Origin of the sequence: Desulfovibrio piger ATCC 29098, assembly GCF_000156375.1 — a bacterium.
Taxonomy (GTDB): Bacteria; Desulfobacterota; Desulfovibrionia; order Desulfovibrionales; family Desulfovibrionaceae; genus Desulfovibrio; species Desulfovibrio piger.
In genome coordinates, this window is sequence record NZ_DS996351.1 from 219202 (window position 1) to 276872 (window position 57671).

30 protein-coding genes (1 of these 30 running past the window's edge) are annotated in these 57671 nt (G+C 65.8%); 1 reads left to right on the forward strand and 29 read right to left on the reverse strand.

Translation table 11 applies throughout. The features are described 5' to 3' along the window. Window positions 1-621: 621 nt before the first annotated feature. The 6 genes from nifS to DESPIG_RS01000 form a co-directional block, all read right to left on the reverse strand. Complete coding sequence (gene nifS / locus DESPIG_RS00975) at window positions 622-1776, reverse strand: cysteine desulfurase NifS (protein ID WP_006003903.1); 1155 nt, start codon at window positions 1774-1776, stop codon at window positions 622-624. Window positions 1777-1778: 2 nt separating this feature from the next. After that, window positions 1779-2621 (reverse strand): Fe-S cluster assembly protein NifU, encoded by an 843-nt coding sequence (gene nifU / locus DESPIG_RS00980; RefSeq protein WP_040368928.1) that lies wholly within the window; start codon window positions 2619-2621, stop codon window positions 1779-1781. Then, window positions 2605-3054: an RrF2 family transcriptional regulator gene (locus tag DESPIG_RS00985; protein WP_006003905.1), complete on the reverse strand. Its 450-nt coding sequence runs from the start codon at window positions 3052-3054 to the stop codon at window positions 2605-2607. The genes nifU and DESPIG_RS00985 overlap by 17 nt, the downstream gene beginning before the upstream one ends. Before the next feature lie 11 nt (window positions 3055-3065). Beyond that, complete coding sequence (gene metA / locus DESPIG_RS00990; protein ID WP_006003906.1) at window positions 3066-3992, reverse strand: homoserine O-acetyltransferase MetA; 927 nt, start codon at window positions 3990-3992, stop codon at window positions 3066-3068. A gap of 91 nt (window positions 3993-4083) precedes the next feature. Continuing rightward, window positions 4084-4809, reverse strand: a complete 726-nt coding sequence (locus DESPIG_RS00995; protein WP_006003907.1) for an ATP-binding protein — start codon at window positions 4807-4809, stop codon at window positions 4084-4086. 6 nt (window positions 4810-4815) lie between these two features. Further along, complete coding sequence (locus DESPIG_RS01000; protein ID WP_006003908.1) at window positions 4816-5478, reverse strand: HAD family hydrolase; 663 nt, start codon at window positions 5476-5478, stop codon at window positions 4816-4818. Window positions 5479-5675: 197 nt separating this feature from the next. On the opposite strand from DESPIG_RS01000, the gene DESPIG_RS01005 reads away from it, so the two are divergent. Then, a complete protein-coding gene (locus tag DESPIG_RS01005) occupies window positions 5676-6572 on the forward strand; it encodes a Rossmann-fold NAD(P)-binding domain-containing protein (RefSeq protein ID WP_006003910.1) in 897 nt (298 codons plus the stop codon). 113 nt (window positions 6573-6685) lie between these two features. Here the strand turns inward: DESPIG_RS01005 and DESPIG_RS12655 are convergent, their stop codons facing one another. From DESPIG_RS12655 to DESPIG_RS01125, 23 genes are all read right to left on the reverse strand, one after another. Continuing rightward, the gene (locus DESPIG_RS12655) at window positions 6686-7420 is read right to left on the reverse strand and encodes a 4'-phosphopantetheinyl transferase family protein (RefSeq protein WP_006003911.1); all 735 of its coding nucleotides are present in this window, start codon (window positions 7418-7420) and stop codon (window positions 6686-6688) included. Continuing rightward, the gene (locus DESPIG_RS01015; protein ID WP_040368929.1) at window positions 7420-8247 is read right to left on the reverse strand and encodes a class I SAM-dependent methyltransferase; all 828 of its coding nucleotides are present in this window, start codon (window positions 8245-8247) and stop codon (window positions 7420-7422) included. Before DESPIG_RS01015 ends, DESPIG_RS12655 begins: the two co-directional genes overlap by 1 nt. A 32-nt stretch (window positions 8248-8279) precedes the next feature. Further along, window positions 8280-9614: a DUF1302 family protein gene (locus DESPIG_RS01020; RefSeq protein ID WP_040368930.1), complete on the reverse strand. Its 1335-nt coding sequence runs from the start codon at window positions 9612-9614 to the stop codon at window positions 8280-8282. A gap of 91 nt (window positions 9615-9705) precedes the next feature. Continuing rightward, window positions 9706-10515, reverse strand: coding sequence for an outer membrane lipoprotein-sorting protein (locus tag DESPIG_RS01025; RefSeq protein ID WP_006003914.1), 810 nt, complete (start codon window positions 10513-10515; stop codon window positions 9706-9708). A 30-nt stretch (window positions 10516-10545) separates the two neighbouring features. Then, a complete protein-coding gene (locus DESPIG_RS01030; RefSeq protein ID WP_006003915.1) occupies window positions 10546-12888 on the reverse strand; it encodes an efflux RND transporter permease subunit in 2343 nt (780 codons plus the stop codon). Then, a complete protein-coding gene (locus tag DESPIG_RS01035; protein WP_006003916.1) occupies window positions 12885-13655 on the reverse strand; it encodes a thioesterase II family protein in 771 nt (256 codons plus the stop codon). The genes DESPIG_RS01030 and DESPIG_RS01035 overlap by 4 nt, the downstream gene beginning before the upstream one ends. 58 nt (window positions 13656-13713) lie before the next feature. Continuing rightward, on the reverse strand, window positions 13714-23448 hold the full coding sequence (locus DESPIG_RS01040; protein ID WP_169304804.1) for a non-ribosomal peptide synthetase: 9735 nt from the start codon (window positions 23446-23448) through the stop codon (window positions 13714-13716). Window positions 23449-23467: 19 nt separating this feature from the next. Beyond that, window positions 23468-26587, reverse strand: a complete 3120-nt coding sequence (locus tag DESPIG_RS01045) for a type I polyketide synthase (protein WP_147589223.1) — start codon at window positions 26585-26587, stop codon at window positions 23468-23470. 45 nt (window positions 26588-26632) lie between these two features. Next, window positions 26633-35305 carry a non-ribosomal peptide synthetase gene (locus DESPIG_RS01050; RefSeq protein WP_006003919.1) on the reverse strand — a complete coding sequence of 2891 codons (8673 nt, stop codon included), beginning with the start codon at window positions 35303-35305 and terminating at the stop codon, window positions 26633-26635. A 33-nt stretch (window positions 35306-35338) separates the two neighbouring features. Continuing rightward, window positions 35339-44236 carry a non-ribosomal peptide synthetase gene (locus tag DESPIG_RS12660; protein ID WP_006003920.1) on the reverse strand — a complete coding sequence of 2966 codons (8898 nt, stop codon included), beginning with the start codon at window positions 44234-44236 and terminating at the stop codon, window positions 35339-35341. Between the two features lie 616 nt (window positions 44237-44852). Further along, a complete protein-coding gene (locus DESPIG_RS01065; RefSeq protein WP_006003923.1) occupies window positions 44853-45410 on the reverse strand; it encodes a hypothetical protein in 558 nt (185 codons plus the stop codon). A gap of 7 nt (window positions 45411-45417) precedes the next feature. After that, entirely contained in the window at window positions 45418-46146 is a 729-nt protein-coding gene (gene queC / locus DESPIG_RS01070) for a 7-cyano-7-deazaguanine synthase QueC (RefSeq protein ID WP_006003924.1), read from the reverse strand. A 4-nt stretch (window positions 46147-46150) separates the two neighbouring features. After that, window positions 46151-46852: a thermonuclease family protein gene (locus tag DESPIG_RS01075; RefSeq protein ID WP_006003925.1), complete on the reverse strand. Its 702-nt coding sequence runs from the start codon at window positions 46850-46852 to the stop codon at window positions 46151-46153. Between the two features lie 2 nt (window positions 46853-46854). Further along, window positions 46855-48624: an RNA polymerase sigma factor RpoD gene (gene rpoD, locus DESPIG_RS01080; RefSeq protein ID WP_006003927.1), complete on the reverse strand. Its 1770-nt coding sequence runs from the start codon at window positions 48622-48624 to the stop codon at window positions 46855-46857. Continuing rightward, complete coding sequence (gene dnaG / locus DESPIG_RS01085) at window positions 48611-50338, reverse strand: DNA primase (RefSeq protein WP_006003929.1); 1728 nt, start codon at window positions 50336-50338, stop codon at window positions 48611-48613. Before dnaG ends, rpoD begins: the two co-directional genes overlap by 14 nt. Before the next feature lie 28 nt (window positions 50339-50366). Beyond that, window positions 50367-52748 carry an endonuclease MutS2 gene (locus DESPIG_RS01090; protein ID WP_006003931.1) on the reverse strand — a complete coding sequence of 794 codons (2382 nt, stop codon included), beginning with the start codon at window positions 52746-52748 and terminating at the stop codon, window positions 50367-50369. A gap of 7 nt (window positions 52749-52755) precedes the next feature. Further along, entirely contained in the window at window positions 52756-53211 is a 456-nt protein-coding gene (locus tag DESPIG_RS01095; RefSeq protein ID WP_006003933.1) for a GatB/YqeY domain-containing protein, read from the reverse strand. Window positions 53212-53301: 90 nt separating this feature from the next. Continuing rightward, window positions 53302-53505 carry a 30S ribosomal protein S21 gene (rpsU, locus tag DESPIG_RS01100; RefSeq protein WP_040368982.1) on the reverse strand — a complete coding sequence of 68 codons (204 nt, stop codon included), beginning with the start codon at window positions 53503-53505 and terminating at the stop codon, window positions 53302-53304. A gap of 194 nt (window positions 53506-53699) precedes the next feature. Next, window positions 53700-54104, reverse strand: a complete 405-nt coding sequence (locus tag DESPIG_RS01105; RefSeq protein WP_006003937.1) for a YbjN domain-containing protein — start codon at window positions 54102-54104, stop codon at window positions 53700-53702. A 126-nt stretch (window positions 54105-54230) separates the two neighbouring features. Further along, the gene (locus DESPIG_RS01110; RefSeq protein WP_006003938.1) at window positions 54231-54503 is read right to left on the reverse strand and encodes an HU family DNA-binding protein; all 273 of its coding nucleotides are present in this window, start codon (window positions 54501-54503) and stop codon (window positions 54231-54233) included. A gap of 96 nt (window positions 54504-54599) precedes the next feature. Next, window positions 54600-55418, reverse strand: a complete 819-nt coding sequence (gene rsmA / locus DESPIG_RS01115) for a 16S rRNA (adenine(1518)-N(6)/adenine(1519)-N(6))-dimethyltransferase RsmA (RefSeq protein WP_006003940.1) — start codon at window positions 55416-55418, stop codon at window positions 54600-54602. Beyond that, a complete protein-coding gene (gene fusA / locus DESPIG_RS01120; RefSeq protein WP_006003942.1) occupies window positions 55418-57451 on the reverse strand; it encodes an elongation factor G in 2034 nt (677 codons plus the stop codon). The genes rsmA and fusA overlap by 1 nt, the downstream gene beginning before the upstream one ends. A gap of 135 nt (window positions 57452-57586) precedes the next feature. Then, window positions 57587-57671 carry the 3' end of a hypothetical protein gene (locus tag DESPIG_RS01125; RefSeq protein WP_006003944.1) on the reverse strand. It continues 806 nt past the right edge of the window, so 85 of the gene's 891 nt are visible here — the last part of the coding sequence; its start codon lies beyond the right edge, outside the window; it ends in the stop codon at window positions 57587-57589.

Consider the following 57671-nt stretch of genomic DNA (forward strand, 5'->3'; position numbering starts at 1 on the left):
GGGGGAAGGAAGGGGCGTTTTTTGTAAAAACTGCCCCTTCCTTCCCCCAGGCCCCCATCCAACCCCGAAAAAACTTTTCTCAGGTCTGCATGCCGGTCCCCGTCGTTGTGCGGTGCCGGCTGGCGTCGCAGCCCGTATTTCGGAAGCCTGCCTTGTGCAGGCTTTTTTGTTTTGGGCGCTCGCCGGGCACTGAAGGGAAGGGCGGGAACATGATGGCAGCCTGCACTCATGCCATGGCCCCGGATCAGAAGGATGCGTGGCAAGATGGCCAGTCGCCCCCCCTGTGATGCACTGGCCGGGGATACCCGGTATCCGAAACCGTTATGGCGCTGTTCGTTGCCGTGTGCATGAAGGCACGGTGACGATCTGCCGTCAAAATGGATGCGTGATGTTTGCCGTGTCCGGCCGGAAGCGCGTGGCTTTTTGAAAGAAAAAATGCCTGCGGGTATCACAGGCAGCGGTGGAGCATCATGCGCCTTTTAGACGAAAGCCCTCCTGGCCTGTGGCCGGGAGGACTTTCGTCTAAAAGTATGAGCGGTTTTTGAAGGAGGGAGGGGTGCAGGGGAGGGAGGGAACTTTTTTCCGCAAGGAAAAGTTCCCTCCCTCCCCGCCTGTCCTTCGTTAGTTCTTGAAGGGCGAGATGGCGCGCAGGGTCTTGATGACCTGGGGCATGTTCTCGACCACGAAGTCGACCTCTTCTTCCGTGGTATAGCGGGAAAGGGAGAGGCGGACGGAGCCGTGGGCGTAGGTGAAGGGCACGCCCATGGCACGCAGCACATGGGAGGGTTCCAGGCTGCCGGAGGTGCAGGCGGAACCGGAGCTGGCGCAGATGCCCAGCTGGTCCAGCATCAGCAGGATGGCTTCGCCTTCCACGTTCTTGAAAGCGATGTTGGTGGTGTTGGGCAGGCGGTTCTCGGGATCGCCGTTGACCATGCAGTCAGGGATGGCGGCCAGCAGGCCCTGCTCCAGCTTGTCGCGCAGACGGGCCACCTGGGTGCGTTCTTCCTGCATGTGCTGCCCGGCCAGCTGGGCGGCCATGCCCAGGCCGACGATGTAGGGCACGTTCTCGGTACCTGCACGGCGGCCGCGTTCCTGGTGCCCGCCGCGCAGGAAGGGACGGAAGCGCACGCCCTTGCGCACATAGAGCACACCGATGCCCTTGGGCGCGTGCAGCTTATGGCCGGACAGGGAGAGCATGGAGATGGGCTGCTTGCCGAGGTCGATGGCTTCCTTGCCCACGGCCTGCACGGCGTCGGTATGGAAGAGCACACCCTTTTCGGCGGCCATCTCCGCCATGCGGCTGATGGGGAAGACGTTGCCCACTTCGTTGTTGGCGTACATGATGGAGACCAGCGCCGTGTCGTCGGACAGGGCGGCGGCGTATTCGTCCAGATCCAGACGGCCCTTGTTGTCCACGCCGAGCAGGGTCACGCGGTAGCCCTGGCGTTCCCAGTACTGGGCCACGTTGAGGATGGCGGGATGCTCCACGCGGGTGGTGATGAGGTGGCGCTTTTCGGGCTGGGTCTGCAGGGCGGACCAGATGGCGGCGTTGTCGCTTTCGGAGCCGCAGGACGTGAAGATGATCTCGTCGGGATGGGCGCCCAGCAGGGCGGCCATGCGTTCGCGGGCTTCCTCCACGGCGCGGCCCACCTGGCCGCCGAAGGTATGCATGCTGGACGGGTTGCCGTACAGGTCCGTGAGGTAGGGGAGCATGGCTTCCCGGACTTCGGGAGCCACGGCAGTGGTCGCGTTGTTATCGAGATAGATGGTCTTCATGGCTAGGCTTCCTCGACGACGATGTCGGCTTCCACATGTTCACGCAGGACACGTTCCACCAGGTTGCGGATGGTCACTTCGCTGGAGCGGCACTGGGCGCAGCGGCCGCGCAGGGACACGACCACTCGCTTGCCGTCCACGTCCACCAGCTCGATGTCGCCGCCGTCGGCGGCCAGCTGGGGACGGATCTCTTCTTCGATGGTCTTCATGACCAGCTGCATGCGCTGCACGTTGGTCATGCGGGGCTTGCTGACCGGGCGCAGTTCGGTAAGGGGCTTCTGCTTGAGCTCGGCGGCCAGGATTTCGGCGATCTGGTCCTGGCAGTCACCGCAGGCGCCGCCGGCCTTGGTGTAGTTGGTGATCTCTTCCACGGTCTTGAGGCCGTTCTCGCGGATGGCGCGGATGATCTGGGCATCGGTGATGCCGAAGCACTTGCAGACCAGACGGCCTTCCTCATGGGCATGGGGCACGGGCGTCTCGCCCTTCCACTGGCGGATGGCGGCTTCCAGAGCTTCCTGGCCCATGACGGAGCAGTGCATCTTTTCCTTGGGCAGGCCGCCCAGGGCCTCGGCGATCTCCTTGTTGGTGAGCTTGAGGGCGTCTTCGGCCTTCATGCCCTTGACCATGTCGGTCAGCACGGAGCTGGAAGCGATGGCGCTGGCACAGCCGAAGGTCTCGAAGCTGGCCTTTTCGATGATGCCTTCATCGTTGATCTTCAGATAGAGCTTGAGGGCGTCGCCACAGGCCAGGCTGCCCACTTCGCCGATGGCGTTGGCGTCTTCCATGGGGCCGGCGTTATGAGGACGGAGAAAATGTTCATGGACGGCGTTAGTGTAGTTCCACATGATGTTCTCCCGGATCCTGGCAACAGGATCTTTCTGATTCGATGATGTTTTGCAGGGTCTGGTGGCGCAGGAAGTCGCGGACGTGTTCGTCCAGCTGGTGCCAGAAGGCCCTGGTGGAGCAAAGCCCCTCGCGCTGGCAGACTTTGCCGCGTCCGAGGCAGGAAACGGGGGATATCTCGCCTTCCAGATGCAGGAAGACGTCCTCCATATTGATTTCTGACGGCGGTTTGGACAGGGCGTAGCCCCCGCCGGAACCGCGTACGGCACGCAGGATGCCCAGCGGCTTGAGGGCGCGCACGATCTGTTCCAGGTAGCCGGGGGAGATGGACTCCTCCTGGGCCACCTGCCCCAGCTGGAGCAGGGAATTGTCGGGCTGGGCCGCCAGACGCAGCAGGAAACGGAGACCGTAGCGGGTTCGGGTGGAAAACTTCATGGCAGCCTCGCTCAGGAGTTTTGGCCCTGCATGACGAAGTCGTAGGGGGTTTCCTGATAAACGTAGTAGTTGAGCCAGTTGTTGTAGAACAGATGGGCATGGGCCCGCCAGTTCATGCGCGGCAGCTGGCTGGGATCGTCATTGGGGTAATAGTGACTGGGCACATGGGGATTCATGCCGCGGGCCAGATCCCGGCGGTATTCCGCATCCAGGGTCCCGCGGTCGTATTCCAGATGACCGGTCATGAAGACCTGGGAGTGGTCCAGGCTCTCCACCAGGGTCAGGCCCGCCTCGTCGGATTCGGCCAGGATGCGCAGGTTGGGCGTCCGGCGCACGTCTTCGGCGCGGACCTCGGTGTGGCGCGAATGCGGCGCCGGGAAGTCATCGTCGAAGCCGCGGAACAGACGGCAGTCAGGGTGCAGCACCTGGTGGCGGAAGATGCCCGAACGCTTTTCAGGCAATTCGTACTTGGGCACACCGTAAAAGTGGTACAGGGCGGCCTGGGCGGCCCAGCAGATGTAAAGCGTGGAGAAGACATGCCCGTTGGCATAGGTCATGATGTCCAGCAGTTCCTGCCAGTAGTCCACCTGTTCGAAAGGCAGATGTTCCACGGGCGCCCCGGTGACGATCATGCCGTCGAAGCTGCGGTGGCGGATCTCGTTGAAGGTCTTGTAGAAACGCTCCAGATGCTGCAGGGGCGTGTTCTTGGACTGATGCTCCGCCGTGCGCAGCAGGGTGATGTTGACCTGCAGGGGCGAGTTGCCCAGCAGGCGCAGCAGCTGTGTCTCGGTGGCGATCTTGGTGGGCATGAGGTTGACGATCACGATATCCAGCGGACGGATGTCCTGGCGGATGGCGCGTTCGTCGGTCATGACAAAGATATTTTCACTTTCCAGAGCGCTGCGTGCAGGCAGGTCGGCGGGAATCTGGATGGGCATGGTTTCCTCGTTGGTCAAGATGTGTTCCGGAATAAAACATAGTAGTCAGCTATGTTTTTGTCAAGGCTATTCCGGGATTTTTTGTAAGGATTTACCGGGGCAGGCGGACGGTGTGGCAATGCAGGGCGGCGTGGCTGCCGGCGGCTTCCTGCGCCTGGCGGGCCAGATGTTCCAGCGCGGCGCAGCAGGGGACGCTCATGCGCAGCAGGGTGACGCTGGCGGGCCGCATGGCGAACAGGCGGGCCAGACGTTCGGCATAGTCGCCGTTGTTGTCCAGCTTGGGGCAGGCGATGACGGGGATACGGCCCTGCAGCCAGTCCGCATGCAGGCCGGGCAGGACGAAGCCGGCGCACTGGGCGGCCAGCAGGACGTGGGCCCCGCTCAGGAAGGGGGCCTGGGGCGGCAGCAGGCGCAGCTGGATGGGCCAGCTGGGGGTGCGGGCACGCAGGCTGTCGGGGATGTCGTCGTCAGCGGCGGAAAAGAGGGGCGTCAGGGAGGGAGCGGCAGCGGGGGCGTCGCCGGGGGCCGCGAAGGTGCGGAGCCGGCTGCCGGGGCAGCCCTGCGGACGGGCCTGGCCATCGCGGGCGGCCTTGGCGGCCAGGGCCGCTGCTTCGTCAAAGGCTTCGGCCTCGCGCATGACGATGCGCAGGGCGCCGCGGGGGCAGTTCAGGCAGGCACCCAGGCCGTCGCAGTAGCTGTCGCGGATCAGGCGGGCCTTGCCGTCCACCACGGCCAGGGCCCCTTCGGCGCAGTCCAGCACGCACTGGCCGCAGCCGTCACATTTTTCTTCGTCGATCTCGATGATGGGACGTTCCATAACACCTCAGGCTTTCAAAAGGATATCTACAAGTTCTTCGGCATCGGCGGCCACCATGTCCGCTCCGGCGGCCTGTACCTCGGCCGCGCCGCGGAAGCCCCAGGCCACGCCTACGGCCGTCATGCCCGCATTGCGTGCCGTCATCATGTCCACGTCGCTGTCGCCCACATAGGCGCAGTCCTGCGGGGCCACGCCCATGGAGGCAGCCATCTGCAGAAGGACCGTGGGGTCGGGCTTGAGGGGCGCGTCATGACGGCCGCCGCGCACCGCGTCGAAACGGATGCCGGGAAAATGCAGCGGGACCAGCGCACAGGTAAGGTCTTCCGGCTTGTTGGAGAGCACGGCCAGCCGGAGCCCGGCATCCTGCAGGCGGCCAAGGGCCGCGACAAGGCCGGGATAGGGCGTGGTGCGGATGCTGAGGTGGGCGGCATAATAGCGGCGCCCTTCTTCGGTCAGGGCATCCAGACGTTCCTGCGGTCCCTGGGCCACCACCGATTCGGGCAGGGCCCGGCGCATGAGGATGGGGAAGCCGTTGCCGACCATCTGCCGGTAGGCGCTGACAGGATGGACAGGGTAGCCGTGGGCGGCAAGGACGGCATTGCAGGCGCCGCCGATGTCGGCAAGAGTGTCCAGCAGGGTTCCGTCCAGATCAAAAAAACAGGCTTTCATGTGACCTCCGAAAGATGGGCCGGGCAGGGTGGCCGTCAAGGCAGGACGCAGTATAGCCGCAAAATCATCCGGCGGCAAATGTCATGCCGTTTTCACAAGTCGTGGATAGCCTGCAAATTCTGGACATGGATACGGGCTGTTTGCTATTCTGGAGTCCGGTGGCGGATCTCGCTGCCGTCTGATTTGGGAGGTTGTTTATGCCCCGACACGTTTTGACTCTCAACGATCTTGGTGAAGAAGGTTCCTGGCTGCTGGTCCAACAGGCACGCGGGATCCCTGATGCGAAGAGCCGTACCGACTTCATGACGGAACGCACGGCTGTGCTGCTGTTCGCGCAGGATTCGTTCGCCGAGCGGCTGTGCGTTTCGGCGGCTGTGCGGCAGATGGGCGGGTCCCTCGTCTTCCAGGGCGCTACGGGCGGCTGGAAGTCCGAGGTGGAGCGTTACCAGCGCCAGATGCTGGCCGTCATCGACTATTTTGTGGACTGCATGTATGTCTACGGCATCCCCGGTCTGGCCACCTCGGTGGACAGGGATCTGGTGCAGTTCCCCATCATCAATGCCGGCAGCCCTGATGCCCATCCGGCCCATGTGCTGGCCGACGTGGCCTGCATGCTGCGCTATACCCGAGACGATCTCAAGAAGGCCCGCGTAGGCTGGCTCGGTTGCACCAACGGCACCCTGTTCTCCCTCATCGAGGCCCTGCGCTACTTCCCCTTCAGCCTGCAGGTGGCCCTGCCGCCGCTGGAGGACCGTCCCACGCTGGAGACCTATGCCCGTCATTGCGGCGTGAAGGTGGACTTTGTGGATACGCCCCAGCAGGCCGTGGAAGGCTGCAACTTCGTCTATGCCGGTTGCCGTTCGGGACTGGATGACGAGCTGGCGCAGCAGTGGAAGGTGGATGATGCCCTGCTGTCCCATGCCGACCAGAAGGCCCGCGTCCTGCTGGGCACCAGCCCCATGCAGGCCATCGAGGTCGCCAGCGACATCCTTGCCAGCCCGGCATCGCTGCTGCTGTTGCAGTCGGAAAACCGTCTGCGCGTGCACAAGCGCCTGCTGCACTGGGTCTTTTTGGAAAACGAACGGGCCATCTAGCCCCCAATCGTCCTTCAGATGTCCACGATGGCTGTCCGGTCTTGCCGGGCAGCCATCTTTCATTTTTTGGGCCCTTTCCCCTTCCTGGGCGGGCAGCTCGTTTCCTGGGGCTTTCAGCGAAAGGGGATCTCCAGACGATGCCGGATGATGGGGCGGGGGGCTTCGTTCTCCGGGATGGCCAGAGCCACGGCATAACCATCCCGGCCGATGGCACAGGGGGCCCACCAGTGTTCGCCTTCGTCCGGAAGGGCTTCCTGGATGCTGGCATGGTGCCCTCCGCTCTCAGCGGAGACGAGCACCCTGTCCAGACCGGTACCCAGCCCCTTGCCGCATGCTTTCATCACCGCTTCCTTTCTGACCCACATGCGATAGAAGCCGCGGGCATAATCGTCCGGGGGCAGCGCATCGAGGGCCAGGCGTTCCCGGGGATGGAAAAAGTCCGCGATACCGTGTGCATCCACAGCGCTCCCCGTCCACTGGATGTCACAGCCGATGGGGCAGCCCTCACAGACGGCCAGCAGGGCCTCCGTACCGCTGTGGGAGATGCTGAAGGGAAGGTCGCGCCAGCAGGGTTTTCCCCACGGACCGTAGGAGAAAACGATGTCGCAAGCCCGGACGTCCGGCCTGTGGGCGGCAAGGATGGTCTTTGCGCAGGCCCGGCAGAGAAGGAAGCGGCTGCCGTCGCGGGGCCTGCAGAAACGGGCCCCGCGTTCCAGCTCCTCGGGGGAAAGAAGGGGGCGCGCCCAGGAAATGCCGTTCTCCGCATGGGCCAGGCTGAACCGCCAGAGATGGATGGCGGCCGAGCGGTACACACGTTTGCGGCCGGAACAGAGGACACCTGTGGTCATCAGAGGAACTCCCGGAAGCGGATGGTGACATATTTGAGCATGCCGAAGAGCTGCACGATGGCGATGTTCACACGCGTAGACAGCGTCAGGCCGCTCAACGGCAGGCCGTGGAAGAAAGGAGTTTCGCTCACGGCGGCGAAACGGGGGGACAGGGAGGCCAGGGCCGGGACCTTGTCGATGCAGAACGTCATGGGCGCATACCTGTTGCCGGAGCGGGCCACATAGCGGTTGCTGATGCGCATGCCGAGGGAGGACACCGCATCGAAAAAAAGCGTCCCCCCGGGAAAACGCCCGCTGAGGAAGGGCAACAGCGCCCCCATCAGGTCCGTGGGCTGATAGTGGAACACTCCGGCTGCCAGAAGGAGGACGCCCCGTTGCCCCGGGGCCTCCACGGCATCCGGCCAGAGGGGATCGAAAATGTCCCGTGCCAGGAGCCTGTGCCCTTTGGCAGGCGGCAGGAGCGCCTGCCGGGCCCGGATGACTTCCGGCAGGTCCACATCATACCAGACAGCCTCGGCAGGGGGCTTGCGGTAGACGGCGGTACTGAGGCCGCAGCCCAGGTTGATGATGGTTCCTTCGGGGTGGCGGGCAAGGAAATCCCGGACGGTGCGATCGATGTTCATCTCGCGGGCCAGGCAGCAGACCTGGCCGTATTCCTTGAAGGATCTCCTGATCTCCGAGAAATCGAAGTCCAGTTGTTTCAGAACGTCCACGGCGACGGGGTCGTAGGCGGCCTGCGGGTTGGCCCGGCAGGGGGTGGCGCAGCACCACAAGGGGATGAGGAGCGTTCTGGCGATATCGTCCGTGAGGCACGCTTCTATTTTCATGGCAGCTCCGTGGATCGGCATCCGTTTGGGGCTCAGAACGAGTACCGGACGCCGAGATAGAGATGGTCGTTCCTGTCATACTGGCCAAGGTCGTTGCGGCGGTCGCCGCCAAAAAGCATGTAGCCGGCCAGGAAGTGCAGATCGTCGCTGTATTCGTATTCGGAAAAGATCTCCACGCAGTAATCCCCGTTGCTGGCGAAAAGCTCCCCGCGTATGCCGGCCGTCAGGCTCTCGTCCAGGAATTTGTCGGAGACGGACCAGCTGATGCCGTAGCGGTCCCTGACCTTGCCGGGCACGGCATCGCCGTCGTGGCTGAAAAAGAAGGCCTGGAGGTTGACGTTCAGGTTTGTCAGAAAATTCCTGTCCCATCCGAGGATGGCCTCGTAGTCCGTGCGGCGCTCCACCGTGATCTCGTCGGACTGGAAGGGATAGCCCGCCTTGATGGTGAATTCGCCCCGGAAGGTGGAGACCCACAGGGATACGGCGGTATTGATGCCGAACGCCGTATAGGGCTCGTAGATCTCCTTCACCAGGGCCTGCATGCGCTGCCTGTCCAGACTGGCCGTGTAGAGAGGCTTGTGCTCGTAGCCCCGGTAAAAAAGGAAAGCCACGTCATAGCCCGGGCGGAAAAATTTGAGCCGCGCTGCCGCTTCCGGCTCGAAAGGGCCGTCCTCACGCTGGCGGCGGACGAAACCCGCACGGGCGTACTGGCGCAGGGTCCGCAGCGAGCTGTCTTCCCAGGGCGATCCGTATTCGGGCAAGCGGCTGAAACGGGGGAAGGGGATGAGCACAAGGTCGAGCAGGCCCGCGCCGTCGAGGTTGGCCCGCAGGTCGACGGCCCCCACCGAAAGCCTTTGGCTGCTGCGGGCTGTGGCGATGGGGTTGCGGAAGTCCACGGGATTGATGATGTCGAAGGTGCTCAGGCTGTCGGCTTCTCCCCAGCGTATCTGCTGCATGCCGATGATGAGGTCCAGATACCGGGAGTCCAGGGTCACATAGGCCTCGCCCAGTTCGGGCGTCACGATGTGTTCCTCGGAGTCCCGGCGCCCGGGCACGGAAAGGTCGGCATCCACATGGCCGCTGACGTAGCCCCGTATCCAGGAGTCCTGGTTGATATTGGCTTCGAGCCGGAAGCGCTGGGCCGCGGACAGGGGGGTCGCCTTGTAGGGCGACTGACGGTAGGTCGTTTGCAGATTGCCGGACAGTTTCAGCCAGTCCGGCATGAGGGGCCTGTCCCCGTCCGCTCGGGAAAGGGAGGGGAAGAGCAGCAGGGCGGCAGCCAGCAGCATGGCCGCGGTACGGAAGCGGACAGAGCGGCACAGGCGCATGCCTTCGGCTGCGGGGCGGGGAAAACTGGCAAAGGGCATGGTGGGCGATCCGACGGGAAAGGTTGTGGAGAAGGTCTGCCGGGGCGGGGATCCGGGAAGGGCCGTGGAGGCCCCTCCCGGAAGGACGGAGCTAGCGCTGCAGGGCGCTGTGCTCGAAATAGGCGTCGCTCAGGCCGACGTCATAGCGCAGGTTGGACCAGTCGATGACGGTGAAGGAGCCTTCCCTGGGGCGTTCGACGCGCATCTGCGTCACGGTCCAGATCCCGTCGATCTTTTCCTGGCGGGAGAAGAAGAGTTTTTTCACCAGACGGTCTTTCTTGTCATAGTAGTCCGCCCGCAAACGCAGCAGGGTATCCTTGCGCACCCACTGCACCTGGCGGGAATACTGGGTCTCTTTCCCCTTTTTGGGGGTGCGCTCCAGGATATAGCAGTCGATGCCGTCCACGTTCTCCTCGCCTTGCAGCAGGTAGTCGTACTCGTCCACGTCGTCGAGGTTCTGGATGTCTTCATTGGAGAGGTCACTGCGCATGAATGAGGCGAACTTGCTGGAACCGCTGATGCGGCGGACAAGGCTCTCGGCCGGCAGGTAGACCCACATGTCGTCATCCTGCTCCAGGCCGCGGTAACTCCAGACGAGATATTTGGTGCCGTTGACGTCGGCGGGCCTGTCGAACACGATCAGACTGTATTCGTCTTTGCCGTCCTTGCCGAAATGCTTGGAATAGGTCTTGAAAGAGCGCGTCAGCACCTTGCCGCCGCGGTTGATGCTCATGACGGCTTCGCTGTAGGAGTCCTGGCTCGTGTCGACCTGGTCCATCCGGACGGCCAGATCGTAGCCCGCCTTGACGGGGTCTGTGATCGCGGGAGCGGCCTGGGCGCTGCCGGCAAGGAGCAGCGTGCAGAAGAAAAGGGCAAAGAGTCTGTGCGATGCGATGGTCATGGAGTTCTCCTTTCGGGATGATGGTGATGTTCAGGCTCGGACCTGCGGCTCGTGTTCCTTGCCCAGGGGCTTGAGGAAGGAGAGCAGGGCCGGGGAAAGGGTGAGGTCGGCGAGGCAGCCCCAGAAAAAGGCCGCCGCCCCAAGGATGCCGAATTGCCCCGTGGTCCTGACGGCAGAAAGCGTGAAGACCAGGAATCCCAGCATGAGGGATATGGTCGTGAAGGTGACGGGCTGTCCTACCGTGCGCACGGTCGCCAGCAGGCTTTCACGATAGGTCCCCTTGCGGGCGAACATGCGCTGGAAGGTGACGTAGAAGTGGGTGGTGTCGTCCACGCATACGCCGATGATGACCGAGGAGAAGATCATCAGGACAAGGCTCAGGTCGATACCGGCAAGCCCCATGAGGCCCATGGGCATGAGGATGGGCACGATGTTGGGCAGCATGCTGATGCAGCCCAGCACCACGGAGCGCAGGCACAGGATCATCATGAGGCCGATGGTGATGACGGCGCTGGCAAGGCTGGCGGCCTGGCCGGAACCCACATAATCGGCCACGGCGGTCAGCCAGGCCATCTGGCCCGTGTATTCCACGCGCAGCCGTCCGCCCAGCCGGTCGCGGACGAAGGTATCCATCTCCTGCATGAAGGCCCGTACTTCCTGGGTGCCCATATTCCGTGTCTGGATATGGATGCGCGCCACATCGCTGAGCAGGCTCAGCTCCCTGTCCAGGTTCTTCCCGCCCGACGTTTCGTAGAAGAACAGGTACTGGCCGGCCAGTTCCTGGGAATCCGGCAGGCGGTGGAAGGCCCCGTCATCCCCGTGCAGGACTTCATTGATGCGCTTGATGATGTCCACGATGCTGTGGGTCTTGACGGTGCCGGGCAGGCTTTCGGCGTGGCGCTGCAGGCGCTCCATGTCCTGCAGGAAACGGAGCTCGCGGGCGCCGTTGGCCTTGCCGCTGTCCACCATGATCTCCAGGGACATGGAGCCACCCATGAAGGTATCGAAAAAGTCGGAGTCTCGGCGCAGTTTTTCCGAGGTGCTGATGTCCTTGACCGTGTTCGTTTCCACCACGACCCGCTGGTACAGGCAGGCCCCGGCCAGGGACGTCACGAGGAAAAAGACGATCACGAGACGCGCATGATCGATGGACCAGCGGGCCAGTCCTTGCAGGGCCGCATCGAGGCGGCAGAGCAGACGGTCATGGACGCCCCGCCGGATGGTCGCCTCCTGTTCCGGGCGGATCATGTAGGCGATGGGCGTCAGCGTGATGGCCAGGACGAAGGCGATGGCCACGCCGATGGCGGAGTAGATGCCGGCCATGCGTATGGGGATGATGTCCGTGGTGAGGAAGGAGAGGAAGCCCATCATGGTCGTCAGCGACGTGAACAGGCAGGGGATGAAGACCTCCCGCATGGTCTCGACCATGGCTTCATGATGGACGGTCCCCCGACTGCGGTGCAGGTGGTACCCGGCGATGATGTGCACCGTGTCCCCGATGCAGACGGAAAAGAGCATGGTGGGCAGCATGATGTCCATCATGGAAACGGTCCAGCCCGCCAGGCTGATGATGCCCATGGTCAGGATGATGCTGATGCAGATCACGGCCACGGGAGCGATGACGGCCCGGATGCCGTTGCCCATGCGGAACAGCAGCAGGGCCTGGAGCATCAGGCAGACCAGGGTCAGCTTGACGGTCTCCTTGCGGGTGATCTTGTCGCTTTCGTAGTCCTGGACGGGCGGCCCGGCCAGATGGGTTTCCAGAGAGGCGAATTCCGGCCGTTGCAAGACGCGGTACACTGCCGGGGCGATGTCTTTGCGCGGGTCGTCGGCCCCGTCGGGATAGCGTTCGCATTCGAGCACTATGGTGGCGATGGTGGCGTCGGGCGAGATCAGGACGTTCACGAAGTCGTCCAGGGCCAGAGCTTCTTTTTTGAATGCCCTGATGGCCTCGGGATCATCAGGGATCTCTTCGAGGCCGGGACCCACCATGACCTCGTCCCCGTGAGCGCGGATGTATTCCGCCGACCCCAGCCACTTGACCTCCCTGATGTGGGGCACGTCCTTTTCCAGGGCCAGCGCCAGGGAATCCAGGAGTCGCAGCGTGTCACGGTCGAAGATGTCCCCGCCGTTCCTGACGGCCACATAGACGAAGTCTTCATTGCCGAAGAGCTCCCGGAAGCGTTCGATGGCCACGACGGCGGGATCGTCGTCCGTGAAGAAGGATTCATCGGAGTTGTCGAAGCGGAGGTCACGCATCAGGAAAAGGGACCCGAACGTGAGCACGGCCACCAGCAGAAGGACGCCGTAGCGCCAGGTCTCCAGAAAGCCGACGAACGTGCGGGCGCGGGTCAGGGCGCGGGACTCCTTCATCGGGTCTGCTCCAGCATGCGGCCGAGTTCCTCACGCAGGAGCATCAGGAAGGTGTCCTCGTCCTTTTTGAGGAAAAAGTGGTCGCCCGGCAGGATGTGCGCGGCGAACGCCCCGCGGGTCTGTTCCCGCCAGGCCTCGAGGTCCTGCCGGCAGACTTCGTCATCGGCGTCCCCGGAAAAGACGCACAGGGGCACATCCAGGCAGGCATCGCAGACATAGCTTTCGTCCATGGCGAAATCCGCCCGCAGCAGCGGCCGGAACATGCGCATGAGATCCGGCTCGCGCAGGATCTCTTCCGGGGTCCCTGCCAGCTGCCGCAATTCCGCGTCGAAAGCCTCGTCGGGAAGGTCGCTGAGCAGTTTGCGGGGCGGCATGTGGACGGGGCGGCTCCCTGAGACCAGCAGCAGAGCGGGCGGACGGCCCTGGAGGACAAGGCGGCGCGCCACCTCGAAGGCGATTTTGGCCCCCATGCTGTGGCCGAAAAGGATGCAGGCGCCGTCGAACCAGCCGCGGCCTTCCTCGGCTTCGAACAACGCATCGGCCAGGCGGTGGATGCTGTAATAGCGCGGTTCGCGGAAGCGTTCCTCGCGACCGGGCAGCTGTACGGCCCGGACATCGGCCAGGCCCCGGAGGTTCCTTTCCCAGTTGCGGTAAAAAGAGGCGCCGCCTCCCGCATGGGGAAAACAGAACATCTTCGGCCGGGCGGGAGAGGCGCCGGCGTTCCCGGAAATCTCCTGCGGCCCCGCGAGCCATTTGCCAGTATCCATGGTTCCTCCTTGTCGTCATGCTGCCCGTGCCGGGTCGTCCCCGGCACGGGCAGACCGGTTAGGCGTGTTTTTTCAGTAGACGGGCCAGTCTGGCGGCGATGGCATCCACGCTGCCGGGATCATGGAGCAGGTTCCAGTGGTCGGCATCCACGGCCAGCTCCTCGAAGCCCGATCCCGCCAGTCCGCGCCAGTAGGCCGTGCGGGCGTCGTCCTCTTCCATGCTGTTGCTGCGGACGTAGAGCACGGGCAGGCCTTCCAGGGGCTGCGGCGCATAGGAGCGCAGGGCCCTGAGGTTGGCGTCGATGATCTCCATGACCCGTCCGGCCATTTCCAGGTCGTCCTTTTCCACGGCAAGCTGTCCGCTGCTGCGCAGGGCCTCGGCCAGGACGCGGGCCCGTGCGGGGGCGTCCAGTGCGGCCAGGTCCCCTTCGCTCATGCCCAGGGCCGCAAGGGCCTTTTGGGGCGCGGGGGCCACCAGCCCGAGCAGGGCGGCAGGATCATGGGCGCGGCTGTCATAGAGGCTGTCCCAGGCGGGCTTTGAAGGCGGATCGAGCAGGACCAGCGGCAGCAGGTGTTCTCCCTGGCCGCCGGCCAGCAGACGGCGGGCCGTTTCCCAGGCCAGGAAGGCCCCCATGGACCATCCGCCCAGCAGCAGGGGCCGCGGGAGCCCCTCCACGGCCTCCAGGGCCGCGGTGACCATGTCCGGGAAGGCGGTACGCAGGGGACCACCATCAAGACCGGCGCTCTGGAGGGCATGGAAGGAGACCTCTCCGAGCTTGGCGGCCAGCGGGGCATAGGCGTTCACGAGGCCTTCCACGGGATGCATCATGCACACGGTCGCGGGGCCGTCAGCGTCATGCAGGCAGACCAGTTCGCCGGCAGAGGCACCCGGGGCCCTGTGGTCCACGAGGGCGGCCTGTGCGGCCACGGTGGGGGCCTGCAGCAGGTCACGCAGGGTCAGACGGCAACCGAACTCCCGCTCCAGCTGCCGGAGCAGCTGGAAAGCGGAGAGGGAGTCCCCACCGCTCAGGAAGAAGCTGTCCGTCACGCCCACGTCGTCCACCCTGAGGACGTTTTTCCAGATGGCGGCCACGGCCTGTTCCGTCCTGGTCCGGGCGGTGACGCCCGTACGGGGGCGCTGCCGTACGGCACCGCCTGACAGGCGTTTCCTGTCCACCTTGCCGTTGCGGGTCAGGGGCATCCTGTCCAGCAGCGTCCACGAGACGGGGATCATCCAGGCAGGCAGGTGCCCGCGCAGATGGTCTTCCAGGGGACGGGGCGTGAAGCGTGCCACGGACGACGGGCCTTCGCTGAGGATGACCTCCAGCCCCAGACGGCTTTCCAGGGAAGCGGGGGGCATCAGGAAGGACGGCCGGGAAAGGCCCGCCTCCGTCAGCGCCTTCGTCCACAGTTCCCGGGTCAGCAACGGCTGCTCGGGACGGAATTCCTCGTCCCGGGCGCTGTCGAAGCCCTGCTGGAGCCCCATGCTCAGGTCGAAGGGCAGCTGGAAGACGGTCTCCTCCTGCATGAGCAGGATCCCGGACGGCTTGAGCAGGCCCGCCAGGTACTTCAGGCTCCGCCTGATGTCTGCCGCGTCATGCAGGACATTGCCCGCAAGGATGAGGTCATAGCCATGCGGCTCGAAGCCCATGAGGCGGGGATCCTCATCAAGGTCCAGCAGACGGTAGTTGACGAAGGGATAACCGGTGAACTCCTCGCGGGCCCTGTTCAGGAAGAAGGGGGAGATATCCGTGAAGTCATAGGTCACGCCGTTGTCCGGCAGGCCGGGCAGGACGAAGCGCGTCACGGTGCCGTAGCCGCCGCCGACTTCGAGGATGCGGAAACCGTTTCCGGAAGCCGCCGCCAGCCCGGTCACCAGATCCGCCGTCAGCTGGTTGCTGGCGCCGAAGATCTTCTGATAGAAGCCGGGCACTTCCGCGGACGTGTAGAATTCCGCCGAGTGCACGTCTTCCCTGAGGATGGCGGGGAGCTCGCGCACGGTGCGGGCCAGCAGGGCCATCTCCTGCGGGCTGTAGCCCAGTTCTCCGGCCCTGTCGGCGCAGAAGGCCAGGCAGGCTTCCCTGTCGGGAGCCGTGCCGCGACGCTGCCATACGCCGTCCCCGTCCCTGTCCGCGAGGCCCAGATCGTGCAGGGCCTTCACGGCCCGCGCCAGCCAGCGCCCGTAGCGGGGACTGATGCCGCTGTCGTGCAGGAAGGTCTCCGTGTCACGGTAGCCGTGCCCGAAAAAGCCGAGCTCTTCCAGGGCCGCGGTGACGGCAGCCGCATAGAGTTCCTTCATCTTGTCCCAGACAGGCAGGAAGCGTTCCTCGTCAAGGCCTTCCCGGCCGTCCGTCCGGAGCGGGAGCCCGTCCTCCAGACGGCTTGCGGCGCGTTCTTCCCGCACGATCTCGCCCCGGTGTCCGGGATCGGCTTCCACATAGGCTGCCAGCGACAGCTCGCCTTCCGCGCCCTTGTGGAGCAGGACGGCCGCATTGTTCACCGCAGGATGGGCTTTGAGCACGGATTCGATCTCGCCCGGTTCCACGCGGTAGCCGTGGATCTTCACCTGCTCGTCCTTGCGGCCGAGGAATTCGAGGGTGCCGTCGTCGTGGTAGCGTGCCGTGTCTCCCGTGCGGTAGAGACGGGGATGCCCGTCCCCGGCCGGCAGGAATGCCCCGGCCGTCTTTTCGGGATCGTTCCAGTAACCGAGGGCCAGGCCGTCTCCGCTGATGTAAAGGTCTCCGGCGACCCAGTCGGGACGCGGCTGGAGACGGTCATCCAGGACGGCGAAGGCCTGGTTGGCCAGCGGTCTTCCGTAAGGCACGGAGGCCCAGCGGGCATCGTCCGGGCCCGTCTCGTGGAAGTTGGACCAGATGGAGGCCTCGGTGGCGCCGCCCATGGCCATGACCCGGATGCCCGGGACGAGCTGCTTCAGGCGCGGCGGCAGGGACTGCGGGATCCAGTCGCCGCTGAAGATGGCCAGGCGGAGGGGCAGGGGCTGTCCTTCCCCTTCGGCCGCGGCATCCGCCAGCAGCTGGCCGAGGGCCGGGACGGAGTTCCACAGGCTGACCCGGTGCTCATGCAGCAGCCGGACCCAGGCCTGGGGCTGCAGGCTCTCTTCCTCGTCCGGGATGACGACGGCGCCGCCGGCTGCCAGCAGGCCGAAGATGTCGTACACGGAAAGGTCGAACGACAGCCGGGCGAGGGCGAGGATGCGGTCCTCGGCATCCACGCCGTAGCGCCGGTTGACGTCAAGGATGGTGTTCATGGCCGCCCTGTGGGAGATCATGACCCCCTTGGGCGTCCCCGTGGAGCCCGAGGTATAGATGATGTAGGCAAGATCGTCGGGGGCGATGTCCACCTGCGGCGGGAGCTCGTCCTCGCCCGCTTCGGCCAGCAGGTCTGCCGCCACGAGGCGGATGCCTTCAGGCAGGGGCGCGGCGTCCGAACGGCCCACGACGACACGCACGCCGGCATCGGCCAGGATGGTGGCGATACGGGCATCGGGCTGGCCGGTGTCCAGCGGCAGATAGGCGGCCCCGGCGCGCTGGATGCCCAGGACGGCCACGACCTGTTCCCAGCCTCTGGGCAGAAGGACGGCGACCCGGTCGCCATGCCGTACCCCGGCCGCGTCCAGTTCCCGGGCCAGGGAGCGGCTCAGGCGTTCGGTCTCGCCGTAAGAGAGGGCCCTGTCCGCACTGATGACGGCGGTGGCATCAGGCCGGGACCCCGCCATGCGCAGGAAGGGGGCGAACATGGGCTCGCCGGGCATGTCCAGGGCCGTGTCGTTGACCGCCGCGCGTACGGCAAGCTGCGATGCCGGGAGGCGTACCGGCACGGCATCGTCCCAGGCCGCATCGTCACGGGAGAGGCGGCGCAGGGCCTCGGCGTAGGCTTCGAACATGGCATCGATCATCCCGTCAGGGAAGAGATCGCGTACATAGTCGAAGACGATGCGCAGCTCGCCGTCCACTTCGAACAGCTGATGGTCGAGCCAGACCTGCGGGGTCTGGGAGATGCTGTAGACCTCGTGCCCCATCTGCCCGAGGGCAAAGGTGCCGGAAGAGGATTCCATGGACAGGGCGCTGGTGAAAATCACGGGCATGATGCCCGCCGCCGTGCCGCGTCTGCGGCCCAGTTCGCGCAGGACGCGGATGCCGCTGAAGGAACGGTGTTCCATGTCGTCCCACAGGCGGCTCCACAGCCGTCCAGCCCGGGTCTCGAAGCTCCCGCCCTGCGTCAGGTCCACCGCCAGAAGGCTGTTGGAGGTGAATTCGCCGACCAAGGCATTGACCTGGCGATGCAGGGGCAGGCGGTTGAACAGGGTCAGATTGATGCAGAAGCGCTTTTCTTCGCTCCAGCACCCCAGGACTTCGGCGAAGGTCGCCAGGGCCACGGCCGTGGGGGCCAGGCCGCGGGCGTCGCCGCGCTGCTTGATGCGCTGCCAGGTCTCCTTGTCGAGGGTCGTCATCCTGCGGCTGAAGACGGGGCGGTCGATGGCGGCAGGGCTGGTGGCCAGCGGCAGCCGCGGCGCGGCGGGCAGGTCATCCAGACGGGCGAGCCAGTAGTCGCGGTCCCTGGCATAGATCCCGGTGGCCCGGTAGCGTTCCTCGGCCAGACGGTAGTCCCGGAAGGTGATGTCCAGCACAGGGAGCTTGTCCTCCTGGCCATTGTAGATGAGCGAGAGCTCGGCGAGCATCTGGCTGATGCCGTGGAAATCGCTCAGGATGAGGTCGAAGCTGAGGTGGATGCGCAAGGCATCATCGGGCAGCAGGGAAACCTCCACTCGGAAGTTGGGCCAGCGGCCCACGTCCAGGACTTCGTGGGACATCTCCATGCGGATGCGCTCGAAGTGGGCCGCGGCTTCCTCCGGAGAGCTCTGGCGCAGGTCATGCCGCCGGATGGTGTAATGCGGGACTTTCTCCAGCACCTGCTGGCGTTCGCCGTCGAGGATGATCGTACGCAGCATGGGCTGGCGGAGGATGAGACGGTTCCAGGCCTCTTCATAGCGGTCGGCGTCCAGGCCCCGGGCCTGGGCTTCGAAGTAGAAGTGGCAGCTGACGCCGCCGAGGGCCAGGCCGGACTGGTCGCGGCCTATCCAGTAGGCCTGCTGCATGTCCGAGAGCGGGAAGGGCTCGAAAGCCTCTTCCGGCGCGGGGACGAGCAGGGCCGAAAGGCCGGCGCCTTCCTCCTTCGTGGCGGGGGTGCCGGACTGCACGGCCGGTGCCGTTTCCTCTTCGCCGGAGGCCGGGCCAAGGTCACGGGCAAACCTGGCCGCCATGGCCTGCACCGTGGGCGTGGCGGAGACTTCGTGCGGCGCGATGCGGATCTTCAGATCCCGGCTGATACGCTGGAACAGGTCGAGGCTGATGAGCGAATCCATGCCCAGGCTGGTCAGGTTGACATCCTCGGGGATGGCATCCTCTTCGAGGCGCAGGAAACCGGCGATCTCTTTCTTGAGATAGGCGCGCAACCGTTCTTCCCTTCCGCTCATGGGAAGGGTGCGCAGTTCCGCGGCAAGCCTGCTGTTGCCCGCGGTCTCGGCCGGGCGGGCGGCAGCGGCGGCGGGGCTGTGCCGGAGCTCTTCGTACATGGCGGCGCCGGCAGTAGCCTGCAGGATGGGCAGCATCCGGTTCCAGTCCATGCGGGTGACGACCTTGCTCCCCTCGCCGGACGCCATGAGCCTGTCGAGGACGGCAAGTCCTGTGGCCGTATCGAAGCCCTCGACGCCCTGCTGGCGGATGCGGTCGAGGATGCCCAGACGCACCACGGTCCCCAGCTCGCCCCAGGCTCCCCAGTTGATGCTGAGGCCGGGGAGGAAGTCAGCGCGGCGGGCAGCCACGAGGGCGTCCATGAACGTGTTGGCGGCCACGTGGTTGGCCTGGCCGTGCGTACCGAAGACCGAGGCGATGGAGGAGAAGACCACGAAGTGGTCGAGCGCCAGATCGCGTGTCAGTTCATGCAGGAACCAGCTGCCGTCCACCTTGGGGGAGAGGACGGTATTGAAGCGGGCCCAGTCGAGACGGGACAGGGGCGCGTCGTCCAGCAGGCCGGCCAGATGGAAGACGCCCGCCAGCGGCATGGGAGAGGGCAGCAGATTCGTGCCGAACGCCTCGGCCAGGGCGGCCCTGTCCGTCACGTCCACTTGCAGGAGGCGGACATCGCATCCTGTGGCGGCGATCTTTTCCACCGCGGCCGCGCCGGCGGAACCGGCCTCAGGCAGGCGGCGTCCCAGCAGCCATACCTGTCCGGCACCGCGGGCAGCCAGGTGGGCGGCCAGCGCCAGGCCCAGGTCGCTCAGGCCACCAGTGACGAGATAGGCCGCCTCCCGGCGGATGCCTTCGTGCCTGGGGGCAAAGTCGTTGCGTACGACGACCTTGCCGATATGGCGTCCTTCGAGCATGTAGCGGAAGGCGTCCCTGGCGGCATCCATGGTGAAGACGCGCCGGGCTATGGGGGTGTAGTGCCCGGCGGCAAAACCTTCCATGACGGCGGCGAAGATGCCGCGCATCTGCGCCTCGTCCTCCTTGCCCAGTTTTTCAAGGTCGACGATGTGGTATTCGATATCGTCACGGATGGCCGCCACCTGTGCGGGCGTGCGCAGATCGGTCTTGCCGATCTCGATGAAACGGCCGCCTTCCGTCAGGCAGCGCATGCTGCTGTCGGCCAGCTCGCCGGTAAGGAAGTTGAGGACCACGTGTACGCCCTGTCCGCCCGTGGCCTTGAGGACCCGGGATTCGAAGGCCGTGGAGCGCGAGGAGAAGACGTGCTCTATACCCATGGAGCGCAGCAGGGCGCGTTTGCGCTCCGTGCCCGCCGTGGCAAGGATGACCGCGCCGCGTGCCCTGGCGATCTGGATGGCGGCAAGGCCCACGCCCCCTGTGGCCGAGTGCAGCAACACCCGTTCGCCGGGCTGGAGGCGTGCCGCATGGACGAGCGCCTGCCAGGCGGTCATGAAGACGGTGGGGATCACCGCAGCGTCGGTGAACGGCATGCCTTCCGGTATGGAGGCCGCAAAGGCTTCCCGGGCATAGACGTGGGAAGCGAAGGAGCCGTACACGGTGGTGAAGACACGGTCGCCGGGGCTGAAGCGGGTCACGCCTTCACCAACGGCGGAGACCGTGCCCGCGCAGTCGAGTACCAGGGTCCTGATCTTGTCGGCCACGCCCATGGCTACCATGACGTTCTGGAAGTTCATGCCGTAGGCTTCGGCCGCGATCTCGATCTCGCCGGGCCCGGGAAGGCGCCGCTGCAGCGGGGCGACCCGGATGTTCTCGATGCCCGCGCCGCCGAGATCCAGATGGTAGGCCTGCGTTTCGGGACGGGCCAGCGGGGCGTTGCGCACCTGGCGGGCGGCAGGCAGGCCGCGTACCAGACGGGGGGCCAGCAGGCTGCCGCCGCGCAGGGCCAGCTTGTCTTCCTTGTATCCGCGAGCGGTCAGCAGGCCGCACAGAGTGGGAAGCTGGGCCTCGGGAGCGGCCACGGGGTCCATGTCGATGATGACCGGCGCGATGTTGCCCAGTTCGTTGGCCACGGATTTTTCCAGGCCCCAGAGCAGGCTTTGCGCGGGGACGGGCTGATCCGAAGCGCGGGCGGCCTGTGCCTGGCAGGTCAGCGCGGCCAGACGTACGGACGGGCCGTCCTCCTGTGCCGCCAGAGCCTGGGCCAGATGCAGGAAGGCCTGGGCCGTATGGTTCTTGAAGGGAGCTTCGCCGCCGCTGCCCAGGAAGTCGGTCTCGTAGCAGTCCAGGCCCCAGAGGAACACGACGCCCCGGGGCGTGCCGCCCTGCCGCCAGTCGCGGATCAGGCGGGCGAAGGCGTCGGCATCGCTGGGATCGACGGCAGCCATGTCGTCAGGATGTCCCGTACCGGCGCAGGCCGCGAGCATGGCCGTAGCGCCCTGCTGTTCCAGCGAACGGGCGAGGGCACGGGCAAAATCCGTATCGCGACCGGCCAGGATGAGCCAGTGCCCGGCAGCGTCCCCGGCTTCCGGCATCAGGGCCTGGCGCCAGACCACGTCATAGCACAGGTCGGTATGCTGCCGCTGCCCGGCCTTGAGCAGTTCCAGCGTCTCCTTGTTGGTACGGCGCATGGTAAGGTTGACGATCTCGCAAACGGGCTCGCCTTCGGGGGTGAAGATGGTGAAACTGGCAGAGAACATCTCCTGCCGGAAGCTGTCGCCTTCCTTCATGACGGCCCGGCACCAGACCGTTTCAGGCGCACGCCCGTGGAAGATGACTTTTTCCACGCTGAACGGCATGAAACCGTCGCCCGTGAGATCATCCTCGGTGGCGGCAAGAGCGGCGACCATGCTTTGCAGGCAACTGTCGAGCAGGGCCGGGTGGATGATGAAACCGCCTTTTTTGCCGCGTTCGGCGCTGTCCAGGGCCACTTCGGCCACAGCTCCGCCCCGGGTGCGCCACAGGCGCCGCAGGCTGCGGAAGGCCGGACCGTACTGCACGGCCCCGTAGGCATCGAATTTTTCGTAAAAGGCCTGTACGTCCACCTCGTCGCAACCTTCACGCAGGCGGTCCAGGTCGACGTTTTCGGCAGAGCGCTCGTGGGCGGGGGCGAGCTGGCCGGAGACATGCTGGTGCCATTCCCCCTGTCCTTGCCCGGCGCCCCGGCTGAAGATCTCGAAATCGGCCCCGTTTTCCGTGGGAGAGACAAGGACCTGTACGGTGCGTTCGCCTTCGTCGAGCATGAGGGCCTCGCGCAGCACCACATTCTCGAGCCGGATACGGTCCGTACCGAAATGATCCATGCCCGCGGCGGCGGCCAGGTCGAAATGCGCCGTGCCCGGAACGACCACGATGTCGAAAACGCGGTGCTGGGCCAGGAAGGGTTGCAGGGTGCCGCTCACCGCCGCCGTATACTGGCTCACGGCCAGGGGGGAGGAGAGGCGCCGTCCCAGCAGGATATGGCCCGTGTCGTCTCCGTCCGGTGCGTCCGTCCGGGCGGGCGCGATCCCGGTACTGAAGGCCTGGCGGCTGCCGTTGCCGTTGCGGGCGATGATGACATGTTCGTCAAGGTCGCCGTCGGCGGGGGCAGGGTAGCAGGCCGTCCTGTCGAATCCTTCCGTGTCCAGCATGCGTGTCCAGCCCTCGGCGGTCAGGAAGGGATTGTCGCCGCGCAGTTCCCCGTCACGCAGTTTGTCGAGCAGGCAGCCGAAGGATATCTCGAAGCCCATGGCCGGCCGGGGCAGGGTGATCTCCCGCAGGAGGAGCAGGCCGTCCGCGGCCAGCACGGCGCTGATGTGGCGCAGGGCGGCGGTCAGGTCGGCAGTGGCGTGCAGGACATTGGCGCAGACGACGATATCGAACTCGTCGGCATGGAAGCCCTGAAGGAACGGGTCGCGGCTGATGTCCAGCGTGGCATATTCCACGAAGGGGAAGGCGGCGAAGCGGTCCCGGGCCCGGGCCGTGAACAGGGGGGAGACGTCCGTATAGACATAACGGGTGCGTCCTGCGGGCAGGACGGGCAGCAGGGCCGAGGTCGTCCCGCCCGTGCCGGCGCCGATCTCCAGGATGGAGAGGGCGCGGTCCATGGGCAGGGCATCGGCAAGGGCCTTCAGGCTCCTGGCCATGATCCCGTTATAATAACGGCTTTGCGGGGTATCCTGGTAGATGCTCTCCACGGCGTCAGGATTGCCGCCGGGGAACATGACCTGTCTGGGATCCTTGCGGCCTCCCAGTATCTCGCGGAAATTCTCGCCGCAGCGTTTCATGAACGAGAGCAGCGGGATGTTGTCCAGGACAAGGTCCTGATGTTTTTCATGGCATCCTTGTGGCATGGTCATTTCTCCATGTTTCCTATGATTGACGGTCAGAGAGGCCGGAGGCCTCCTGCCGGTCGAGCAGGCTGGTCACACGATCCCTGAGATCCCTGTCCGGAGCGGCCGGGCGGCCGTAAGAGCCGGCGGCGTCACGGGCCAGGAGGCCTTGTTCGGCCAGGTTCTCCAGCAGGCGCGGAAGAAGCTGGTCGAACCGTTCCGGCAGGCCTATGCGTGCGGCGATGTCCCGGGCGGTATGGAAGCCCTCATCCGGGAAGGCCCCCAGATCCGTCAGGGCCTCGAGGGCATAGCCGGAGCAGAAGGTCTCGATCATCCGGGCATGCTCCCGGTATTCGGTGCCGTCGGGGCGGTCGTCTTCAGCGCCGGAGGCGGATTCGGCAGCCCGGGTCAGGCGCTGCCAGATGTCGTCCTGCGAGGCGGCCGGGGCGGCGGTGCTTCCGCTGGCTATGCCGCGGAACGAGTCGTCCACCCAGTGGCGTTCCCCCTGGAAGGGGTAGAGGGGCAGGTGGAGGCGGCCCCAGTGCTGGTCCTGGGCAAATGCTGCCCAGTCCACATCCGCTCCACTGCGGTAGAGGGCGGCCAGGGCCTCGCATGTCTGGCGCCATTCCGGGGTCCCGGCATGCATGGCGGCGACCCAGACGCCGTCTTCCCCGCTGTTCTCCAGGGCCTGCTCGCGGCGGCAGAGGGCCGTCAGCACGCCGGACGGGCCCAGCTCCAGCCAGGCCGCGGGAGCCATGTCCCGCAGCGTGCGGAAGCCGTCGAAAAAGCGCACGGTGGAGCGGATATGCCGCACCCAGTAGTCGGCCCCGGAGATCTCGGCAGGCCCGACCAGCCGGCCGGTGACATTGCTGACCACGGGCAGGCCGGGGGCGTCATAGGCGATGCTTTCGGCCACACTGGCGAAGTCGTCGAGGATGGGATCCATCAGGGAAGAATGGAAGGCATGGGAGACCGGCAGGTGACGGATGCTGATGCCCAGGCTCCCGGCCTTGTCGGCGATGCGGGCAAGGTCTTCCAGCGGGCCCGACAGGACGGTCTGCGTGGAGCCGTTGACGGCGGCGATGCCTGTCCGTTCCGGCGTGCCGCAGGCGGCGAGCAGGGCGAGGACGTCCTTTTCGGAGGCCAGCACGGCGCTCATGCCGCCCCCGGCGGGCAGGGAGGCGATGAGGCGCCCCCGTGCGGCCACAAGACGTGCGGCATCCTCCAGGCTGAACACGCCTGCCAGGGTCGCGGCCACATATTCACCGATGCTGTGTCCGGCAGCGGCCAGAGGCTGGATACCGAAGGACTGCCACATCCGGGCAAGGGCATATTCCAGACTGAACAGGGCCGGCTGGGTGAAGGCGGTGTTGTCGAGCAGCGCGGCCTTGTCGGCGTCCCACATGACGCGCAGCAGGGGCTCGGGCAGCAGAGGGTCGAAAAGGCGGGCGCAGCGGTCGAGCTCCGCACGGAAGCACGGCTGCGCCTGGTAGAGTTCCTTCCCCATGCCCGAACGTTGCGCCCCCTGACCGGTGAAGAGGAAAACGGGCCTGTGTTCGTCGCCCGTGTTCGTGGTGGTCCACTCCTCGTGCGTCATCGCCGCGTCAAGGCCGGAGCGCAGTTCTTCCAGGCTCTCGCCTACCACGGCGAGACGGACGGCGTGATGTTCCCGGCCTTCCTGTGTGGTATGGCAGAAGTCGGCCAGATCGAGACCGTCGGCATCCTGCCCGGCCAGGAATTCCCCATAGCGTCCTGCCAGTTCCTTCAGGGCCTTTTCGCTCCTGGCGGAGACCACCATCAGAGGGTTGGCGACAGCTCCCGCACTGCGGGAGCCTTCCCGCTGCGGCGCTTCCTCGAGGATCAGGTGGGCATTGGTCCCCCCCACACCGAAAGAGCTGACGGCGGCGCGCCGGGGGGAGAAGCCCTGCGGCCAGTCGATGGCCGTCTTGTTGACGAAGAAGGGGGTGGACGCGAAATCGATACGGGGGTTGGGGCTGTTGAAATGGCAGGTAGGGGCAATCCGGGCGTGCTTGATGGAAAGGATGGCCTTGATGAGGCTGGCCACCCCCGCCGCCACTTCCAGATGGCCGACGTTGCTCTTGACCGATCCCAGAGCGCAATAACCGCGTGCGGGGTTGTTGCGGGAGTAGATGCGGTTCAGGGCCTCGACCTCCAGCGGGTCACCGAGATAGGTGCCGGTACCGTGCCCTTCCACATAGGCGATGGTGGCGGGATCGACGCCGCTGACGCCCAGGGCCTCGGCGATGACTTCGCTCTGGCCTTCGAGGCTGGGCGCGGAATAGGCGACCTTGGAATTGCCGTCGTTGTTGATGGCCGTCCCCAGGATGACCGCGTGGATGTCGTCGCGGTCGCGCAGGGCGTCTTCCAGGCGTTTGAGCAGCACGACGCCCACGCCGTTGCCCGAGACGATGCCTTCCGCCTGGGCGTCATAGGGGCGGCAATGCCCGTCAGGCGAAAAGATCATGCCTTCCTGGTAAAAATGGCCGTGCTCCTGCGGGATGTCGATGCCGCTGGCGCCGGCAAGAGCCATGTCGCACTCGCCGTTGAGCAGGCTCTGGCAGGCCAGATGCACGCTGACGAGGGAAGTGGAGCAGGCGCATTGCAGGTTGAAGGCCGGGCCCCGCAGGTTGAGCTTGTAGGAGACGCGGGTGCACAGATGGTCGCGGTCCGTACCGATATGGCCCTGCATGAAGCGCGCCGTGCCGTAATCCGCCAGGTCGGCGCACATATAGTTGACGTAGTAGGTGCTCAGGCGCGTGCCGCCGAAGACGGCGACGGCGCCGGGATAGGTATAGGGATTGTAACCGGCATCCTCCAGGGCGTGCCAGCAGGTCTGCAGGAACTGGCACTGCTGGGGGTCGATGCAGATGGCTTCTGTCGGGGTGTAGCCGAAGAAGGCGGCATCGAACAGTTCCGCATCTTCCATGATGCCCGCGGCCCTGACATAGGTGGGGTCGGCTATGGTCTCCGGATGGATGCCTGCCCCGCGCAATTCGTCGTCCGTGAAAAAGGTGATGGACTCGGTCCCGCTGACGAGGTTTTTCCAGAATTGCCGGGTATCATTGGCACCGGGGAACCGGCAGTCCATGCCGATGACGGCGATGGCGTTCTCCGGGACCTTGTTCGTTTGTGGATGCATGGCATGCCTCGTGCGCATGGCGCTTTTGAAGGGTTGGTGAAAGGATCAGCGTCCGGTCCGTTGCCTGGAGCGGGTGCGCATGCGCCGTTCGGCCCGGTCCATGCCGCGGTCGAAGGCGGAGGCGCTCCCGCCGCCTTCCGGCGCGGATATCTCTTGCGCGGTCGTGCGCGGCGTCCTGTTGTCCAGCCAGGCTGCCAGTGCACGGATGCTGGTGTGCTCGAGCAGGGTCATGAGCGGGATATCCGTGCCCAGGCGTTCCCCGAGGGCGGCCTGTACGGCGACAAGATCAAGGGAACTCAGGCCCATTTCGAAGAAGCGGCTGTCGATGCTTATGTCGTCGCGGCCCAGGACATGCGCGATGGCTCCGGCCACCAGCCGTTCTGTCTCAGATCCGGGCTGTGCCCCCTTCATCCGGGGGAGTTCCTGGTCGGGGTCGAGTACGAGGCTCTTCCTGTCGACTTTGCCGGAACTGGTCAGGGGAAGGCTTTCCCGCATCAGGATCATGCCGGGGACCAGGAAGGAGGGCAGACGCTCCGCCAGCCATTTCTGGAGCTCTTCCGGCGCCGGAGACGTGCCGGGCCGGCAGGCCACGAAAGCGGCCAGCACCTGGCCCGCCTGCCTGCCCCTGACCGTCAGGGCGGCGGCCTGTTCCACGAAAGGATGCTCCATGAGGGTGTTCTCCACCTCGCCCAGCTCGACCCGGTAACCGTTGATCTTGACCTGATTGTCCTGACGGCCGAGGAATTCGATATTGCCGTCGGGCATGTAGCAGCCCAGGTCACCGGTGGCGTAGAGGTCTTCCCCTGTGCCGGGGTGGCGTATGAAGCGCTCGGCCGTGCGTTCGGGATCCTTGAGGTACCCGTCGGCAAGACCGTCACCGGCGATGTGCAATTCGCCGGGGACCCAGTCCGGGCAGTCGCTACCGTGGCGGTCGAGGATGAAGAACCTCTGGTTGGCCAGCGGTTTGCCGTAAGGGATGCTCTTCCATTGCGGCAGGACGTCTTCCACGGGGAAGAAATTGGACCAGATGGAAGCTTCCGTGGCGCCGCCGAGGCTGAAGAGCCGCAGCTCCGGCCAGAAGGCCCTGATGCGTCCGGGCAGGCCCAGGGGGATCCAGTCCCCGCTGAGCAGGGCGCAGCGCAAGGGCGGCAGGGCAGCGGGATGATGCTCCAGATGGGCGGCAAGGATCTGGAGGAAGGGGGGGACGCTGTTCCAGATGCTCACCTGATGCCGGTGCATCAGCTCCAGCCAGTGGGCCGCTTCCAGACGTCTGGCGGGATCCGGCAGGACCAGGGCCCCGCCCGCGCCGAACAGGCCGAACATGTCCCAGACGGACAGGTCGAAGGTGAAGCGCGAAAGGGCAAGGACCCTGTCCGAAGACCGCAGCCCGGTCAGTTCGTTGACGGCCCTGATGGTGTTGACGGCGCGTTCGTGGCGGATCATGACCCCCTTGGGAGCGCCCGTGGAGCCCGAAGTGTGGATGACGTAGGCCAGCGCGTCAGGACGGCTGACGCATCTTTCGAAATCAAATTCGGAATTCGATTTCAATAAATCCTCATCCATGACCATGACGGGCAGGCCCGCGGGCCAGGGCAGGGACGCATGGCGGCGCTGCACCAGGACGGACCCGGCCCCGGAATATTCGAGCAGATGCTTGAGGCGGGCAGGGGGGACAGCGGCATCCACGGGCATGTAGGCGGCTCCGGCACTGCTCACGGCCAGGGCCGCGACCGCTTCTTCCCAGCCGCCGTTGCTGACGACGGCCACAAGGCTGCCCTGGCCGCAGCCCCGGGCCATGAGCCTGCCGCAAAGGGCCTCGGCAGCCCTGCCCAGATCCCGGTAGCTCAGGCAAAGATCGCCGTCCGCCAGGGCCAGGGCCCCGGGGGCATCTCGCAGGGAACGGGCAAAAAGGCTGTCCAGCGTCCCGCGGCCCGCATGGGGGAACTCCCGGGTCGTGGCGTTGGCCGTGCGGCGGCGTCCCAGCTGTTCCTGCGGCAGCAGGGGCAAATGGGGCTGGTGCCAGATCCTGTCGTCCCGGGCCAGCATCCGGAGCAGGCGACAATAGGCGGAAAACATGCTGTCCACGAGCCCTTCGGGGAAGAGTTCGTCCACGGCATCCCAGTTGAACTCAAGGCAATCGTCCACCTCGCGGACCTGATGGTCGATCCAGACCTGCGGCGTCTGCGTGATGTTGTAGACCATGCGCCCGAACGTGCGCAGGGCCGGATGGGTGCCGTGCTCGTCGCCGAAGCCGATGGTACTGGTGAAGACGATGGGGATGATGTCGGCGCTGGAACGGCCCGTGCATCTGCTCCATTCGCGGATGACCTCCACGCCGGAGAAGGTGCTGTGATCCATGTCGGCCCACAGCTGGGCCTGCAGGGCCCGTGCGCGCCGGAGGAAGGATGCCGTGCCGTCGAAAGAGCAGGCAAGCAGGCTCACGGACGTGAAGTCGCCCACGATCTCCCCGACTTCGGGATGCAGGGGCAGCCGGTTGAAAAGCGTGACATTGAGAGTGAACTCGTTCCGGCTGCTCCAGCGGGCCAGCACCTCGGCATAGCAGGCCAGCAGCAGGCCGGAGACCGTCAGCTCGTGCGCGGCGGCCTTTTGGCGCAGGTCCGCCCAGGTCTTCCGGTCGAGCTGCGCCGCATGGCGGACGAAGCGCGGGCGCTCCACCTGCGCGGGCGGGACGGCCAGGGGCAGGTCCGGCGCGGGCGGCAGGGCGGCGACACGCTCCAGCCAGTATTCTTTGTCCTTCCGGTAGCGCGGGCTCTTCCTGAAGGCTTCCAGTGCCAGCACATAGTCCCGGAACGAAAGGTCCAGGGGGGCCGGTTCCCGTTCAGGATACCGGTAGAGGCTTTCGAGCCCGTTCATCATCAGGTTCATGCTGTGCAGGTCGGCTACCAGCAGGTCCAGGCTGATGTGCAGGCGGATGGGACCGCCCGGCATCCGGGTGGCGGCCACACGGAACAGGGGCCATTCCTTCGCGGAGAGCACTTCATGCCCCATGCGTTCCCGGCATTCCAGCACCATTTGTTCGGCAGCCCCGGCATCCAGGCCCGTCGCGTCCTGTACCGTGACGGTGAAGGGCGGCACCTCGGGCAGGATGCGTTGCCGTCCGTCCTCCATGATGACGCAGCGCAGCATGTCGTGATGCCGGATCAGCCTGTTCCAGCAGGCCTCCCAGCGGGGAAGGTCCAGATCCTCCGTTTCCAGCTCGAGATAGACGTGGCAGGAGACATTACCGAGCACGAGGGCGCCTGTCCGGCCCACCCAGTAGGCCTGTTGCATGTCCATGAGCGGGAAGGGCTCATGACGGGCGGCGCTGTCGGGAAGGATGACGGGCAGGTCCCCGTCCTGAGCCCTTTTCCCGGCGTCGAGCAGGGAGGCGATCCGGGAGGCCAGAGCATCGATGGTAGGCTCCTTGAACAGCAGGCTGCGATCCACCCGGATGCGGAACTGCTTTTCCAGCGACTGGAACAGGTCCAGGGCCAGCAGGCTGTCCACGCCCAGCTCGATAAGGTTGGCATCGCCGGGCAGGTTCGCGGCGTCGGTCCGCAGGATGGTAGCCACCTTGGCACGGACGGCCCGCATGACGGCATCCCGGCTGTCCCGGCCCGCGCTGTCCGCTTCGGGCGATACGGAGGCTTCGCGGTCGTCCGCTGTGGCGGGGCAGAGCGATCGCAGCAGGGGCGGCAAACGGTCGCTGTCGTAGCCTGCGGCATAGCGGGGCCAGTCCATATGCAGCACGGCGGCCCTGCACTCGTCGCGGGAGAGGAGGCGTTCCATGACGGCAAAGCCTTCCTCGGGCGCAACGGTATGGATGCCTAAACGGGAAAGGGTGCGGAGGTCGGCCTGACGTACGGCCATGCCGGCATCACGGAAGGCGCCCCAGTTGATGCTGAGGGCGGGCAGGCCCAGATGGCGGCGGTACAGCGCGAGCTCGTCAAGGAAGGCATTGGCCGCCGCGTAGTTGCCCATGCCCATGGGGCCGAGGAAGGAGGCCGTGGAGGAGAACAGGACGAAGGCTTCCAGCTGGTGGTCCAGCGAGATCCGGTGCAGGTTCCAGGCGCCCTCCGCCTTGGGGGCGAGGACCCGTTTGAAGCGCGACGCATCGAGGCGGAGGAGCCTGTCGTCATCCAGCGTCCCGGCCAGGTGCCAGATGCGCTTCAGAGGCGGCATGTCTTTCAGGGCGGAGTCCACGGCATGTCGCAGGGCGCTGCTGTCGGACACGTCGGCCAGGGCCAGACGGACAGTGCAGCCCTGTTGCCGCAGGTCTTCCAGCAGGGCCGCTTCCTCCGCCGCAGGCTGGCGGCGGGCCAGCAACAGCAGGTGACGGCAGCCCCGGCGTACGCGGTCGGCGCACAGGCGCAGGGCTATCCCGCCCAGGCCGCCGCTCACCAGTTCCGTGCCGGAGCATGCGGGATGCCCGGTTTGGACGGCGGCGGGCCAGCGCAGGATGATCTTGCCCGTGTGGCGCGCCTGCATCATGTGCCGGAAAGCAGCGTCATGGCGGTCGGCGGCAAAGACCGTGACCGGCAGCAGGGCCAGCTCTCCCCGGGCGCATCCCTGCATGGCACGCCGGAAGATCCCGGCCATCAGGTCGGGCCGGTCGCGTCCCAGCTCCACCAGATCCAAAGGACGGTAGCGCATGAGGCCGCGTTCGGTCCGGTAGTCGCCCGCCTGGCGCAGACCGCTCTTGCCCAGCTCCACGAAGCAGCCATTGTCCGCCACCAGCGTGAAGGAGGCTTCCTGCGCCTCGCCGGCCAGGGAGTTGAGGATGATGTCCACCCCCCTGCCGCCGGTGGCGTCCAGGACTTCCTGGGCGAAGGCGGTGGAACGGGAATCCATGACCAGTTCCGCCCCGAGCGATCGGACCAGCTCCCGCTTGGCCGGGGTGCCTGCCGTGGCGAAGATGCGGGCACCGGCCCTGCGGCACACTGCCATGGCGGCGAGTCCCACGCCGCCGGAGGCCGCGTGGATGAGGACGGTCTGTCCGGCGCGGATGCCGGCAAGCTCCTCAAGGCCGTAGCAGGCCGTGATGTAGGCGACGGGCAGCGCGGCGGCCTGTTCGAACGAGATGTCCGCGGGCAGGGGGCAGGTCATGGCGGCAGGCAGGGTGATGTGGGTCCGCAGGCAACCATAGGCGCTGACCGCCACGCGATCCCCTACCTGGATGCCGGAGACGCCGTCACCCACAGCGGTGACGATACCGGCCCCGTCACTGCCCACGGCGGTCTCTTCGCCGGGGTAGATGCCCATGACCATCATGACGTCACGGAAGTTGAGGCTGGAGGCCGCAAGGGCCACTTCCACCTCGCCCGCTTCCGGGGAGCGGCGTTCCAGCGGCTGCCAGCGCAGGTTGTCGAGACCGGGACCTTCCATGACGAGGGCCCGGGGGCCTGCCGCTCCGTCGTCCGCCCTTTCAAGGCGGGGCAGGAGGCGGCGGCCGTCACGTAAGGCCTGACGGTCTTCCCCGTCTTCGCAGGCAAGGGCCCGGAACAGGGTATCGTCGGCCTCCGGGTGCTGGAGATCCATGAGGCGCACGCGCAGGGCGGGATGCTCCATGCACACTACCGGGCCGAGGCCCCAGACGAGGGACTGGCCGGGCAACGGCCGTTCATGGGCGCCAGCCGCAATATCGGGGCCGAAAGTCCCGCTTGTGAGGATCACGAGATCGAGGCGGGCCTCCATGTCCCGTGCCCGCGCCTGCCGGACGATCTCCAGCAGGGGCAGCACGCTGCGGTCATAGGTCCCGTCAGGATCAGCCATGCCCGGGACGCCCAGGGGCCAGGCATCCACCACATGCAGGCGGCCCTGTCCGTCAGCAAGGGCATCCAGAGCCGCAGGAAGGCCGTCCCGTTCCGCATGGGAAAGGACGCGGCAGTGGCAGCCGTCAGATTCCAGGCGCGTCGCAAGTGCCTCGGCCAGGGGGCCGGGATCTGCCAGTACGAGCCAGCGCCCGTCCAGCCGGGCCCGGCCGGGGAGCTGTTCCCCCTCGATCCAGCGGACAGCGTAACGGGCGGCCTCCGGGGAACCGGCCTCTTCCTCGACGCCCTCAGGCGGCAGGGCACTCATGCGCAGGCCTTCCATGCGACCGACGGCTTCGCCGTTGCCGTCGAAAAGGCTGACGTCCAGCAGGAACGTGCCCGTATCGCCGGGATCCCCGGCCGGGCTTTCCCGCAGCTCCAGCATGACCTGCACATCAGCGGGGCACTGTTCCGGCAGGTCCAGATGCCGGCAACCCGCCGGGACGAAGATTCTGTCCGTATCCCTGTCCTGCTGGGGGATGCAGGAGAGCACACCCTGCAGGCAGGCGTCCAGCAGGGCGGGATCCCAGCCCCAACCGTCGCTGGAGTTGCCGGAGGAGACACGGGTCCTGGCCCTGCCCCGGCCGCTGCGGATCTCCCGCAACAGGCGGAAGGAAGGCCCGTACGAGACGCCAAGACCCTGCATGGCGGCATAATAGGCCGCTATGTCCTCGGGCATGTCCTCGTCGCTTGCCGGTGCCGCCGCAGGCATGGAGCATGCCGGGCCTTCGATGCCGGCTCGCGCGGTCCTGTGCCAGGCCCCGGGAGCTTCGGGGGCGGTAGAGGTGAAGAGCTCCATGACGCCCCGTTCCCTGTCGCCTTCCAGGATGAGCTGGAAAAAGACGTCCCGGTCCCCGTCCAGCGGCAGGGGACGAAGCAGGGCCACATGACCGAGACCGCAGTCTGCGCCGTATTCCCGGGCGGCGGCCGCGCGCAGGAGCTCGAGGAGCAGGCTGCCCGGGGCGATGCTCCTGCCCGCTACCCGGTGTTCCCGCATGCGTTCCAGTTCCTTGCCGCCAAGGCGGCCCCCGTAAAGGATCTTTCCTTCCGCAGTTGTGAAGCGTTCGCGCCACACGGGATGGGAGAGGGCTTCACGGCCGGTGCCATCCGTGCCGGTGCTGTCTTCTTCAGGCCAGAAGCGGCGGCGCTGGAAGGGAGTCAGGGGAAGCCGGACGCGACGGGCGCCCAGACGCAGGGCTTTTTCCTGGAGGGCGTCCAATGCCTTGTCGTCACCGGCCATGTAGGCCAGGGCCACCCGCTGGAGTCCGTCATCCATGAGGTCGCCGGGCACGTCCCGCGCCTCCGTATGTCCGGAAAGCAGCATCCCCTCGGGCATCCCGCCCCGGGCAAAGGCGTGCAAAGCCTCCCGGAGCGCGCCGGTCGAGGTGGCGCGGACGGCCAGCCGGATCTTGTCCCGGCTGCGTGAGGCCCTGGCCGTGAAGCAGATGTCGGCAAGGGAGGCGGACGGGGCATCCAGCGCCCGGGCCATGCGTCCGGCAAGGGCACGCAGCATGGTCCCGGTGCGCGACGAAAGGACGAAAAGATCCGGCGTGCCGTCAGGCAGGTGGCGGGAATTCACCGGCTCTTCGGGAGCCTGCATGATGACGGCATGGGCGTTGGACCCGCCGATGCCGAAGGAGCTGATCCCGGCGGCGCGTGGTCTTTCCGCATCCTTCCAGTCCGCAAGGGCCGTGTTGATGTAGAAAGGGCTGGCGTCGAGGTCCAGGGCCGGATTGGCTTCCTCGAACAGGGGGTGGGGCGGAATGTGGCCGGTATGGACGGCCATGACGGCCTTGATGAAACTGGCGATGCCCGACGCGGCATCGGCATGGCCGATGTTGGCCTTGACCGCGCCGAGGGCGCAGAAGCCCCTGTCCTGCGTGAAATGGCCAAAGGCCTTGCCCAGGGCGGCGAATTCGATGGGGTCGCCGAGGGCCGTCCCGGTGCCGTGGCTTTCGACAAGGCCGATATCACGCGCGGAAAGTCCCGAGAGGGATATCGCCTCGCCGATGACGGCGGTCTGGCCGAATTCGCCGGGCGCGGTATAGCCCACCCGCCGGGAACCGTCATTGTTGACTACGGAGGCCAGCACCACGGCATAGATGTGGTCGCGGTCGCGCAGGGCATCTGCCAGCCGCTTCAGGACGACGACGCCCGCCCCGCCGGAAAAGACCGTGCCCGAGGCATTTTTGTCAAAGGGGCGGCAGTAGCCGTCACGGGAGAAGATCATGCCTTCCTGGAACAGGTAACCTTTCTCCTGGGGCACATCGATGGCCACCCCTCCGGCCAGGGCCATGTCGCACGCGCCGCTGCGCAGGTTCTCGCAGGCCACGTGCACGGCGGAAAGCGAGCTGGAGCAGGCCGTCTGCACGCACAGGCTGGGCCCGTTCAGGTTCAGCTTGTAGGAGACGCGCGAGCACAGGTAATCCTTGTCGTTGCCCACCAGGCACTGGAAGGCTTCGGCACCGTTCCCGGCTTTCAGGCCGCGGCACGCATGTTCCAGATAGGCACTGATGCGGCTGCCTGCAAAAACGCCGACGCTCTTGCCTTCCAGACCGCCGCCGGGCAGGGGCGTATATCCGGCGTCCTCCAGCGATTCCCAGGCGCATTCCAGGAAGGTGCGCTGCTGGGGGTCGATCTTTTCCGCCTCGCTGCCGGCATAGCCGAAAAAGGCTGCGTCGAATTTGTCGATGTCCCCCAGGCTGTAGGTCGCCGGGACGTAGTTCGGGTCGCGCAGCAGGCCGTGATCCACGCCCGCTGCGGCAAGGTCTTTCCGGTCCAGGAAGGTCACGCTGACCTTGCCTTCGCAAAGGTTGCGCCAGTATCCGTCGAGGTCGGGAGCACCGGGAAAACGGCAGCTCATGCCGATGACGGCGATCGCTTCGTCAGTGATGTTCATGCTGTCCATGACTTTCTGTCCTGCGGCATCTTTCGCTGCCGGTTACGAATTGCTTTCCGTGCCGGGAAGGCTGTCCTGCGGGCCGAGGTTCCGGGGCGTGACGGCATGTGCCGGGCCGGGCCTGCGCATCTGCCTGCGCAGCCGGGCACGCCGTCCGGCCATGGACATGGCGTCCTCTGCGCTGTCCTCCCCGCCCTGCGGGGCCAGGAAGGCGGCAAGGTCCCTGATATTGGGATGGGCGAAGATGTCCGTGATGGCCACCTGCCTGTGGAGGAGTTCGCTGATGCGCCGCTGGAAAAGGACCAGCTGCAGCGACGTGGCGCCGAGATCGAAGAAGTTGTCCAGCACGCTGACCGTCTCCTTGCCGAGCATGTCCCGGATGATGGCGGTGAGCTGTTCTTCGGTCTCGCCCTCGGGATGCACGCATGCCGGTCCCGCAGCGGGGCCGGCCCCCAGCGCGGCCAGCTGCCTGCGATCGACCTTGCCGTTGGCGGTGAGCGGTATGGCATCGATGACCGTCAGGGTCTGGGGCACCATGTAATCGGGCAGCCACTGCCGCAAAAGACCTTGCAGATCTTCGGGCGAGAGCCCCCCGGCCGCGGCCTGGTGGGGAAGGGATTCCGCCAGGGCACGGGTGAAGTCCCAGCCCGGTTCGCGGGTCACCGCCCCCCCTGTCAGGCAGTGCAGGTAGCGTTGCCCGGCTCCCAGGGAGAAGCTGCCGCGCAGCCTGTCGAAATCCAGCGCGCCTATCTGGCACAGACCGGCCCGCAGTTCCATGGCGGTCTCTTCCAGCAGCTGGCTCATGAGTCCGGCTTCGATGAGGACGAACTCTTCGGACCTGTCCCCGTAGAGCGGACGGATGGCCTCCATGTCGGCCACGAGGAACAGGGCGAAGGCACTGTGGGAGAAGATGTCGGCATTGTGGCCGGGGAAGACGGTGGCCGCATCTTCAGGGGCATCGGCCATGCGGACGAGGGCGTTTTCCAGCGGATGATAATAATAGCAGCCGCCATCCAGCTCCCGGATCCTGCCGGGCCTGACCAGGACATAGACCTGTACGGCATAGGTCCAGCCCGCGGAGCCGTAGCGGTGCCTGACCACCGGCCACTGGGGGATGTCCAGGCCGCGCAGGCAGCCCAGCAATCTTTCGAACGCTTCCCGTTCCATGGGGGCTTCGGTGAAGCGGCGCGACGAGATGCGGCGGGAGAACAGGGACAGGCTGGTGGCCTCGTCCTCCGTGGCGAGACCGATGCGGGGCAGGCTGTCGAGGTCCTTGCGGAGGTTGTGCCCCGCCTGTTTGTAGGCCAGGCGTTCCACGTCATCCACAAGGGTGATGCCGACGTCCCTCATGCTCCGGTACCGGGCTTCGCGGGCTTCCGGGCTTTCGTCGGACGGTGCCGGCATGACTGCCTGCGGTGCGGGAGACACGAAGCCGGCGAGCCTGTCGCCCTTGTCGCTCCTGAGGGCGATGACGGCGGCATTGCCCACGCCGGGGAGGGCGTTCAGGGCCCGTTCCACCTCGCCCAGCTCGATGCGGAAACCGTTGATCTTGACCTGGCTGTCTTTGCGGCCGAGGAATTCCAGAGTGCCGTCAGGCCAGTAGCGGCCCAGGTCTCCCGTGCGGTACAGGGCCTGCCCGCTGCGGGGATGGCGGAAAAAGGCCGCGGCCGTTTTGGAGGGATCGTTGAGGTAGCCGCGGGCCAGGCCCGCCCCGGTGATGTACAGGTCACCGGCCACAAGATCCGGGCAGGGGCTCAGGTCCTGGTCGAGGACAAGATATCCCTGGTTGGCCAGCGGACGGCCGTAGGGGATGCTGTGCCATTCTGCCGGGATACGGTCCACGATCTGGATGTTTGACCAGATGGCGGCTTCGGTGGCCCCTCCGAGGGCGGCAACGGTCATGTCCGGCCACAGTGCGTGCATGCGGTCCGGCATGGCAAGGGGGATCCAGTCGCCACTGAGCAGGGCCAGGCGCAGTCGTTCCGGCCTGTCTTCGGGGTGGTCGTCCAGATAGTCGAGCAGCAGCTGCATGAGCGAAGGGGTGCTGTTCCAGACGGTCACGCCCTGTTCCCGCATCAGGCGGCACCAGGCCGCGGGATCCCTCTCCTGTCCGGGAGCGGGGATGACGACGGCGCCTCCCGCTGCCGTGACGCCGAAAAGGTCGAACACGGAAAGGTCGAAGGACAGGCTGGCAAGGGCGATGACGCGGTCACGGGGCCCAAGGTCCAGACGCTGCCCCAGGTCAGCCAGGGTATTGTGGGCTGCGGCATGGCTGACCATCACCCCCTTGGGCAGGCCTGTGGAGCCGGAGGTATAGATGACATAGGCCAGGCCCTCCGGCGATACGTCCGTATCCGGAAGGGGCGCCGCGGCCGGGGCCGCTTGTTCCGGGAAGGCGCGGAGGACGGGGACGGCCTCGCTGCCGCAGGCTTCGGCCCTGGCTTCCAGGCCGGGCTGCACGAAGCAGAAGCGGACACCGGCATCCTTGAACATGTAGGCGATGCGCTTGTCCGGCAGGGAGGGGGACACGGGCAGATAGGCTCCCCCGGCCCGCAGGATGCCCATGACGGCCACGACCTGTTCCCAGCCCTTTTCCATCATGACGGCCACGATCTCGCCGGGACGCAGGCCCCGCGAACGCAGCCCGTTCCCCAGCAGGCGGGAGATGGATTCGGCCTCGGCCCGGGACAGGCTGACGCCTTCGCCGATGACGGCGGCAGGGGCTCCATCCCGGGAGGCGTGGTCCAGGAAGGGGGCGAACAGCGTACGCGGCGGGATGGCCGCTTCTGTGGCATTGGCCGCATGGCGGACGTCTGCCTGTGATGCGGGCAGCCGGTGCAGGGGCACAGGCTGCTGCCAGAGAGCGGCATCCTCGCACAGGGCCGTGAGGAAGTCGCCGTAGACGGTGAACATGGCATCGAGCATCCCCGAGGGGAACAGGTCTTCCACCGCATCCCAGGTATAGACGAGCTGGCCCCGGTATTCGCAGACCTGATGGTCCAGCCATACCTGCGGCGTCTGGGAGACGGCATAGGCCAGCTTCGCTCCCAGGCCGTCGGCCGCGGCGAACGGATCGTCACCGCTGAGGGGCAGGGCGCTGGTGAAGACGACAGCGGAGCGGGAGGACGTCATGTCCTCGCCGTGATCCTTTGCCAGTTCCCGCAAAACGTCCACGGCGGAGAAACGGCTGTGTCCCATGTCCCGGATCAGCTGCCTGCCGAGAGCCGTTGCGTGCTCCAGGAAGGTGGCGCCTTTTTCCCTTTGGACTTCGAGCAGCAGCAGGCGGGTGAAGTCCCCCACCACGGCCCCCATTTCCTCATGCCGGTACCGGCGGTCGAAGGTCGTGAGCATGAGGCAGAAGTGCGGTTGCGCCGTCCAGCGGGAAAGGACGAGGCTGAAGGCCGCCAGCAGCAGGCCGGAGGGCGTGAGCCCCTGTGCGCGCCCCATTTCCTTGAGGCGGGCCCAGCGTGCGGCATCCAGCATCGCCGTGCGACGATGGAAGCGGGGGGTGCCGAGGCTTTGCGGCGTCCGTGCCAGAGGCAGCTCGGGACCTGCGGGCAGGAAGGGCAGGCGCTGCAGCCAGTACTCCCTGTCCGCCTGCCAGGCGGGCGTGTCCTTTTCCGCCTCGGCCGCCAGGACGCAATCCCTGAAGGAAAGGGCCAGAGGGCTTTTTTCCATTCCCGGGTCGGCATACCAGGCGGCGAGATCCTGCATCAGGATGCCGAAACTGTAGGCATCGGCCACCAGCAGATCCAGTTTGACGTGCAGGCGTACGGTAGCGGCATCCAGACGGCTTGCCGTGATCTCCAGCAGAGGGGCCTTGTCCGTGGGCAGTACCTTGTGGGAAAGCTGTTCCCGTTTCTGCCGGAGGACGTGTTCCTTCTCCTCTTCGGCCAGGGCGGAAAGGTCTTCGAGCGGGATGCGGCAGGCAGGGACCGCAGGCAGGACGCGCTGCCGTCCGTCAGGCGTGATGACGCAGCGCAGCATGTCATGCCGTCTGACGAGGGCATCCAGGGCTTTTTCCAGCCGGGGGACGTCCAGTCCCGTGAAGTCCGCTTCCACATAATTGCTGCAACTGACGCCGCCCAGCGTCATGCTGCCGTCCCGTCCGATCCAGTAGGCGTGCTGCACGTCCGTCAGAGGGAAGGGCAGGTGCCTGTCTTCGGGACGGGCAACGATGTCCGTCATCTCCTGAGGGGCGGGAGCGGTCTGTCCCTGCAGGCACAGACGTTCCCGCAAGGCGGCCAGAGTGGCAGTTTCCATGAGCAGGGCCGGAGGCAGCGTCATGCCGAGGCGTCTGCTCAGGCGTTGCGCCAGCTCCATGAACAACAGGGAATCGAAACCGGCCCTGACCAGGGGCGTCTCAGGGGACAGGGAGACGTTTTCGGGCAGGCGCAGGACGGCGCGGGCCTCGCGGGAAAGCAGCGCCAGGAGCTCCGCATCGTCAAGACGGTCCGCACGCGCCGTCTCCTGCATGACGCACGATACGTCGGGGATCTCCAGCGGGGCGGGAGAGCGGCGTGCGGGCAGGGCGGCAGGGGCGTCTGTCATGTCCGTGCCGCCGAACCAGAAGCGCTCGCGTGCAAAAGGATAGGTCGGCAACGGTATGCGCCGGGCAGCACTGCCCGCATGGACGGCAGCCCAGCGCACGTTTGTACCGCGTGTCCAGCAGCAGGCCAGCACCGCGGCCATATGCTGCGGCGTCGCGGCGGCATCGGGAGCGAAGGCGGGGAGCAGCAGCGGCGTGTCCGCGGTATTGCCGTCGGGGAGGTCGCCGGGACGCATGGCCAGGATGTCGGCGGATGGGGCAAGGCGCCGGGCCTGGGCGATGGCATGGGCTTCTTCCGGGGCTCCGGTCGTGGGGGCATATGCCCGCCAGAAGGCGGGATCGCGGGCTTCTTCGGCGGAGATGAGCCTGCTGCTACCCAGATTGAACAGGGGGAGGGAGACGGTCCCGGCTTCCGGGGCGCGGACCTTGAACTGCGGGATGGGGGCTCCATCATTTTCAAGGGCCCGGTACAGGGCAAGGCCTTCTTCCGGGTCGAGATGGCCTGCAAGGCAGGCCGCCACAGACACCGTCGCCGGTGTGCAGAGGATGGCCGCAGGTTCGCCGAGCATCCGGCGCCAGGCTTCGGCCGTGGCCATAAGATCCAGGAACGCCCTTGCCTGTCCATCCGTCTCCGTCCCGGAGGGCAGCTGCTCCAGCAGTGCGGTGCGGGCTGAGGCCAGCGGCGGGACATCCGGGAGGGAAGCGTCGGGGCAGCCCGTCATGCTGTCGAGGAAGAAGACCACCGGACGGTGCGGCGCGCTGTCCGGCACATGTCCCATGAAGGGCACGGGCATCCCCGAGGCGAGCTGTTCCAGCCCCCGGACGATATCCGGGCCCGCGAGGGCCGCACGGCAGGGCAGGGAGGCCCGGCCGGTGCCGCAGGTCAGGCAGGCATCGGCCATCTCCCGCTCCGGCGCCCGGGCAAGGTATTCCCTGTAGTCTGCCGCCAGCTCCCGCAGCTGGCCTTCCGATGCGGCCGCCAGCGGCAAGACGGGGAGAGGTCCGGGGAGCGTGCCGGAAGGCGCGTCTGTCAGGGGAGCTTCTTCGAGGATGACATGGACATTGGTCCCGCCAAAGCCGAACGAGCTGACACCGGCCCGGCGGGGACGTCCCGGGGTCCGGGGCCACGGGGTGGTGGCGACGGGGATGGCGGCCGGGATGCCGTCTGGCCTGATCTCGGGATTGAGGCGTTTCAGGTGCAGGTGCGGCGGGATGGCCGCGGCCTGCAGGGAAATGAGGACGCGGCAGACCCCGGCAAGACCGGCGGCAGCCTCAAGGTGGCCGACGTTCGTCTTGATGGAGGAGACCAGCAGGGGGCGATCGGCCTCCCTGCTGCCGCTGTAGACATCGCTGATGGCGCCGAATTCGATGGGGTCGCCCAGGGGCGTGCCGGTGCCGTGGGCTTCGATGCCGTCGATGTCCGCGGCCGTAAGCCCGGCGTTATGGAGAGCTTCGCGCAGCAGGCGGGCCTGGGCCCGGCGGCTGGGGGCCGTAAGGCCGTTGCTCCGGCCGTCCTGGTTGACTGCCGAGCCGCGGACGATGCCCAGGATGGGATCCTGGTCGTTCAGGGCCCTTTCCAGCGTTTTAAGAACGAGCACCACGCAGCCTTCGGCGCGGACATAGCCGTCGGCGTCGGCGGAAAAGGTCTTGCAGCGGCCGTCCGGGGCCATGAGATGGGCGTCGGTGAAGATATCCTGTCCTTCGCTTCCGGCCAGGATATTGACGCCGCAGGCAAGAGCGGTCTCGCATTCGCCGTCCCGCAGGCTGCGGCAGGCCAGGTGCAGGGCCAGCAGCGAGGACGAGCAGGCGCTGTCTACGGCCATGCTCGGGCCTTCGAACCCGTAAAAATAGGAAAGGCGGTTGGCCGCGATGCTGTGGGCGTTTCCCGTCCCCACATAGGCGTTGAGGCTCTGGCCGCACTGGAGACGGCGGTTCTCGTAATCGGAAGAGCTGATGCCCGTGAAGACGCCTGTGCGGCTGCGGCGCAAACTGTCCGGCGCGATCCCGGCCCGCTCCAGTGCCTGCCAGGAGACTTCCAGCAGCAGGCGCTGCTGGGGATCGATCTCCACGGCTTCGCGGGGAGAGATACCGAACAGAGCGGCATCGAAAGCGCTGATGTCGTCCAGAAAACCGCCCCAGACAGCCCTGTCCCCGTCTTCAGGAGCGGCCGTACCGTCCCGGTGGGCGGGGTCGCGCCGGGTGATGGCATCCTTGCCGCCGAAGAGCAGTGCCTCCAGAGCCTCGGGGCTGTCGGCGCCCGGCAGACGGCAGGCCATGCCGATGATGGCCACCGCCTGTTGTCCGGCGCAGTGCGCGGGCAACGGGGCTTCATCGGAAAGGTCCCCGGCCATGAACGACGCCAGCGAGGCGATGTCGGCATGGTCATAGAACAGGGTCGCGGGCAGAGGACGGCCGCAGGCCTGCTGCAATTCCCCGGTCAGGGCCACGGCCGTGGCCGATCCCATGCCCAGGGAGCTGAACGGCGTGTGCAGGCCCACGCTGTCTGGGGAAAGCCCCAGGCGCGCGGAAAGGCCGTCACGCAACCAGTTTTGCCAGGCCTCGCGGGAGGCGGGGGCATCCTGCTCCTGCGGGGGGCGGTTCCAGGCGGGGGCCCCGGCGCGGGGCTCTTCCCGCCATTCCGCCAGTACGGGCAGTTCGCCGTGAAGGTAAAGATGGCGGCACAGGGACTGCTGGATCTTGCCGCTGGTGGTCTTGGGCACGCCATGCCGCTTGCAGAGGACGACGGCGCAGGGGGAGATGTCGAATTCTTCGGAAAGACTGCGCCGGATGGCCGCCAGCGTCGCCTCGTGGGCTGTCGCGGGCAGGCGGGTCTCGAAGACCATGACCAGCCGTTCGCCGGCATCGCTGTCGATGCCGAAGGCGGCAGCGCCATTCTGCTCCAGCCCCGGCACGTTCTGCAGGACGCATTCCTCAAGGTCCTGCGGGAAAAAATTGCGGCCGTTGAGGATGATCATTTCTTTGCATCTCCCGGAGACGAAAAGATGCCCCCCGGACATGAAGCCCATGTCACCTGTCCGCAGGAAGGGCCCTTCGCCGGATCCGGCCAGCACGGCATGCAGGACGGTCTTCGTGGCTTCGGGCTGTTCCCAGTATCCCGGAGAAACGCACGTCCCCCTGATCCAGATCTCGCCCAGCTCCTTTTCTTCGACCTCCCGGCATGTCTGGGGATCGACGATGCGCACGTCATTGTTGCGCCCGGCCGTGCCGCAGGAAAGCAGCGGCATGGCATCGGCGTGCTGCTCCTGCAGGAAGCGTATGCGACCTGCGGCATATTCCTGCTTGTCGAGAAAAACGGCAAAATCGCCGTCATTTTTCCAGCAGCCTGTGGTGAACAGCGTGTTCTCCGCAAGGCCGTAGCAAGGATAGAAACTGGCAGGATCGAGACCGGCGGAACTGAAACGCTCCAGGAAACGGCGGATGGTCTTCAGGCGGATGGGCTCGGAGCCGCAGTAGCAGACGGAAAGCGAACTGAGATCCAGCTCCCGGAGCCGATCCTCCGGGATGCGGTCGCAGCAAAGGTCGTAGGCAAAGTTGGGGCCGCCCGTCAGCTGGGCGCGATAGTGGGTGACGGCGCGCAGCCAGCAGAGAGGTTGGCGCAGAAAGGCCATGGGAGGCATGGTGACGCACAGGCAGCCCAGATGGAGCGGCGTCAGGATGCCGCCCACGAGGCCCATGTCGTGGAAGGGGGGCAGCCAGCTGACGGTGGGAATATTTTCCCGGAGCCGCATGTGCCCGGCGATGCTGTCCAGATTGGCCATGATGTTGCCGTGAGTGATGATGACTCCTTTGGGGCTGCTGGTGGAGCCGGAGGTATATTGCAGCCATCCGGGCGTATGCGCAGTCAAAGGAAGTTCCTGCCAGGACCGGGACAGGGCATCGTCGGTCTCATCAAGGCAGATGATCCGTATGCTATCGGCAAAATGGACGCGTTCGGCCAGTTCTTCCACCGCCTTGCGCAGACGTGCGGAAGTGATGAAGACGCGTGAGCCGGAGTCTTCCACAATGCGGGCCAGACGATTGAATGTGCGGGCCATGCGGGCCAGACCCGGAGGTGTCATGGGAACGGCGATGGCCCGCGCGTACAGGCAGCCGAAAAAGGCCGCGATGAATTCCAGGCCCGGCGGCAGCATCAGCAGGACGGGACGGCCGTCGCCCTGACCTGTGGCCTGGATGGCCGCGGCAATGGCACGTGCCCGCATGTCGAGGCGGCTGTACGAGCAGAGCTCGGCATTTTCCGCTTTTCCGTCGGGAAGAAAACTGAGCGCCGGAGAGTCGGGGTGGCTCAGGGCTTTTTTACGGATGCCGTCGATGATGGAGACGAAGGCATCATCTTCGGTCTTGCATGTCGTACCGGGACACTGCGTCGCCATGTTCCCTCCTTTTCTGGGTGGGCCAGAGCAAAGGGCATCCCGTGGGCACGGCGGACAGACCGGCGCAAAGCTCCGGTCATGCAGACCGGTAGCGGATAAGCGCACGAAGGAGCGGGGCCGTTACACCGGGGGGTGTTTGTTCTGGCAAAGTGCCCTGGAGCGTTCAGCTGGAAGCTGGCACCGGGCATACAGGACAGCAGGGAGTTCCGCAGAAAGGAGCAAAGGAGGATCTTCTGGATATGATGCCGGGGAGAATCATGGAGGGCAGGCCGGTGAGGGACACGGGGAGGCGTTTGCCGCGGGGCAGGCTGGATGCGGCGGAGAGCGAGCGGGAGGCAGGGTAGTGCATGGCAATGGGGTCTGGCTGAGGGTGTGGGAGGTTTCTTGATAAAACATATTGAAAAAGAATTTCAAAGTCAATAAGGAAAACGTAATTCTTCAAAAAAATTATATTTTCGTAAAAAAGTCGTTCCTCCTCGTGTAAACGAAGGCACGACATGCTGAAAATCATCGGGGGGCTTGCTGGTGGTACGGCGGGCTTCGCCGGGAGCAGACAGGGACAAAAAAAGCCTGTCCCCAAGGACAGGCTTTTTTACGTGCAATGTGTGTGTCGCAGCTAATCCGCCGCGATCTCGTACTGGTCCAGTTTGTCCCAGATGGCGGTGATGACCAGGGCCATGACCGCAGCCAGACGGGCCTGGATCTTCTTCAGGATCTCGGGCGTGATGCGGCTGTCCTCGTCATAGCCCAGGCGGCGGCAGAAGAGCACGGGGCACTGGTGCTGCTTTTCCTGCGCCAGCAAGGGCATGTAGGCGGCAAAGGGGCCGTCCACGAAGGCATTGAGGCTGTCCTCGGAGACAGGCACGGCCTGGGTATGCAGGCTGGCGCCTTCGGCTTTGGCCGTGGCGGCCAGCAGTTCGCCGGTGCGGCGCAGATAGCCCACCAGCACGCTATTGGGCGCGTGCTGCATGAGCCCGGCCGTGACCGTGGCGTGGACGAAGGCCCGCCACTCGGCGCAGAAGTCGGGCAGGGCGCCGGGCTCCGTCAGGCAGGCTTCGGGGATCTCCGCACCGAAAGCCAGATTGACGATATGCTCGCGCTTACTGTTGAGCTCAAAGAGGATGCAGGCGGCATCCATGCCCTGGGCGGCGGTCAGTTGTTTCTTGGCTGCCATGACGGCCTCACTTCTGGTGATAGCGGGAAAGATAGACCTCATAGCCGTGGGCGCGCAGCTTGCAGGCCGGGCACCGGCCGCAGCCGTAGCCCCAGGGATAGCGCTCGCCGCGCGTGCCTTCGTAGCAGGTGTGGCTCTGCTCAAGGATGCAGTCCACCAGCGGCATGCCGCCCAGGTCTTCGGCCAGGCGCCAGGTATCGGCCTTGTCCAGCCACATGAGCGGCGTATGCAGAACGAAGTGGCTGTCCATGCCGGTATTGAGGGCCACCTGCATGGCCTTGATGCTGTCGTCGCGGCAGTCCGGGTAACCGGAGGAGTCGCTCTCGCACACGCCCAGCACCAGATGGCGGATATCCTTGCCATAGGCCCAGGCCGCGGCGTGCATGATGAACAGCAGGTTGCGGCCCGGCACGAAGGTGTTGGGGATGCCCTCGCCTTCCTGTTCGATAGGCATGTCCGAGGTCAGGGCCGTGTCGGCCAGCTGGCGGAACAGGCTAATGTCCAGCAGGGTGTCGGGCCCCAGGCGGTCCTGCCACTCCGGCTTGAGGGCCGCGATGGCGCTGCGGACCTTGCCGCGGCACTCCAGCTCCACGGAGTGACGCTGGCCGTAATCGAAGCCCAGCGTGCAGACGCGGGCAAAGCGGGAAAGGGCCCAGGCAAGGCAGGTGGCCGAATCCTGGCCGCCGGAAAAGATGACCAGGGCCTGCTGGTCGGAAAGGGGAGGCTGATGGGACATGATCTTATTTTTCCTCCGGCCAGAAGGGGCAGACGCGGGCCGGGGCGTAACCGGCCATGAAGGCATCCATGAGGGTGCCGAAGTGGATGCGGTTACGGGGCTTCATCTTCTGGGCGTCAGGGCAGTCGGCAGGGAAGAAGCGCAGGGAATTGCGGTTGCCGGTGTAATTCTTCAGGGCTTCGGGGCGGGAGAGCACCTCGGCCCACATGCCGCGCCGTTCCTTGATGGCCTCGGCCTGCAGGGCCAGCAGCCAGTCCTGGTACTCCTTGTCCAGCCCCTTGTGGGGATAGAAGAAGGCCGCGCCTTCACGCACCATGATGCCGTTGAGCGAGCGTCCGTCCTTGAGGCGCACGTCCGCGACGATGCGGCCGTACTTGTCCTTGCCTTCCTTGTCCACGGCAAAGAACCGGACCTCCTGGCCGCGGGCCAGACGGGTGAGCAGCTCCCGCGCTTCGCGGGCGTAGAACTGGGGCTTGCCCTTGCGCGGCTTGAGCTCCGGCGTATCGATGCCGGCCAGGCGCACGCGGCTGCGGTTGGTCAGCTGCATGGTGTCGCCGTCCAGACAGGAGGCCACCGAGGTCTTGCCCCGGACGGCGATCTGTTCCAGATGGGGCAGGGCGTCCGTCTGTGCGCGGCCCGTGCCGGGGAAGGCCCCGGCCACGAGCACGCAGCACAGGAAAAGGATCAGGCAGAGGCTACGCAGCATGGCTAGTTTTCGTAGTAGGAACGCAGGGGCTGGCTGCGCACGGGATGGCGCAGCTTGCGCAGGGCCTTGGCTTCGATCTGGCGGATGCGTTCACGGGTGACGTTGAAGAGCTTGCCCACTTCTTCCAGGGTATGGTCGCTCTTTTCGGCGATGCCGAAACGCTTGCGCAGCACCTGCTCCTCGCGGGGGGTCAGATCGGCCAGCACGGCCGCCAGCTGTTCGGACAGCTTGGTATTGATGACTTCCTCGGCGGGGGCCACGGCCTTCTTGTCCTCGATGAAATCGCCCAGGCTGGAATCTTCCTCGTCGCCGATGGGCGTTTCCAGAGAGATGGGCTCCTTGGCGATCTTGAGCACCTTCTTGACCTTTTCCACCGGGTATTCCATGCGTTCGGCGATCTCTTCGGGCGTGGGATCGCGGCCCAGTTCCTGCACCAGGTAACGCGAGGTGCGGATGAGCTTGTTGATGGTCTCGATCATGTGCACCGGGATGCGGATGGTGCGGGCCTGGTCCGCGATGGCGCGGGTGATGGCCTGACGGATCCACCAGGTGGCGTAGGTGGAGAACTTGTAGCCGCGCTGGTACTCGAACTTGTCCACGGCCTTCATGAGGCCGATGTTGCCTTCCTGGATGAGGTCCAGGAACTGGAGCCCGCGGTTGGTGTACTTCTTGGCGATGGAGACCACCAGGCGCAGGTTGGAGCGGATGAGCTCCTGCTTGGCGCGCATGGCGGCGGTGTTGCCGCGCTTGATGCGCCACAGCACTTCTTCCAGATCGTTGACGTTGTGGCAGCACTTTTCCTGCAGGCGGCTCAGGATCTCGATCTTGCCGATGATCATTTCCTTGAAGGAAAAGAGCTCGTCCACGCTGAGCTTGAGATCGCGGGCGGCATCATTGGGATTGATGGTGCGCTGCTCGAGGCCGGTGAACATCTCCTGGATCTCGGCCTGGGTACGGCCGGTGGACAGGATGTAGGCCGAAAGGTCGCGCTGGCAGTTGTGCATCTGGCGCACGTAGTCCTCGACCGTTTCGATGATGCGGTCGATGAGGGTCTTTTCCAGCTTGATGTCGCGCAGGCGGGTGACGATCTCTTCCTTGTAGCTGATGATCTCCTTCTGGATGGCGGTCACCTTGCGGTCAAGGGTGTTGCAGTCGTCCAGCTTTTTGTAGATCTTGCGCTTTTTCTTGAAGATCTGCTTGATCTCGTCCAGCAGCAGGATGACGCGGGAGCGCTGGTTGAGCTCGTCCTCGCTGGGATCGTCTTCTTCGATGGTCTTGACCACGTCCTTGAGCTTGATGCGGTTCTGGCGCAGGTCCTCGCCCACGTTGATGAGCTCTTCCACGGCCACGGGCACTTCCACCAGGGCGTAGAGCACGTCCTGTTCGCCCATCTCGATCTTTTTGGCGATGACCACTTCGCCGTCGCGATCCAGCAGGGGCACGGCGCCCATCTCGCGCAGGTACATGCGCACCGGATCGGTGCTGCGCGAGGAATAGTCGGCGGATTCTTCGTCTTCGGCCAGCTCCAGGGAGCCGTCCATGGCGTCGTCGTCGGTTTCGGTGGGCGTGGCGGAGATTTTTTTGCCGTCCTTTTCGGAATCGACGATGGCGATCTCCAGCTGCTCAAAGATGCCGATGATCTCCTCGAACTGCTCGGGGGTGTTCATCTCCACGGGAAGGGCTTTGTTGACCTCGTCGAAGGTCAGGTAGCCCATGCCCTTGCCCTTGGCGATGAGGCTTTGAATTTGCTGGATATCTTTAAGATTGCTCATGTCCCTGCTCCAAGGTTTCCTGCAGTGCGCGAAGATATTCCAAATCAGCGGCAAAGTCGCCGGTGCCGGTGTTCTGCCGCAGGGCGGCCGTCACGGACTGGCGCTGGGTTGCCGCATAATAGGCATCAAGATCATGGCGCAGGGCTGCCAGCTCCCTGTCGCCGTCATCACGGGGGGCCGCTTCGGCGCCCCGGCAGAAGGACCAGAAATTCTTTTCGCGCTGGTCCAGATGGTAGGGGGCCTCGTCGGAGCCCCATTCTTCGATCTTGTCCCACAACTGACGGGCGATGTCCGACTGCAGGGCCAGGTCAGCGCCCAGGTCCCGCAGATCGTCCAGTCGGTCGGGGTAGCGGACCGCATACATCATGATCTGGCGGTCACGCATGTTCTGTCGCGCCCGGCTGGGGCGCGTGGTCTGTCCGTCAGGGCCGGGACGTCTGCTGTCGGCCAGTCCCTGACGCAATTCCGCCTCGGAAAGCTGCAAGTGGGTGGCCAGCCGTGACACATAGGGGCTGACCAGCTCCGGCACTTCCACATGGCGCAAAAAATTTTTAGCCCATTCCACGGTCTCGCGCGGGGCCAGGGCGCGCAGCACGTCCAGACAAAAACGCAGCCCGTCCGGCGCCTGGGCCTGCAGTGCCTCGAAGGCCTCCACGCCCTGCGTGCGCAGCAGGCTGTCGATGTCCTCGCCTTCGGGCATCAGGACCACGGTGCAGGCCAGACCGCGGGTGAGCAGCATCTCGCAGGAGCGCAGGGCGGCCTTGCGGCCGGCGCGGTCCCCGTCGAACAGCAGGGTGAGCTGCGAGGTAAAGCCCGAAAGGCGCTTGATCTGGTCCGGGGTCAGGGCGGTGCCCAGCACGCCCACGGCATTGTCGTAGCCGAACTGGTGCAGGGTCAGCACATCCATGTAGCCCTCGGTCAAAAGGGCCCGTCCCTTTACAGTAATGCCTTTTCTGGCCTGGGCAAGACCGTAAAGATGTTCTCCTTTCTTGTAGATGGGCGTATCGGAGCTGTTGATGTACTTGGCTTCGTCCTCGTCCGCGATGATGCGCCCGCCAAAGGCGATGACCTGGTTGGAAAGGTTCTTGATGGGAAAGATGAGGCGGCCCCGGAAACGGTCATAGACCGAGCCCCGGTCCGAACGTCCCACCAGTCCGGCCTCGGCGGCCAGGCGCATGTCGTAGCCCGCGCGCTGCAGGGCCAGATCCAGCGAATGCCAGTCGCGCCGCGCCCATCCCAGACCGAAACGTTCCACGATCTCCGGGCTCAGGCCGCGCCGCTGTATGTAGGCCCGGCACTCCTCGGCTTCCGGGCTTTTTAGGGCCGCGGCAAAGTGGGCCGCCGCCAGCTCGTACATGCGCAGCATGGTCTGGCGGGAAGAACGCCGCTGTCGGTCCTCTTCCTGCCGTTTTTTGTCAACGGGCCCGCGCTCCAGGGTGATGCCGGCCTCGGCGGCCAGCTGCTCCAGGGTCTCGCGGAAATCCAGGCCGTTGATCCGGCCGTAGAAATCGAAGATGTCCCCGGACGCCTGGCAGCCGAAACAGTAGAACAGGCCCTGTTCCTCGTTGACCGAGAAACTGGGCTTGGTCTCCTGATGGAAGGGGCAGGGCGCCACCCAGCGCGGCCCGTTACGCTTGAGATCCACGTAACGGCGCACGATATCCGTGATGTTGAGCCGCTCCTTGATGGCGCGGATGGCATCTCTGGACTGCATGAGGCCCCCGCCGGACTGCCCGGCTGTGCTAGCGCAGGTTGACGATGGTCATGCCATCGCCGCCGCGATCCTCCGGAGCGGTGGCAAAACGGGCCACGGCCGGGAAGGAGCGCAGGAAATCATGGATCTGGCGACGCAGGGCGCCGGTGCCGCGGCCGTGCACGATCTCCACTTCACTGAAGCCGGAAAGCAGGGCCTTGTCCAGGAAGCGTTCCACTTCGGCCTGGGCCTGGTCGGCACGCATGCCGCGCAGGTCGAGGCGCAGGGCGGGCGCATCGTCGTTGGCGATGGCGGCCTTGACCGGGGAGACGCGCTGCGGCGCACGGGGGGCCGCAGCCTGGGCGGACTGGCCGCTCTGGCGCACGTCCTTCATGGCGGCCCACAGGCTCACGCCGTTGAGGTCCACGCGCACGCGCTTGCGGCGTTCATCTACGTCGGTCACCACGCCGCGCTTGTTGAACACGGTATGGAAGACCTGCTGGCCGGGCGCGAAATGTTCGATCTGCGGCAGCACCGAGGTCTCTTCCTGCACCACGGGCGCGGCCAGATCGGCACGCAGGCGCGACATTTCCTTCAGGGCCTGCTTGTGCGTGGCGCGGCCTTCCTTCCAGGCGCGCATGAGCTCGCCGGCCTTGGCGCGCACTTCGTCATGCAGGCGCAGGCGTTCCTTCTCGGTCTTCTCGCGCATGATCTGGGTGTCGCGGCGGGCCTTCTCCTGCTCCTGGCGCAGGCGGGCGATCTCCTGTTCGCGTTCGGCGGCCAGGGCATTGAGGCGGCCCAGCAGGGCGCTGGTGTCCTGCCCGTCCTGCAGGAGGTAATGTTCCGCACGGCGCAGGATGCTTTTCGGCAGGCCATGCTCGCGCGCCACGTCCAGGGCCTGGCTGGCGCCCACCTGATCGTAGGCCAGTTTGAAAAGGGGCTTCTTGCTCTGCGGGTCGAAGAGCACCGAAGCGGCCCGCGCGCCTTCGCGCGACAGGGCATAGGTCTTGAGGGCCGGGAAGTGGGTGGCGGCCAGCACGAAGGTCTGCTTGTCCAGCAGGCCGTCCAGCACGCCCTGGGCCAGGGCAGCGCCCTGGGCGGGGTCGGTACCGGCGCCGAATTCGTCCAGCAGCACGAGTCCGGTGCTGTCCAGATGCTTCCAGGCCTTGGCCAGATGCTGGATCTGGGCCGTGAAGGTGGAAACGTTGTCTTCCAGGCTCTGTTCGTCACCGATGAAGGCATCCACACGGCCGAACCAGGGCAGGTGCGAACCGGCGGCCGCGGGCACGGGCAGGCCGCTCAGGGTCATGGCCACGCACAGGCCCAGGGTCTTGAGGCAGACGGTCTTGCCGCCGGCGTTGCCGCCGGTGATGATGAGGGCCCGCTCGCCGGGACGCAGCACGATGTCCAGAGGACGCACCTGCTGCAGGCCGCCGTTCTTGCCGCGTTCGTCCTTGCGCTGGCGCAGGCTGACCAGGGCCAGCAGGGGATGGCGGGTCTCCAGCAGGCAGACGCCTTCCTCCACGGGCGAGAGCGGCACGCAGCGGCCGTCGTATTCGGCGGCCAGACGGCGCTTGGCCTGCAGGACGTCCAGCTGGGCCAGCAGTTCCAGGGCGGCACGCGCCCCGGGCAGTTCGGCCAGCAGCAGGCTGCGCAGATAGGCCAGCACCTTGTGCTCTTCCTCGCGCTCCTCGCGCTTCAGCTCCTGGAGGCGGTTGTTGATCTCCACCAGGAACATGGGCTCGAAATAGCAGGTCTCGCCGGTCTGGGACCAGTCATGGATGATGCCCTGCATGCGGCCCTTGAAGTTGGCCTTGAGGGGCAGCACGTAGCGGTCCGAGGACAGGGTCATGAACTCGTCCTGCAGCCAGGCCAGCATGTTGTACTGCATGGCGTAGTCCTTGACCCGGCGCATGCAGTTCTGGTGCAGGCGGCGCAGTTCGCTGCGCACCTGGAAGAGTTCGGGCGAGCTCTCGTCGCGGATCAGGCCGTCATCGGAGATGCAGCGCAGCAGGGCCGCCGTGAGCTGCACGGGCAGCGGCGTCTCCTGGGCCAGGGCCAGCAGGTGGGGCCACTGGTCCTCGGCTTCGGGCAGGGCGATGGAGGCATGGGCGGCCTTGGCCAGCCGCAGCATCTCGCGTAGGGCCCAGAAGGCATCGGTATCGGGCTGCAGGCCGGGCTTTTCGGCCACCCGCAGGAAGGCGCCCACATCGGGGAAGGACCCCAGGGCAAAGCCGCCCTCGCCCATGGGACGGGCGGCCCAGACGGCGGATTCGTCATACAGGCGCGCCGCATGGGTGACGGCGGCGGCGTCTTCCAGCGGACGCAGCTCGAGAGCACGCTCGCGACCGGCCGGGGAAAGGCACAGGCTGGCGAGGTGCTCCGTGATCTGCGGGAATTCGAGCGCGTGGAGAGTACGGCTGTGGATCATGAGGCTCTTAGGCGGTCAGGCGGGCCTTGACGGCGGCGGAAAGGGCCTTGCCGTCCACACGGCCCTTGTGGGTGGCCATGATGGCGGAGATGACCTTGCCCATCTCGCGGGGCGAGGTGGCGCCCACTTCGGCGATGGTGGCATCGATGAGGGCGGTCAGCTCTTCTTCGGTCAGGGGCTTGGGCAGATAGCTCTGGATGACGGCCAGTTCGGCGGCTTCCTTGTCGGCCAGATCCTGACGGCCGGCGGTGGTGTACTGCTCGATGGAGTCCTGACGCTGCTTGCCTTCCTTGATGATGAGGTCGAGCATCTCGGCATCGTCCAGGGTGCCGCCGGGACGGCACAGGTCCACCAGACGGTTCTTGACGGCGGTCTTGAGCAGGCGCAGGACGGTCAGACGCACGGCGTCCTTGGCCTTGTAGGCCTGGACGTAATCTTTTTCGATAGTTTCAAACAGGCTCATGGCGTTGGGATGGGTAGGGGGTGAAAAGAGGAACTGCGGAAGACCACGAGGGCCTTCCGCAGTTCAAAGGTGACGTGCAAGGCCTGAGAACTAGGCCATGTTCATCTTTCTGATTTTCTTCATCAGGCGCTTACGGGCAGCAGCCTTCTTCTTCTTGCGCATCACGCTGGGCTTTTCGTAGTGCTGGCGCTTTTTCATTTCGGACAGCACACCGGCCTTTTCCACCTGCTTCTTGAAGCGGCGCAGCGCGATATCGAAGTTGTAATCGTCTTCGTTCAGAAACACTCCGGGCACGAATATCACCCCCTCCTGCGAGAGCTCCGGCCAGGCCGGGCAATGACGCGGGCGTCATTCGACCTTGTTTACAAGGTCAAGGACAGTCTTGTAGTCCTGATGCCCAAAAAAGGCAAGCATTTTTTTACAGGACACGTAAAGGAGAGGGCAGCGGGCGCGGGCCCCTGCCGGAAGGTGCCGAAAGGACGGAAAGGCTACTCGGCGTCGGTATCGTCTTCTTCGCAGGCGTCGAAGACGCTTTCCTGCATGTCCAGCAGCAGCTCCACATAGCGGCGCAGGTTGCTGCGGAAGAGTTCCGGCGTGGCCAGGCCTTCCACACAGAAGCGGATCTCGAAGCATTCGTCCTCGATCTCGCCGATGTAGGCCTTGGCGATCCGGTATTCGCGGGAGGCTTCGGAAGCGGCGCTGTAGAAAAGCTCCAGCTGATCCATGTCGTCCACTTCGAAGGCGCAGACCAGAGAGAAGAAGTCCTTGTCTTCCTCGTCGAGGATGAGGGAAAGGGAGATCTCGCCCGCGAGGAAGGAGATGTCGCCGTCTTCGTCGATCTCAGGCTGGAAGCCTTCTTCAGCCAGGGCATCGAAACAGAATTTCTTGTCCATGAGGGTGATCCTTTTCCCGGCGTGGCCGGGGACGGGGCTTGGCGGTCCTGGGGACCATGAGGAGGCGGCGGAGAAAAGATAAAACAGGCGGGGCCTGTTTTATCTTTTCCGGAAAATGGGGGTCGGCTAGTCGAGGGCGTCCTTGAGCATCTTGCCGGGACGGAATTTCACCATCTTGCAGGCGGGGATGGTCAGGGTCTCGCCGGTACGGGGGTTGCGGCCCTGGCGTTCCTTGCGGGTCTCCACCACGAAGGTACCGAAACCGGTCAGGGTCAGCCTGTCGTCCTTGGCCAGGGATTCTTCCACAGAAGCCAGGAAGGCATTGAGCGCGCGTTCGGCAGCGGCTTTGGTCAGATTGGCCTTGGCGGCAATCTTTTCAACCAGGTCAGCCTTGGTCATTGGGATATCCTCCTCATCTCGTCAGTGATACGCCATGTCCGCCGCGGGGCGGATCCCCTCTGGCGTGTTGTTTTTGTAAAACTACCTGTCAGGCAATCAGTTTTTCAAGGGGTTGTCAAGCAAGGAAGCCCCGAAACGGCTGATATGCTGAAAGTCCGCCACCGTGAGCTGTTCCGGCCGCAGGGTGGGCGTGATGCCGGCCTGTTCGATGGCTGCGGAAAGCCACGGTGCCAGCGGGCAGCGCCGGGCGATGCTGCCCAGCTGCTTGCGGCGCTGCTGGAAGCAGACCTTGATGACCAGGGCCAGCAGATCAGGGCGGTCTGGGCGCTGGTCCAGGGGCAGGGGCTCGAAGGAGAGCACGGCGGAATCCACCTTGGGCGGCGGGCTGAAGGCGCCGGGGCCCACGATGAACTCCATGCACGGCCGGGCAAAGCTCTGCACCCAGACCGACAGGGCCCCGTAATGGCCGTTGCCCGGCCCGGCGGCCAGGCGCTGGCCCACTTCCTTCTGGACCATGAAGGCCGCCCGTACCAGGCCCGTGGCGCGGGAGAACAGGTCCCACATCATGGGCGAGGCCACGTTGTAGGGCAGGTTGCCGATGATCTTCCACGGATTGTCGGGCGTGATGCGGCTCCAGTCGAAGCGCAGGGCGTCCGTCAGCACGGCCTGGGTACGCGCCGAGCCCAGGCGCTGGCGTTCGGCGGCCCAGTGGCTGTCCTTTTCCAGCAGCACCAGACGGGCATGGGGCTGGGCCTCGATGGCGCGGGTCAGGGCGCCGGGGCCGGGGCCGATCTCGATGACGTTGTCCGTGTCCTTGGGCAGCAGCAGGGAGGCGATGCGGTTGCAGATGCTCTCATGCCGCAAGAAGTGCTGGCCCAGACTTTTCTTGGCCTTGGGTTGGGTGCTTTCGTTCATCAGGGCAGGTCGAAGCGGTCAAAGGTGAGTACGAGCCCGGCCCGGCCCTGGGTGGCCGAGCGCAGGGAGGTCGAAAAACCGAAAAGTTTGCGCAGGGGCGCCAGCCCGCGCACATGCTTGAGCCCGGAGCGGTCCTCCAGGTCTTCCACACGTCCGCCGGCCGTGCCGAACAGGCTGATGGCCGCGCCCAGGAATTCGTCGGGCACGCTGATCTCCACCTTCATGAGCGGTTCCAGCGCCACGGGCGATGCCGCGGCTAGGGCCTCGCGCAGGGCCATGCCCGCGGCCATGTGGCAGCCGGGCACGGTGGTCTGGCCCTCGCGCCGTTCCACGGCGGTCAGGGTCACTTCCACATCCTCCACGGGATAGCCGGTCAGGGCACCGCTCTGCAAGGCATCGCGCACGCCTTCCAGGGCGGCGTCCAGCAGGGGCTTGGGCAGCAGCTTGCGTGCCTCGGCTTCGTCGGCGGGCAAAAAGTCGCCCACCAGCACGCTGTTGCCCGTGCCGCGCGGCAGGGGACGCACATGCAGCTCCACATGACCAAAGTGGTGTTCCTTGCCCAGTTCGCGGTCGAATTCGCCCTGGCCGTCGGCTTCCTTGCGCACGGTCTCGCGCAGGATGACCTGCGGATGCCCTGCCCGGGGGGAGATGCCGTATTCGCGGGACATGCGTTCCAGCAGCACGTCCAGATGCAGTTCGCCCATGCCGGAGACCATGCGGCAGGCCGTTTCCTCGTCCATGCGCACTTCCAGCGTGGGGTCTTCGGCGGCGTAGCGCTCCAGGGCCTCGTCCAGCACCTTGCCCTCGTCGGCATTGCGCGGCTCCAGGGCAAGGGTGATGACCGGCGCGTAGGAGTCGATGGCTTCCAGGGCCAGCAGGCGGCTCTTGTGGCAATAGGTCTCGCCGGTGTGCGCGCCGCGCAGGCCCACGAGGGTCACGATCTCGCCGGTGGAGGCGCTTTCCAGCTGCTCGCGGCGGTCGGCATGCATGCGGTAGATGCGGCTGATGCGGTCCTCGGTCTTGGCGGCGGTATTGGTCAGGGCGTCGCCCTCGTGCAGACTGCCTGCGTAGACGCGGGCAAAAGCCAGCTTGCGGCCGTTCTCCATGAGCACCTTGAAGATCAGCACCACGGCGGGCGCGGCGGCATCGGGAGGCACGGGCACTTTGTTGCCCTCGCTGTCGCGGCCCACGGGCGCGGGCACGTCCAGCGGCGAGGGCAGCAGGTCGCAGACGGCATCCAGCACGGGCTGTACGCCACTGTTGCGCAGGGCGGAGCCGCAGAGCACCGGGGTCACGGCCCGGCTCAGGGTGGCCCGGCGCAGGGCGGCGCGCACGTCGTCCAGGCTGTATTCCCCGCCTAGATACAGGTCGAGGAAAGGCTCGTCGGCCTCGGCCAGATGCTCCAGCAGGCTTTCCCGCCAGGGCTCGGCCACAGCGGCTTCCGCCTTGCTCCAGGGGCGGCGGGTCACGGTGCGGCCCTGGTCGGCCTGATCGAAGTCCAGATGCTCGCGGGCCAGCAGATCCAGCACGCCGTCGAAGGCCTCGCCCTCCCCGTTGGGGATGGTCAGGGGCAGGGGATTGGCGCCCAGACGTTTTTTCATGCCTTCCAGCACATTGGCGAAGTCGGCGCCCATCCGGTCCATTTTGTTGATGAAGGCGATCTTGGGCACGCCGAAGCTCTCCGACTGCCGCCAGACCGTCTCGGACTGCGGTTCCACACCGGCCACGCCGCAGAACACGCCCACCGCACCGTCCAGCACGCGGAGGGAGCGCTCCACCTCGATGGTGAAGTCCACATGGCCGGGCGTGTCGATAAGGTTGATGGTGTGCTCGTTCCACTGGCAGGTGGTACAGGCCGACATGATGGTGATGCCGCGCTCCTGTTCCTCGGGCATGTAGTCCATGGTGGCGGTGCCGTCATGGACTTCCCCCAGGCGGTGGATCTTGCGGCTGTAGTAGAGCATGCGCTCCGAGAGCGTGGTCTTGCCCGCGTCGATGTGGGCGATGATGCCGATATTGCGGATGTTCTTCATGGCAGTCTCGTCAACGTGTGGGCCGGGGGATCCCGGCAAGATGGCGAAAGTATGCGCTTTCCCGCCGTGTCACGCAAGCGGCGGGGCTGAGGGCGGCCGTGGCGCCGCGGTCATCGTTTGCTCTGGCCGGGCGTGCTACAGCAGGCTGAAGGCCCGGCGACGGCAGCGGAAAAAGTCCGGCGTCAGGCCCGGATGCAGCCAGAAGGCCTCGCAGCCGGGC

Coding starts and splice junctions, on each gene's coding strand:
- DESPIG_RS01045 (WP_147589223.1), bottom strand. CDS start 26,587: ATGCATCCACAAACGAACAAGGTCCCGGAGAACGCCATCGCCGTCATC.
- DESPIG_RS01005 (WP_006003910.1), top strand. CDS start 5,676: ATGCCCCGACACGTTTTGACTCTCAACGATCTTGGTGAAGAAGGTTCC.
- DESPIG_RS00995 (WP_006003907.1), bottom strand. CDS start 4,809: ATGGAACGTCCCATCATCGAGATCGACGAAGAAAAATGTGACGGCTGC.
- DESPIG_RS12660 (WP_006003920.1), bottom strand. CDS start 44,236: ATGGCGACGCAGTGTCCCGGTACGACATGCAAGACCGAAGATGATGCC.
- DESPIG_RS01035 (WP_006003916.1), bottom strand. CDS start 13,655: ATGGATACTGGCAAATGGCTCGCGGGGCCGCAGGAGATTTCCGGGAAC.
- DESPIG_RS01110 (WP_006003938.1), bottom strand. CDS start 54,503: ATGACCAAGGCTGACCTGGTTGAAAAGATTGCCGCCAAGGCCAATCTG.
- queC (WP_006003924.1), bottom strand. CDS start 46,146: ATGTCCCATCAGCCTCCCCTTTCCGACCAGCAGGCCCTGGTCATCTTT.
- DESPIG_RS01015 (WP_040368929.1), bottom strand. CDS start 8,247: ATGAAAATAGAAGCGTGCCTCACGGACGATATCGCCAGAACGCTCCTC.
- metA (WP_006003906.1), bottom strand. CDS start 3,992: ATGCCCATCCAGATTCCCGCCGACCTGCCTGCACGCAGCGCTCTGGAA.
- nifU (WP_040368928.1), bottom strand. CDS start 2,621: ATGTGGAACTACACTAACGCCGTCCATGAACATTTTCTCCGTCCTCAT.
- DESPIG_RS01075 (WP_006003925.1), bottom strand. CDS start 46,852: ATGCTGCGTAGCCTCTGCCTGATCCTTTTCCTGTGCTGCGTGCTCGTG.
- DESPIG_RS00985 (WP_006003905.1), bottom strand. CDS start 3,054: ATGAAGTTTTCCACCCGAACCCGCTACGGTCTCCGTTTCCTGCTGCGT.
- DESPIG_RS01000 (WP_006003908.1), bottom strand. CDS start 5,478: ATGAAAGCCTGTTTTTTTGATCTGGACGGAACCCTGCTGGACACTCTT.
- DESPIG_RS01020 (WP_040368930.1), bottom strand. CDS start 9,614: ATGCCCTTTGCCAGTTTTCCCCGCCCCGCAGCCGAAGGCATGCGCCTG.
- DESPIG_RS01050 (WP_006003919.1), bottom strand. CDS start 35,305: ATGGACAGCATGAACATCACTGACGAAGCGATCGCCGTCATCGGCATG.
- DESPIG_RS01030 (WP_006003915.1), bottom strand. CDS start 12,888: ATGAAGGAGTCCCGCGCCCTGACCCGCGCCCGCACGTTCGTCGGCTTT.
- DESPIG_RS01090 (WP_006003931.1), bottom strand. CDS start 52,748: ATGATCCACAGCCGTACTCTCCACGCGCTCGAATTCCCGCAGATCACG.
- rpoD (WP_006003927.1), bottom strand. CDS start 48,624: ATGAGCAATCTTAAAGATATCCAGCAAATTCAAAGCCTCATCGCCAAG.
- nifS (WP_006003903.1), bottom strand. CDS start 1,776: ATGAAGACCATCTATCTCGATAACAACGCGACCACTGCCGTGGCTCCC.
- DESPIG_RS12655 (WP_006003911.1), bottom strand. CDS start 7,420: ATGACCACAGGTGTCCTCTGTTCCGGCCGCAAACGTGTGTACCGCTCG.
- rsmA (WP_006003940.1), bottom strand. CDS start 55,418: ATGAACGAAAGCACCCAACCCAAGGCCAAGAAAAGTCTGGGCCAGCAC.
- DESPIG_RS01105 (WP_006003937.1), bottom strand. CDS start 54,104: ATGGACAAGAAATTCTGTTTCGATGCCCTGGCTGAAGAAGGCTTCCAG.
- fusA (WP_006003942.1), bottom strand. CDS start 57,451: ATGAAGAACATCCGCAATATCGGCATCATCGCCCACATCGACGCGGGC.
- dnaG (WP_006003929.1), bottom strand. CDS start 50,338: ATGCAGTCCAGAGATGCCATCCGCGCCATCAAGGAGCGGCTCAACATC.
- DESPIG_RS01065 (WP_006003923.1), bottom strand. CDS start 45,410: ATGGCAGCCAAGAAACAACTGACCGCCGCCCAGGGCATGGATGCCGCC.
- DESPIG_RS01095 (WP_006003933.1), bottom strand. CDS start 53,211: ATGAGCCTGTTTGAAACTATCGAAAAAGATTACGTCCAGGCCTACAAG.
- DESPIG_RS01025 (WP_006003914.1), bottom strand. CDS start 10,515: ATGACCATCGCATCGCACAGACTCTTTGCCCTTTTCTTCTGCACGCTG.
- DESPIG_RS01040 (WP_169304804.1), bottom strand. CDS start 23,448: ATGCCACAAGGATGCCATGAAAAACATCAGGACCTTGTCCTGGACAAC.